This is a genomic window from Yersinia sp. 2540 StPb PI (assembly GCF_052217165.1).
GTDB classification, from domain to species: Bacteria; Pseudomonadota; Gammaproteobacteria; order Enterobacterales; family Enterobacteriaceae; genus Yersinia; species Yersinia enterocolitica_E.
The window spans coordinates 2,191,239-2,248,909 of sequence record NZ_JAZGQC010000001.1; the positions used below are offsets into that span (position 1 = coordinate 2,191,239).

A 57,671-nucleotide genomic window follows, 5' to 3' on the forward strand; every position below is an offset into this window, starting at 1 on the left:
CCGACACGCTGCTGACGATTTCGGTCATGGTATTACTGGCTTGACGTACCTGGCCGGAGCCAGATGCCACACTGCTGACGGTCGATTCGATCAGCGTTTTGATCTCTTTCGCTGCCTGTGCACTGCGCTGTGCCAATGTACGAACTTCCCCTGCGACCACAGCAAAACCGCGTCCTTGTTCACCCGCGCGTGCCGCTTCTACCGCCGCGTTAAGTGCCAGAATATTGGTTTGGAAAGCGATACCGTCGATCACACTGGTGATATCGCCGATCTTGCCAGATGCCGCTTCAATCGATTCCATTGTGGTGATGACTTTAGCTATCACCTCGCCACCACGTGAAGCATCGTTAGCCGCCGAAAGTACCGCAGTATTGGCCTGCCGCGCTGCGCTGGCGGAGTGGGCCACGGTTGCCGAGATTTGTTCCAACGCCGCCGAGGTTTGCTGCAAACTGGCGGCGGCAGACTCTGTGCGGCCCGACAGATCCTGATTGCCTGCCGCTATCTCATTGGCTGCAATCCGTACTGATTCGCTGGTATCACGGATTTGCGCCATGACTACACTCAGTTTGTCGGCAAAATTGTTGAACGAAAGGGCTATTTTTGCCACTTCATCACGGCCTTCTACCGGCAGCCGCTGAGTTAAGTCTTCTGAGCCGGAGCTGATAGCATCCATGGCTTTATGCACATGAGTCAGCGGTGCCAGAGCACGTTTGGTAATGAGGCTAATAATGACAACAGCGATTAAAATAATAATCACCAGTGTCACCAGTGATGTGGTCAGTAACGACCGCATGCCGGTGGTAGCTTGAGCTTTGTCCAGGGCGACAACAGTAAACCATTGAGTCCCTGGTACTGCTTGGGCCAGCAGCAATTTACTGTTATCGCCAATATTGGCAGCGACAGGCTCAGTTGCTGTTAACAGTGTTTTAAGGTCCAGCGTCGGCGCAATATCGCTCAGTGGCTTAAGGGCTAGTTTCGCATCTTGATGAGCGATAATGGTGCCATCGGCATCGATTAACATACCAAAACTGTCTTCAGTCGGGTGTATGGATTTCACGTTTGCAATCACGCTGTCCATGGTGACATCAGCGGCCAATACCCCTTTAACGCTGCCGTCCTGAATAATCGGCAATGCGAACGTTACCACTAACTGATTGGTTCCAGCATCAACATAGGGTGGGGTGACCACGGGTTTGCCCGCTTTTACCGCTTGTAGATACCATGGCCGCCCAGTGGGGTCGTAGCCGGCTGGAATACCATCGGGATTAGAAAAAATCGCGGTTTTGTTCGCGTAACCGATATACACGTTGATGAAGTTACCTGCGGCTGCAACTTGTCGCAGTGCCGCTGTCGGGTCTGCCGTCAGTGCGCTGTCTTTTAGTGACACAATCATTTGTGTTTTGGAGGCAACCCAATCGGCGATCCCGACACCATGACTGGCGGTAACGGCGGTCAGGGTATTATCTATGGCGCTATTGTTATATTTACTGGCAACCGAGTAGTTAAAATAGGTGTTAATGGCCAGAGAGCCTGCCACGATGATGATACAGGCAGCCAAGATACGTGAACGAATGGAATCAAGCATAGAGCGTCCTAAATAAGAGGGAAGGCATGATTCAAGTAACGGCTTGGCAGAGATAAACTTGAGCTGTGTCACAGTAACAAACTGTAATTAATACGCCATTGTTAATACTTCTTTATGTAACGGTGACAAAGTAGGTGGATTTTATTGACATCTATATTCAATAAAAACATAAGCTTGATTATTCCTTTCTGCTTCATTTGAAGGTAAAAATTCAAATAAAGTTGAAAAAAATAGTGACATCAAAAGGGTAAAATTAGCATCAATGCAGCTAAAACAGTGGTTTTCAGGTTGCATTGATGCTGAGGGATGGCAGTAATAAGAGGGGGGTTAGATTAAAATTTATACTGCAAACCTATAGTGATAGTTTGATTTTGTTGAGCAATGCCGGCGCTATTAGCTACATTTGCAGAAACACCTGCACCAGTGTCGATGATTTGTGTATCTCCTTTTCCTTCGGCATGCCTGTTCCAGGACGCTTCAACAAATAATTTAGTGTTATCGGTGACGTAGTAGCCCGCATCAATCACGACTGCGTAATAGCGAGAGCCTTTGCTGCTGTCTTTAAATGAAAGTTGACGTAAATAGTGTTCATCATCACCATAGGCATTTACCCAACTGCTGTATTTCAGCAAGGTATTAAACTCAAATTTTTGATAATGATAGCTCCCGGCTAAGCCAAGATAGGGCATTTCAAACTTTTGCTTATAACCAATGTTGGTAACACTATCGGAACCTGTAAATAGGTTATTACCACTATTGTAATTATAGTTTCCACCATAAGATGTCCAGCTATTATTATTGCGCTGATAACCGGCCATCATACCAATACGGTAATTTTCTTGCTTTAAAAGCCAAAATTTTGCATTAAGATCGATTTCATTCGCATAATTTAAATTGGTTTTTTCGTGATGAGACCAATCAGTCCACTTAGATTGCCCTAATGTTTTCCAATCATAATCATCCATGACCCCCTTAGCGGGTGATAATGTGGACCATCCGCGCGCGGTTAATGTTAACCGTGATAACAGATCCCATGATATATCCATTTTTACAATAGGCGTGTTTTCCGCTTTCCAATCTATCTGGCTTAGCTTGCGACCATTATATTGGGGCTGATAAACAAACTCTTGTGATTCTGCATTCAATAATCCCAATGAGGAGCTAATCGTTAGACCATCGTTTATATCTGAGTGATAGCTGGCTACTGCTGTATGGCAGGTGATAATCAGCGGTAATACAGCAACACCTCTCTTTACCCATCTATTCTTTTCCATCATTAACCTTTAATCCCTTTAAAAATCGAAGGCAAAAGTTAACATTGACGGGAGATTAATTTTTTAAAATAAAGATTAAAAGAAAATTAAAAGTATTAAACTATTAATTAATAATAGAGCAACATAATGCATTAATATGAGCCGGGCCTGATTACCCGGCTAAATGGTTTTCAAAACTCATTAACCAGCCATTCGTCGGCTTCATCAAACATTTCTTCAACCAACCGGTTCAGTACTGATTTTTCTTGTTTATTAGCATCAGTATTGATGCCATTGGCTTGCATTGGTTTAACCTTAACTTCAGCATCAGGAAACACCCGATGCACCCGCTTGGTTAACTCTGCCTTAATCATTTCAGCGGCGTTGGGTAGGCCGGCGACATTCCGTTTGTCATAAATCAATTCAACACGCATGGCTTTTTCCTGAATGAGTAAATACTGTATTAATATACAGCACTGGCGAGTGGCAGACAACGCTGTTTTACACGGATTGAAGCGAGAAAACGACTATTACTGATTTTTTAACGTCAATAAAATAACCGCAGGTGATTAAGGTTGGGAATCACTGGCGGTTATTTTATGTGTGGGTGCTTATCTGATTGTTTATACAAGTGATTTATTTTTTCCAACTACAACTGAGCATCGGTGTTTATCGAGATGGGGGCTAGTTTATTTCCAGCCAGCGGGCATCAACCACCACACCCAGTATCTTACAGTTGCCATTGAGTTCGATTAATCGATAGGAGGGGTTCAATGGTTTCAAATACTTAACACCAGCATCAACAATGAGTTTCTTAAATGTTGCTTCGTTATCATCAGTCAGTTTGGCAATAACAAAATTACCGGGTAGCGGCTCTTTTTCCGGGTCAACCAGAATAATCATTCCTTCAGGAAAACTGATCCCCGAAGGCGATGTCATGGAGTCTCCTTTAACGCTGAGCCAAAAAGCGTTGTCATGGGCATTTTTGGTCGATTCAGGCCAGATTTCAATATCACGCAGCGTATAAGGCTCTATTGCCTCATACCAGTTACCTGCACTTATCCAACTGATTAACGGATAGCTGTTAGCAACTGATCCGGCCGGTTTATCATTTAGCCCATTACGCGCCGAGATCGATAAACTTTCGGCCATTTTGGCCAATTCTTTCGCCAGAGAAGGGCTAAAGCTACTGATTGGTTCATTGAGTATTTTGGCAAAAGCGGCGGCGTTGGTCACATTGAGCGGATTTATGCCGTTAAGGAATTGGTTTACGGCACTTTGCCCAACCCCTAATTCGTGCGCGACAGACTCTTGGGATATACCCAGCTCTTTTTTCTTGGCATTAAACAGCTCTTTCAGCCGCTTAGCGTCGTCTAACTGTTCTGGCGTCAATGGCTTCTTTTTCATCAGTCAATTTTATTACCGTTAGCAATAATATCCAATCATCTGCGGTGTTGACTATAAAATCACTTGCGGTAATAATCAATCAAAATATATAAGGGAAACGTATGAGATCGTACTGGCATGCATCACTGCTATCCAGATATGTAGCATGGGTTGTTCCTGTTTATCACAAGAAGACGGCGGCCAGACTTACGGTGGTTTCCGTTGTTGAGCAATCGATAGGCTGAGGTGTCACCACGGTGCCCTGCCTTTTGTGGAGTAATTATTTATGAGTTCAATAAACGGTACACAAACCGAAAGCCACAGTCAGCAGAACCAAAACATGAGAGATATTCAATTAGTCCTGGCGCGCTGGGGAGTATGGGCAAGATACAGTTCCGGGCTGGATTATTCATCTATCGCTGCGGGCTTTAAGGGGTTATTGCCTGATACGTCTAAGAGTAAAGCCTCCTGTTGTGATGATGACGGCCTGGTTGTCGATGGCTGCGTTGCTCGATTAAAACAATACCGGCCAGATGAATATGAATTGATCATCCGTCACTATGTGCTTAATCAATCCAAGCGAGCAATTGCTCGTCAGCAGAAAAGAGATGAAAGACTAGTGCGAATTAATATGCAAATGGCGGAAGGCTTTGTTGATGGCTGCCTGGCAATGTTGAATGTGAAATTAACTATGGATCCTTTAATAGAGAATTTACATATTTATGAAAAAACACTAACGCGGTCCGCAAAAAGTGTATTAGTCTGACATTACTGGTTAGTTTGTTACGCAATTATCATAATTTAAAATCTCGCTTTGGTGAGATTTTTTGTTTTTTAGTTGATATGTATTTAATTAAAAATAAATCTATTTTTTATAAAAAAACACTAACGCGGTCCGCAAAAAGTATATTAGTCTGATATCACTGGTTCGTTACATACTGATTAAGAAAGAGGAAAGCCCCGCATGGTTGGGGCTTTCCTCTTTCTGTTAGTCATACGCGCAAGTGTATCGGCTTGGGAGGTATTAAATGAGTGAACAAAATCCACTGCCGTATTGGTGGGCAGGATCGCTTGCTCTATTTTCAGCGCTGAGTTTACAGGATTACATCTTTATTCTGGGTACTATTATTAGCGTAATATTTACCATCAAAACTTATTACGTCAATTTACGGGAAAAGGACGCAATAATTAAAGAAGAGCAGAGACGAACAGAAATTCTACGAGATTTTTTGCGTAATAAAACAGTGGCCGATATTCCAGCCGCAATTGCGGTATGTAATGACGCGCTACACAAAATGGAGAGCTGACATGACGCCTTCACTGCGTAAGAAAGTTTTGGGTGCCGCAGCCGGTGGAGCAGTTGCCATTGCCGGAACATTGCTGGGTGGGCACGATGGTTTTGAAGGACGTAAATACATCGCCTACAACGACGTAGTGGGCGTCATGACGCTGTGTGATGGTCACACTGGTAACGACATTATCCAGGGAAAACTGTATAGCGATCAACAGTGTGATGCGTTATTACAGCAGGATTTACGGGTGGTGAAAAAGTCAGTCGATGATGCGATACAGGTACCTGTGGGAGATTACACCCGCGCAGCGCTCTATTCATTTACCTATAACGTCGGTAAAACCGCATTTATCCACTCAACCTTATTAAAGAAACTCAATAGCGGAAATATAACCGGTGCATGCGGGGAGTTGCGCCGCTGGATTATGGCGGGTGGCAAGCGCTGGCAAGGTTTGGTTAATCGGCGTGAGATTGAACATGAACTTTGTCTGACACCGAACCTGACGGCAATGAAAGCCAGGGAGGGCAAATGAACAGGCGTGCCATCACCACGGTGTTGCTCGCGATATTACTCATGGGGCTGATGGCCAATACCTATCGCTTGAGTGCCAAACAGGTGCAGGAGCATGCGGAGTTACAGGCTGAACGAGTTGTTAATCAAACATTGGATAACACCATCGCTGCCTATCAGTTAAACGATGCGGCTAATCGGGTTGCCGTCGCACGGCAGTTGGAAAATGAAAGGGTACTGCGACATGAAACTGAGGATCGTCTCAAGCGTTTTGTGGCGGCAACCGCAACTGACAACTGCGCTGTCAGCCGTATGCCTGAGCCTGGCATTAGTATCTTGCGTGAATAAGCCAGCCCTTCAGGTGGTGAAATCCCCCTTGTTATTGCCACCTGAATCGGCGATGACCCAGTGTGAAATCCCGGAATTTGTTGGTTCCACATGGGGTGACAGTAGTTTATATGCGTTGGCACTCAAGCGAGAGTTACGCCTCTGTAAAGGACGGCTTGATGAGGTCATTCGTTGGCGTAATAACCAAATCGATAATCCACTCTCGCCGTGAGACGACAGGCTTATCCCCCAACGGGGCAACCATTTACCAGGAGAATAACTATGACCGGTAGTAAGGTCGGATATCTCATTTTTTATCAGGTGAGCCTATGAATGCTGCACAAATCAGGCAACTGGCCGCTGCCGCATTATTGGGCAAAACAGATGCGGAAGGTCGTATCTATTCAACTGATGCATGGCCGGTAACCACTTATCCGGCCATTTTGTTACAGACACCACTTGAAGTAAAAGAGTCTATTGGCCGCAATGTACCGCAGTTTAATACCATGACCACCTTACGCATTAGCGGGCATATCCAACTAAGTGAGGCGGTAAATCGAGTCACGGAAGCGGCAGCGGCACTTGAGCGTTTGTGTGAACAGATTCAACGGGCAGTGATTAACAGTTATGAACTGACTCGCCAGATTCAGCAATTTGCCAAAGTGCGTACCACGATGGGTATCGATACTAGCAGCGAGCAACATTTTGCTGAAGTGAAAGTAGAACTCGATCTCGAGTATTACCAAGGGCCGGAAGACTTCTTCCCAGTAGAAACCACGCCACTGACAGGTATCGACATTGCGATTGATATGCCTGATGGCACCACAGACCCGCTGATCGCCATCACCCTTTCGGAGTAACCCTATGTTTGTAAAACCGATGACTGGCCGCGCAGTGCGTGACCCGGTCAAGGGCACCTTTTTGCCTGAATCTGGCGCAGAGGTTCCTGATAACCCATTTTGGCACCGTCGTATTCAAGACGGTGATGTGGTGCAGGTTACGGTAAAAACAGCGAAACCTGCATTTTAAGTGTTAACAACGGAGAGTAAAAAATTATGACAATTCCTTTCACTAATATCCCGAGTAATCTGCGTACGCCACTGTTCTTTGCTGAGTTTGATAATTCCCAAGCTAACACAGCGAGCACCCCTCAACGGACTTTGATTATCGGGCAAACCCTGACGGAAAGCACTTTGCCTGTCAATGTGCCGCTGCTGGTTTCATCTGTCGCCACCGTTGCCGGTTTGTGTGGTGCAGGTTCAATGCTACATGGGCAAATGGCAGCGTATCTGGCCAATGACAGCGCTGGTGAAATCTATCTTCTACCATTGCACGACTCTGAAGCTATGGTTGCTGCCATCGGTAAAATTACCGTGACGACCCCGGCATCAGCAACCGGTGTTATCTCACTGTATATCGCCGGTATTCGTGTACAAACCACGGTAGTGCCGACTGATGATGCCAATACCATCGCTCTGGCGCTGGCGGCGGCAATCGAGAGTAAACCTGAATTACCGGTAACTGTTGCCCATACTGGTGATGGTGTATCGGAAGGCGCTGTTGTAGTACTAACGGCCAAAAACAAAGGAGCACATGGTAACAATATCGATCTGCGTTTGAACTATCTGGGGAGTGCCGGTGGAGAGACCACACCGGAGAGTCTGGTGTGGTCGATCACTCCGATGGCTGGAGGTGCAGGCGCGCCTGAACTGGCAAGTGGCCTGGCAAACTTACAGGATCGTACCTTCGATTTCATTATCAACCCTTACACAGATACCGCGTCATTGGATGCCATCAAGTCATTCCTTTCTGATAGCACCGGGCGCTGGAGCTATAGTCAGCAACTGTATGGCCACAGCTTTGCGGCTCACTCCGGCACCTATGGTCAACTGACCGCGGCCGGTGAACTGCGTAATGACCAACATGCCTCATTGCTCGGGATCCATAACTCGCCGACACCGGCTTACCTGTGGTCAGCCGCGTATGTTGGTGCTATTGCGCAAAGCTTGCGTAATGATCCCGGCCGCCCACTGCAAACGTTGGCAGTAAGTGGTGTATTGGCAGCGCCCCTTTCTAGCCGTTTTACCCTGACTGAGCGGAATAACTTGCTGCATAGCGGTATTTCAACCGTGACGGTGGCGGACGACGGGACAGTTCAAATCGAAAATATCATTACGACTTATCAGACCAACAAATACGGTGCTGCGGATGATAGTTATTTGCAAATTGAGACCTTGTTCTTATTGATGTTTGTCACGCGCTACCTACGAACTCAGGTGACCTCGAAGTTTGCTCGCATGAAGTTGGCTGCCGATGGTACCCGTTTTGCACCAGGCTCGGCCATCATCACGCCAAATACCATCCGTGCCGAGCTGATTGCTCAGTATCAGACCCTGGAATTTAATGGCTATGTTCAGGATGCCAAAGGTTTCGCCCGTGGCCTGATAGTTGAGAAAAATGCCAGTAACCCAAATCGTGTTGATGTGTTGTGGACCGGCGTGCTGATTAATCAGTTGCGTATCTTTGCGGTTCTCAATCAATTCCGTCTGCAAGCGGCTGTTTAACCCTTAGCCATTTAATGCACTAACAAAAAAGGAAATAAATTATGAGCGATACTTCAAACCGCCTGGCAGGTACGGCTTATGTCACCGTTGATGGCATTACTATTATGGTGGCCGGTCAGTTCAAATACAGCCCTTCAAAGGTAAAACGTGAAACTGTCATGGGCATGGATGGGGTACATGGCTATAAAGAAACCGTGGTGGCACCGTCCATTTCCTGCACTATCCGTGACAGTGGCGGGGTCTCTATCAGTGATTTTAACGACCAGACCAATGTCAATATTGTCTGTGAATTGGCGAACGGCAAAACCATTATTGGTAGTGGCATGTGGTCGGTGAGCACGTTGGTGGTTGACAGCACTGAAGGCACGGTTGATGTGAGCTGGGAAGGCGGTTCGGTGACGGAGAATTGATATGACTGTACTGGAGCGCAGTAAAACTATTTCACTGGTGAAAGCCATTCAACACGACGCAACCAAGACCACCTACGAGGTGGTCGAGCTGAGTGAACCGACACTGTTGCAAGTACAGCAATTCTACGATGAGCAAACCAAGTCAGGTTCGCTCAGCGGTATGGGATTGCTGATTGCCTTGGTCTCAGGGGTGCCGCGTGAGGCTATCAAGAAAATGGCTTTTACCGACTATAAGGCCTGTGAGGTTTATATGATGGGTTTTTTAGCCTACTCCCCAACAGGGGGCGATGGCGCGAAATAATTGCTGACGTCACTTACTATTATAGCTGGGGGCCGGGCGATGCCTGGTCCCTGACTTACAGTAGCTTAATGTGGTGGTGCCAGCAGGCCGGGCGGATTAATAAAATTAAGGCTGGCAAAAATGGCTAATAAATACAATATGAATACGGTTTCTCCATTATCTAAAGTACCGCCTCAAATATTCAGTAACTATAAATTAGCTGGTGGTGGAAACACAATTATTGCTGTTGGAACTGCGGGAGTGGAATGGCTTAATAACGGTGCTGATGAGGCCCGTAAAATAAATACAGCAGCGAGGAACGTTAACGCACCTATTGATCAATTTAGTCAAATAAGTGGCGCTATGCGTATTCGAGGTGTTGAACAAATGGCTGCGATAAAATCAACTGAGCAGCTCTACAGCAATTTGAATAATATGCTATGGGGCCATAATGATCAGGGGCTGGCACAGCTACATGAGTATGGGTTTGACATTATCAGTAATGAAAATGGCACAGTGGATGCTACTGCAACAATAGCTAAAATTGCCGAGGATTTTCCACAAATGGCACCCCAAGTACAAAGTAAACTGACGGATGCTCTGAAAATAGACGGTAATACTATTGAGTTGCTGCGAGAGGGGGCGCAACTAAAAGATTTGCTGGCTAAATCTACTTTATTTGGCCTAACTATTGATCCTGAGCTTAATATACAATTGACAGAGTTAGACCAGAATACTGATGAGTTAAGTGCTGCTTGGGATGGTTTGAAAGATAAGCTATCTAACATCGGATACGAAATTCTTGTCTCTGATGGCTCTGTGGCTGATGGCATTGGTGGTGTAACTGACACGCTAACTTATGGTCCAGATAATTTTGCCATAATGCGTACTTTAGGGATAATCAGTGGTAATGACTCGGCGAAAATGCGATGGGCATATAATAATACAGATTTTAAAAAACAGCTTAATTGGTATGAAATAACCATGCTTAATAGCGGTCTTATGACTGATGGATTTCGTAAGAAATATCAGGATCATATTAAGCCCAATGATGCAGAGAAAATAAATTATCAGACTGAAAATGCGGGTGTTATTTCTGGGCTTCGGCCAATTAAAATTGAGTCTACTCCATTAACTGATCTTTTTAATCTGGGATCTGGGGCTGAAGTTGAAACTCAAACACAAACGCAGAACACCTGGAGCAACAACCGCATAACTGAATTCGGTGCTGAAGATCCCTATTCCCTTAGCCCCTCATCTTCTCTTGCGCCAGATAATAATATAGGCAGCATCCCTACAACTGAATCACCTATTTATACTGACTCAGCGGGGGACTTTAATGCTAATGCTATTGCTGATGTTATCGCTACCGCGATGCAGAACAATCGGGTGCAGATTGAATTGACGTTAATCGACAGTCGAAGCGGTGAAAGCTTAGTGATCCCAACTCAGGGAGGCAGCAGAATAGCTCACGCCATGCAGATGTAATTCCCTATTAGTATCCGTAAAAATTAACCAATCAACATATCGATATAACCCGCTCCGGCGGGTTTTTTATTTCCTAACGTCTACTACTGGACAGGAGAACGAAATGTCACTTATCAATAACGCACTATCAGCGCTCTTGGGAGGAAGCGACGACAGTTGGCAATGGTCGGAACACCTCCATCAAGCCTCCTTTCGGGGAGTGCCCTTCGTGGTCCTGAATAGCAAGGGCAGTTTTGGTCGTCGTCAGGCAGTGCACACTTACCCTTATCGCGATACCAGCTATATCGAGGATTTGGGGCGCAGTACACGGAACATTGTTTTAACTGGATTTTTGGTACAAAACAGCCAGATCTACGCCGCACCTGATGTAATGACTCAGCGCGATTCATTGATCGCAGCTTGTGAAATGGCCGGGCCAGGGACATTGGTTCACCCAACGTTGGGTGAGATGACTGTCAGCATCGCTGACACGGGGTTGAAAATTGATGAAGGTGTTGGCAGCGAGCGGGTATTCGCGTTCAGCTTAACCGTTATCGAATCCGGTTTACGTGCCTTTGCCATCACCGGTATGGCTGAAATGAGTGCGTCTGTCCACTCCTCTTGGCTGGGATTGAGCGCCAAAGCAGTCGCTGGTTTTATCTCAACGGTAAAAGGAGAGATGCGCTCCGCCACTCAGGTAATAAAAACCTTGCAAAGTACGGCGGAATTTTGGAGCCGCATGGTAACGAATACTGCCAATGAGGCCAGTAATCTGGGTAACGCACTGCGCTCAACCTTTGGCCGAAACCGTTATGGCCGCTTTAACCACGGTACTGTCGGTGGCAGCAGTTCGGGCGTGACGGAAGCGGTGAACCAGCAAAGCGATACCACCAACTTACCCATGTTAGTGGCGCAACGGCTGGCGTTTATCGTCGAAGGGCGAGCGGCAATCAGTGCTGCCGTGAATGAGTTACTTGCGACTAACAGTGTTGAGGGGCATGCCGACAAGTTACTCACTCTGGTTAACACGCTACTAAATGGCGGTTTTAGCACACTGGATGTTATCCGCATGATGGAAAGCCTGACAGCGGCTCATGACGACGCCTTCCGAGCCAATAGCAGTGATATCGCAATTGCTGACGCCAGCCATCATTTAATGATGACTTTATGCGCCGGAGGGATGGTCATCGCGGCGGCGCAGTATCAACCGGAAAGTTATGACGATGCTGTCGCTGTACTTGGCAGGGTCAGTGAGGTGACTGATAGCTCAGCACTGGCCGCCGCCGATCGCGGTAATGATGAAACCTACCGTGCGCTGATGCAAATGCGCGAATCTATCGTGGCGCTATTGCAACAGTCCGGGGCGAATTTATCTCGCATCAACGAGGTTAGTTTTAACCGCTCACTACCCGCGCTGATGCTGGCGAATCGGTTATATCAGGATGCGCTACGTGGTGATGCACTGGTGAAAATGGCGAATCCGATTCATCCGGCATTTATGCCAATTCGGTTTAGGGCATTGAATCTATGAATAATAAAATGCCAAGTGATGACTTAACACTGGAGATAGACGGCAGAGCGATCACCGGTTGGAGCAAAGTTCAGGTCACGCGGAGTATTGAAAAATTACCCAGTAGCTTTGAGTTATCGCTGATGGATCGTTATCCCGCCAGTGGAGGGCAACAGTGGATTATCCCCGGAGCTCCCTGCGTGGTTAAGTTGGGTAATGATGCTGTGTTAAATGGCTATATTGACAGTTGGGATTGCGCTATTGCGGCCACAACTCATCAAGTCAGTGCCTCGGGGCGCAGTAAGTGCCAGGATCTGGTGGATTGCTCCGCTGAGTGGACCAACAGCGTGATTAGCCAATCCACGGTGTTGCAGATTGCGCAAAAACTGGCCGAACCTTACGGCATCAAAGTGACCTCTGATATTACCGATATGACCATTGTGCCGAAATTCACTCTGAATTGGGGAGAAACGGCGCAAGCGGTGATTGATCACGTCACGCGCTCTGCTGCATTGCTCTATTACGACCAGCCGGATGGCAACTTATATCTGACCCGCGCTGGAACGCATAAAGCTGCCAGCGGTGTGGCACAGGGCATCAATATTCTTAGTGCCAATCTTCATACCGATATCAATCAACGCTTTGTTGATTACACCGGCGTGGTGCTCTCTTCCAATGCCGCAGCCAGGCATTCTGCCTCGGGTGGGGATAACACCTCGGTGCGAGCTACCACGCGAGACACACTATTGGCCGAACAATTTCCGGCCCGCCATCGTAACCGGGTCATTATCGTCGAAAGTACAGTGAACTCGCCACATTTGCTGAAAGATTGCATCGAATGGGAAATGAACCGCCGCTCTGGTCGCGCTAACGTCTTGACAGTGCAAGTTGACAGTTGGCGCGATCGCCATGGCCGGCTATGGGAAGTTAATACATTGATTCCCATTACTATTCCAGCATTTGGGCTTAATGATGAGCTGTGGCTACTCTCGGAAGTGGTTTATGCCAAAGATGAGAAAGGGACGACGAGCAAAATGACCCTGATGCCACCTGCTGCCTTCACATTCCAGCCTTACAACATTAAGTGACATAGGGGGGAACTATGAATGACCTAACCGGGCAAATTTCGACCCTGTACCGGCAGATAAAAATGCTGTTGGGACTTGGGCGAGTGAGTGCCGTTGACGACAGTGACGGGATACAAACCGTGCAGTATCAAACTCAACTGGAAGTCCACTCTGATACCCCAAGGCTGGCTGAGTTTGGTTTTTCATCGGGATTGCCAGCTGGCAGTGACGTGGTTATCGGTTTTCTGGGCGGGGACCGATCCAACGGCCTGATCATCGCCTCCAACCATCCGGCTTATCGCCATTCAGGACTAACAGCCGGAGAAACGGTGATTTATTCCCAGTGGGGGCAATTTATCAAACTGACGGAAAGTGGGGTAATCATTGAGGCTAACAATCAGCCGGTGACAATCAATAATGCTACCGCGGTGACGGTAAACGCATCGGTAAAAGTACGGCTGAATACGCCGTTACTCGAGGTTAGCGGCGATATTGTTGATAACGCAGACGGTAATAGCATCACGCTGAAAACCTTACGTGATGCCTATAACAGCCACAACCATCAACTCAAAAATGTACAGTCGGGCAGCTCGACCCTTACCAGTGAGACGCCCGCTAAGGTGGTGCGATGACAACAGATATTAAAACGGTTTGGGATGTCGATGCCTCATTGGGAGATTGGCAGACAGGTCGCGGGGGAGTGCTGGATGGCGATGATTTGCATACCGCTATTTTACTGAGTTTGTTTACTGACCGCCTGGCGCGAATTGATGATGCTATTGATGGCGATGATCGCCGCGGCTGGTGGGGGGACAGCGGGGCGCTATCAGCTATTGGTTCGCGGTTGTGGTTATTGCGACGGGAAAAACTTACCACTCAGGTTGCGATCAAAGCCGAGGACTACGCGGCAGAAGCATTGGCGTGGCTGACCGAGGATCGTGTTGTGGCGGCCATAAACACCCGGGCACAAATAATTTACCCCAATACATTGCTGTTGATTATTGCTTACCAACGACCGGGTAAAGCCCAATCTTCAGTGAAATTTTCATGGGTATGGGAGGAGTAATTCATGCCATTTAATCGACCCACGTTAAGTGAATTGCGACAACGCAATCAGTCTTATATTCAATCGGAACTGAAAACCGGCGGCAACTTACTGCGTTTCTCCAATATTGGCGTTATCAGTGATGCAGATGCGGGGATGGCACACCTGCACTATGGCTATCTGGATTATATCGCCCAGCAAGCCACGCCATACCATGCCACCGACGAGTACCTTGCGGCTTGGGCGGCACTGAAAGACGTGTTTCGTAAAGCAGCAAATCCGGCTACTGCGACTGACGTTCGCTTTAGTGGGATAGCTGGACGAACTATTCCTGCTGGCCGCTTGCTTAATCGGGCCGACGGCTATCAGTATCGGCTTGATAATGAAGTGAAGATTTCTCCCGATGGTCACGTTCTGGCAGCTATTACCGCCATTTTACCCCGTCCATTGGAGGATGCGACTGGCGGCGGTAGCCGGGGTAACAGTGCGGCTGGCACCCTGCTGACGCTAGATATTGCTATTGATGGTGTTCAGGCCACCGCCACAGCACTGAGTAAAATTTCCGGCGGTGCGGATATTGAATCTGAGGATGCATTTCGTTCCCGTATGCTATTGGCTTACCAGAATATCCCGCAAGGTGGTAATGATACCGACTATCAATCTTGGGCATTAAGGGTATCGGGAGTGACCCGTTGTTGGGTAAAACGGCGGCTGATGGGGGCAGGGACTGTCGGGGTTTATATTATGTGCGATGACAACGACCACGGCGGTTTTCCGCAAGGTAGCGACGGTATTTCATCGCTGGAATCATGGGGGGCGGTAAAAGCCACTGGTGATCAACAACGGGTAGCAGATAATATTTATCCACAGCAACCTATCATTGCGTTGGTTTATGTTTGTGCGCCAGTTGCACAACCCATTGATTTTGTTATTAGTGGGATTTCACATGCTGATAGTGCTACCACGACCGCCATCAATGCCGCTATCGACGAGGTGTTTTTCAGCGAAGGTGAACCTGGTGGCAAAATCTTGTGGTCATCACTATTACTGGCAATTGGTGAGGTCACGGGGACCGGGGGCTTTATTATGCAATCTCCGGCGGCCAATATTGAGTTACAAACTGGCAAACTCCCCATTAGGGGTACGGTGAGCTATCTATGAGTCGCTACTCTGTCAGTGAATATACTACCGCTTTGCAAGCATTAATGCCGATGGGTTTAGTCTGGCCACGGCGACCGGATGGCGTGCAGACTGAGGTACTGCGGGCGCTGGCAAATGCGTATCAGCGTAGCGATGAAGATGCGCAAGATTTGTTGTCTGCGGCATTCCCGGCAACGGCGACGGCTATGTTACCTGAGTGGGAAGCCACTGTGGGGCTACCGGATCTATGTGCCATTGGTGAAGTAGACAGCATGATCCAGCGCCAGCGGGCCGTGGTGTCGAAATTGTTTGGCATCGGCGGCCAGTCTGCATCCTATTTTATCCGTGTGGCCAAGGCATTGGGTTACTCCATTGCTATCACCCAATACCGGCAAGCCTGTGCAGGTATGTCGGTATGCCGTGATGCATTGAACGGTGACGAGTGGCCATTCACGTGGTTGATTACCGCACCCGAAACCACGCTTCATTATGCTCAATGTGGCCTAACTTATTGCAGTGATCCGTTGCGTTCATGGGGCAATAAACAACTTGAATGCCGGTTTGCGGTGTTAAATCCGTCTCATAGCATTCTGAAGTTTGGCTACGTTAGCTAACTAATCAATTTCTATTAATTTAAAACGCCTTAATTGGTGAGGTATTACTATGCAAAAAATTGGAGATATTCCTAATTCACGCGCCGACAGTAATGGCGAATTTACCGACGGCAATGTCGCCGGCGGCGTTCCCCCAACGATATTACCGGCGGAATGGTTTAACACCTTACAGCGGGAATTAATGAGTGTTCTTTCTGCCGCTAATATTGATGCTGACAGTGAGAAGTTTGATCAGGTGGCGACTGCTGTCTCTAAATTAATTACTGATGGTGGATTTTTAAAAACAGCCAATAACCTTGTGGAAATTAAAAATGCCGGCCCCGCCGCTGTCGCTGAGACTCTCGTAAACCTTGGTTTGGGCGATGCAGCCCATCTGCCCCAATTAACGGGCGTTGTTGGCACATCACGCAATGCAAAAATGAGTGTTACAGCCGCATCGTCAACGGCCACTTTCACGGCAGATGAATTGATCGTACAAACGGCGCTAGGTGGACGTCAGTACAAACTTACTAGCTTCAATAAAGCAATTAACCTTGCGACTACGGGCGCTGGCGGTATGGATACTGGCACCGCGCCAGCTGCGGGATTTGTAGCGCTGTATGCGATTTATAACCCAATAACTCAAGTATCTGCATTGCTGGCAGTTAATTCCACGTCAGTGCTTGCTCCTGAAGTGTATGGCGGGGCTAATATGCCATCAGGTTATACAGCATCAGCGTTGGTTAGTGTGTGGGGGACGGCATCATCATTGTTGAAGATAGGATTTCAATCCCATAGGCATATAGCAATCCAAACAGCTACTATATATTCCGTTTCTAGTGGTACAACAGCGCAAACGCCGTTAGGTGTTTCACCTGTGGCCCCACCCAATGCCACACAGATAGATATTGCTATAACAGTAAATGAAACAGTCGCTGGCAACGGTGTTGCGCTGAGTATTGGCTCATCTCTGTCAGGTATCGGACAGTTCGGTGCGATTTCAACCGTTACAGGGCAAACAGCAACGTCCATTACCACAGGAACGCTGTCATTAATAGAAATCCAGCGGCTCTATTTTTCAATGTCCAATACAAACCCAGGAACATACATTATCGCAGGCCGTGGTTATGATTTTTAAGGAGTGAATATGCTTGTTCAATTTAAAAATTCAACAAAAGAAGAAATTATTGCTTACTTTGGTGGCCCACAAGATCCAGAGTATTTTCCAAATCAAGGGGAGATTGAAGCCGATGATCCCATGTGGGCAGTCTTTTATGACAAAGTACATATGTGGCTTGATGGGTTACCTGAGCCTATTACAATTGCAGAGTAAAGTACAAATCCGGGCTTAATTGCCCGGTTTATTTAATTGCTAGGTGCTGTAGGTCTGGTTATATCAGACACTGTACTTACATTGACTAATGACGGCCGAGGTTATAGCGCAAGCCAGGCGGATGTTGATCAAGGAAACTATCTTGCAATTACAACAGCCGAATTGCTCCAACAACCAACAACAACTGCCTCGTTCGTCGCTTCATTTCGTGCTAAATTCGCCTATCTCGGATCATGACATATGTGTCATGGTTTCAGGCAGCTAATGGGACTTCAGGTATCAGTATGTTTACATATAAAGAAATATCAGCGCTGAACGAACTGGAATTGATCGTTTATAATTACATCATAAAAAACACTGATAAAGTGATGTATATGACCATCAGAGAACTGGCTGACGCAGCGGGTGTTTCTACCACTACAGTTTTACGATTTTGTAAAAAAATGAATTGTGATGGTTATTCTGAATTCCGGGTGCGGTTTAAATTATATGTAGAGCATGATGAAAAACCACCAGTTAGCTTTGGTATTAGTGAAATAATTAGCTATTTTAAAAGTATTAATAATAGTGAGTTTGACGAGTTACTGGATACGGCCGCAGCACAAATAGCCGCCACGCGCCGAATTATTTTTGTGGGTATAGGAACCTCTGGGGCGTTAGGGAAATACAGCGCTCGTTTCTTCTCGAATATTGGCAAGTTTAGTACTTATATTGACGATCCCTATTATCCTATCAACAGCGATATGTATCAGGATGCTATTGCTATCATATTTTCCGTCTCGGGTGAAACCGAAGAGATTATCCGTATTGCCAATCAGTTCAGTTTACATAATTGTAAAATAATCAGCCTGACAAATAGTGATAACTCAACGCTGGCCAAAATGGCCGACCTTAATATCTCCTATCATATGCCACCTATTGTATTGGAAGGGCATTATAATATTACCACTCAAATCCCAGTATTATATATAATAGAAACTATTGGTAAAAAACTCCCGCAATTAATTAATAAAAAAGCACCATAAAACACCGTGTTTTTTGAGTGTGACATATTCCAATTCACGATTTTTGTTATATCGTGACTTCGCTTTTCTTTTTGCTAGAATCCAATCTCAATCGGCTACGAATATTAATAATAAGCCAATAACGCTCTGGTTATCTTACGCTCAGTACCCGCGACAGGAGATTAATAATGGCAATAGATTACGCACTGACCGCTCAGGAAATTATCCAATATATTGGCGGTGATAATAATGTGATTAATGTCACACATTGTGCGACCCGTTTACGGTTTATATTGAAAGATAATAAAATTGTCGACAAAGAACGTTTAAATCGTGTTAAAGGGGTTATCACCGTTATTGAAGCGGGTGGGCAAATGCAAGTGGTGATCGGTAATCATGTCGGCGATGCTTATAAACATGTCATCAGCTTGATTAATGTCGATGAAAGTGCCCCGGTTGCTGCACCCAAGGTCGGTATTGTTAGCCGTTTGATGGATATTATCTCCAGCATTTTCGCCCCATTCCTTTATCCGTTAGCCGCCTGCGGTATTTTACAGGGGATTATTTCATTTCTTGCCGCCATTGGCTGGATGGATGCGACGAGCGGCACCTACCGTATTCTGAATTTTGTTTCCTGGACCGGTTTTACCTTCCTGCCCGTGCTGGTTGCCTTTACCGCGGCCAAGAAATTTAATGTTAATCCTTTCACCGCAGTTATTACCGCTTGTGCCCTGATCAGCCCTGATTATATGAATATGCTGACGGCCAATAAAATTACTATGCTGAATTCGGCCGATCCAGCCGTTCAGCAACTGATGCAAGAAGCACTGAATAATCCGCAAGTTGCCCATATTTTAAACACTATTGCGGGTATTCCCTTATCATCGCCAACCTTGGATTTCTTCGGTATTCCCGTGCAATACCTGAGCTATACCGCCTCGGTTATTCCGATTATTTTGATGGTATGGGCCATGTCTTACGTGCAGCGCTTCTTTGAGCGGATCCTGCCAATGGTGGTGCGCAATCTATTCACCCCAATGTTCTGTATTGCCATCATGGTGCCACTAACGCTATTGGTGTTCGGCCCGGTGGGTAATCTGATCGGCGGTGCGATTGGTGGTGTTTATAACTCGCTTTATAACCTTAGCCCGGCAGCGGCTGGGTTTATGGTCGGCGCTTTCTGGCAGCCACTGGTCACACTGGGTGTGCATTGGGGGATCACGCCTGTTACCGTTGGTAACTACGCGACTCTGGGTTATGACACCTTTACTGGCCTGCAAGCTTCCGCTGTCTTTGCCATGGCGGGCACCATGTTTGGTGTTTACTTAAAAACCCGCAATAGTGAGATGAAGGGTATTTCACTGTCGGCCGGTATCACCGCGTTGTTCGGTATTACCGAACCGGCAATTTATGGTGTGGCACTACGCCTAAAAAAACCGTTCTTATGCAGTTGTGCTGCTGGCGGAATTGGTGGTGCTATCGCAGGGGCATTTAATGCGGTGTCATGGAGTTACTGCTTACCGGGTATTGCGGTATTACCGGTCTTTTTCAAAGAGGGCCATATGGCGCAGTTCCTTGGTTTCTTGCTGTCGATCACGGTAGCGTTCGTGTTGGGCGCACTTTTCACTTGGTTGGTTGGGTTTACTGATGAGCCTGAAAGTGTGCAACAGCAAAACAGCGCTAAAGCATCTGGCGCGCCGATTACTCAGGCGCAAATGAATCGGGGCTAACTGTTTAAATATTCAGGCGGGCCATCCCGCCATTGATTTTCATTTCAAGGGCGTACAGTTGCCCACAGTATTAAGGGAGAAAATAATGAGCCACAAACAATTACCGAAAGATTTCTTATGGGGCGGCGCAGTTGCAGCACACCAGGTTGAAGGCGGCTGGGATAAAGGCGGCAAGGGTGTGAGTATCGCCGATGTACTGTCTGGTGGTGCGCATGGAGTTGATCGGGTGATGACTGATGGCGTACAGGACGGCTACCGTTATCCTAACCATGAAGCGGTTGATTTTTATGGCCATTACAAACAAGACATTGCGCTGTTTGCTGAGATGGGCTTCAAATGCTTCCGTACTTCTATTGCCTGGACGCGTATCTTCCCGAATGGCGATGAGCAGCAGCCCAATGAGGCCGGGTTACAATTTTACGACGATATGTTTGATGAGTTACTGAAATACGGTATCGAGCCGGTCATTACTTTATCTCACTTCGAAATGCCTTGGCATCTGGTGAAAGAATACGGTGGCTGGAAAAACCGTCAGGTGGTCGATTTCTTCGTGAAATTCAGTGAAGTGGTGATGGCGCGTTATAAAAGTAAAGTTAAATACTGGATGACCTTTAACGAGATCAATAACCAGCGCAACTGGAAGTATCCATTATTTGGTTATTGCTGTTCGGGGGTGGTATTTACTGAGCAAGAAAATCCAGAAGAGACGCTGTACCAAGTGCTGCATCATCAGTTTGTCGCCAGCGCCAAAGTCGTCAAGCTTGGTCATGCCATTAATCCTGAGTTCAAAATTGGTTGTATGGTGGCGATGGTGCCGTTGTATCCATTCTCCTGCCATCCTGATGACATGATGTATTCAGTAGAGGCTATGCGTGAGCGTTATCTGTTTGGTGACGTTCATATGCGCGGTTACTACCCTTCCTATATTCTGAACGAGTGGGAGCGTCGCGGATTCACCATCAAAATGGAAGAGGGTGATCTTGATACTCTGCGTGATGGCTGTGCTGATTATATGGGGTTGAGTTATTACATGAGTAATGCAGTTTCTGCCACTAACCCTGGCAGCGGTAATTCACTTTCTGGCTTTGAAGGCAGCGTGCCAAATCCACATGTTAAAGCGTCAGACTGGGGATGGCAGATTGACCCTGTTGGCTTACGTTATTCACTGAGTGTATTGTACGAACGCTATCAAAAGCCGCTGTTTATTGTTGAAAATGGTTTTGGCGCTATCGACAAAGTGGCTGCCGACGGTATGGTTCACGATGATTACCGCATTGCTTACCTCAAAGCTCACATTGAGCAAATGAAAAAAGCGGTATTTGAAGATGGTGTTGATTTAATGGGCTATACCCCATGGGGCTGTATTGATTGTGTATCATTCACTACAGGTGAATATAGCAAACGTTACGGTTTTATTTATGTGGATAAAAACGACGACGGTACCGGTACCATGACACGTTCACGCAAATTAAGTTTTGACTGGTATAAGCAGGTTATTACCAGCAATGGTGAAGTGCTCTAAGCGCCCAATAAATAAGTGATTTTGGAAAGGCTGATTATGGTTTCGGCCTTTCCATTAATTTCCCCTCGCCCCATTTTACCCATCACTTCAGGTGAACAAACGCAGTTTGTTACATTTCTGGCTGATTAAAAAATATATTTAAATTCAATTAATTAGAACTTATTCCTCCTGTCTGTAGGATGTGGCTGACATATCCTTAAAAAAAGCTGGGTTATTCTCTTGCCCTAAGCGATAACATCATGCTTTGCATGGGATATTCGTCAGGGTTAATTCAGTTTTTTTGTGTAAAAAGGATTAGAAATGAAAGGGCAGTTATTAATTGCAGCGCTGTTGGCCGCCAGTTTTTCAGTCTGTGCGGCGGAACATGCTCATTGGGGATATGAAGGTCAGGAAGATCCTGCCCATTGGGGAAAACTCTCACCGGATTTTTCACTGTGCGAAACAGGTAAAAATCAGTCGCCGGTTAATATTCACGGCGCATTGAAAACCCATCACAGTCAACTCGAGTTGGCTTTCCAACCAGGTAAACAGCAAATCGTGAATAACGGCCATACGATTCAGGTGAATGTCAGCACTGGCAATACCCTGAAACTGGACGGCGATACTTTCACATTGCAGCAATTCCATTTCCATACCCCAAGTGAAAATGAGATTGATGGCAAACAGTTCCCGTTAGAAGCTCATTTTGTTTATAAAGATAAAGATGGGGCACTGGCAGTGCTCGCACTCATGTTCCAGCAGGGGGATGCAAATCCACAACTGGCACAGGCTTGGCAGCAAATGCCAACGGCGATTGACCAAATGGCGATATTAAATAAGCCTCTTGATATCAAAGCATTGCTACCCAAAAAGTTTGATTTTTATCGCTTTAGTGGCTCACTAACCACACCACCTTGCTCTGAAGGTGTCAGTTGGATGGTGCTTGAGCAGCCTGCGAGCGCTTCTGCTGAACAAATTAATCAATTCCGCTCTGTGGTTCATCATACGAATAATCGCCCTGTACAGCCACTGAATGGTCGAGTCATTATCGATTAAAACTACGTATGAGTCGCACTATCCTGGCTTCTGGCAGGTAGTGCGCGTGGCTTTTTGCCGCCTGGCCATTTTACACCATAGCCACATCAGTCAAATCCCACAAACAAAAAAACCAACCCTAACGGATTGGTTTTTTTGAGGTATTTTGGTCGGCATGAGAGGATTTGAACCTCCGACCCCCGACACCCCATGACGGTGCGCTACCAAGCTGCGCTACATGCCGATGCTATGACGGTTATACTACATTTTACCGTTATTAATGCAAGACTTGGCAAAACGTTCGCTTGTTTTTTGAGCGCACCAATGCCTGTTTTTAGAGCTAGTTCGCAATAAAACGTTTTATATCCGTCAACACTTGCAGCAGTAATGGAAGTTGAGGTTTTTCATTTTTGATTTCATTGCCTTGCTCATCATAGGTGCGGTATTCACCGTTATTATCTAATACAACGGTTTGTGTTGGCGTAGTAATAACTAACATGCCATTGTCACCGGTTGCCACCCAGTTATTATTGCGCTGTGCGGCGAACAAATCTTCCCCTTGCGAATAATCCTCAGGCGCTGTTTTGACGTGTAACAAGCGTTGCATCAGCGTTGTCATGATATCTTCATGATTGGTCAGTTTATTCACGGCCTGCGCTGGCGTGCCTGGCCAATGAACCACTAATGGCACTTGCAGTTGTTGGCGATTAAAGCTGCTGCCTGCACCCCAGGTATCATTGCCGCTGTCATTAAATTCAACACCATGGGCCGCAGTAATAATAACTACGGTTTTATCGAGCTGACCGCGCTGTTTCAGTGTATCCAGAATAGTCGCAATCTGTTGATCTACATCTTTTGCGCCTGCCTGGTAGTGACGGATAAAGTCAGTCGGTAACGCAACCTTCTGCCCGATTACCGGGTCTTGTGCTTCAACTGCCCCGTTGAGGTTAATGTATGAGAACCATGGTGCATTATTGTTGAGCGTGGACAGCCATTGCTGCCACTGTGCCGTGGTTTCGCTATCCGGTTGCACTGCAGGAGTTGGTAATGTGAAATCAGCTAACAGTGCCTGGCGGTAGAGTGGTGACTCAAAACCATCGGATGAGAACAGACCAAACTGATAACCCTGCGCGCTTAATGCTGTAACAAACGCTGAGGGTTCGCGCGCGGAGAGAATACCGTCTAAATAAGTAGGCGAAATGCCATAAAACAGGCCAAATAAGCCCGTATCCTGACGGTTACCTGAACTGTAGTGGCTGTCAAACTGAATGTTTGAACGGCCAAATTCGGCCAGGGCAGGCATGTCTTTTTGCAGGCTACTGGCACGAATACCATCAACCACAATGAGCAACAAATTATAACCACTGCCTTTATCGCTGAAGGTAATCGGGTTGAGTGGATATTCAACCGCCAGTGCATCTGGATTACCTTGTTCCACCAGGCGACGCTGATATTCCTGCTGATCGAGCAGGCCGTGTTTCTCAAGGAACTTACGGGCGGTCATCGGGTAAGAGAGTGGCAGGTTTGCGCGTTGCATACTGATTGGGCGATAAAAATTGGCATCGGCCCAAATATAAATCAGATGAGAGGCAAAGAACGCAGAAATAAACACCGCCACCAACGGCTTAACAAAGCGTTGCCGGTTAAGGCTGCGTAGTTTTTGCCAGGCCCAAGTGCCGAAAAGCATCTCGACCAGGAAAATGACTGGCACGGCAATAAACATTAATTGCCAATCACGCGCCAGCTCGGTCTGGTCTGGGTTAACCACCAATTCCCATACCACCGAGTTAAGGTGTAAATGGAAACGGGTGAAAACTTCGGTATCAACCAACAGCAGAGTCAGGCCCGCAGTGGCAAAGGCGGCGGAAAGGAAACGGAGTAGTCGCTGCGACATCACCACAAAGGTGAGTGGGAAGATCACCAACAAATAAGCAGCAAAAACGATAAAACTAAAGTGCCCGAGCCAACTGACGAGGGCATAGATACGGCCAACCAGCGATGAGGGCCAATCGGAGACAAACAGATAGCGGCTACCCAGCACTAGGCTAAACAGGATATTAAACAGGGCGAACCAGTGCCCCCAGCTGATCATCTGGGAGACTTTTTCACGATAGCGCTGACGATTTGTCACCATATTGAGATTGCAGTCTTGGCCGATAAATTAATGAGCTTTATCTTCACTTATCGAAGCTTGAAGAGCTTCAGCGAAAGAACGTGCCAATACTTTGCGCTGCGCTGGGGCCACGCTGGTATTGATCAAATTTGTTACCATATTCCCCAACACCATCAAAGAAAGATTGGTGGGAGTACGGTTTTTTTCCATTACGCTGACTAATTCTGACAGCAGTTTTTCGACTTGTTCGTCGCTATAACGGGATGATTGTGCCATAAAAAGTGTGCTCAATACCTGACAAAGTCCCACATCTTACCGTATAGAGACACGCTTTTCCGCTATTTTATAGCATTAAGAATCATTAGCCATTAATTGAGGGGCGCGAATGCTTTAGGGTTGCAGCTCTCAGGCATCAGTGATTGAATACGCCCCTAGCCAAAAGGAGTATTTATCATGAGTCTGGATATTGACCAGATAGCCTTACATCAGCTTATCAAGCGTGATGAACAAACGCTTGATGTGGTGTTGCGCGATTCTCTGTTACCTGCCAATGCTGTAGTTGAAGAAATGATGGCCGAACTGCATCGTGTTTACAGCGCCAAAAGCAAAGCTTACGGGCTGTTTAATGAGCAAAGCGAGCTGGCTGAAGCGCTGAAACGAAGCCGTAAGGGTGATGAAGACTTCCTCAGTTTTAGCCGTGCTGCCACCGGGCGTTTACGTGATGAGTTAGCCAAATATCCGTTTGCCGAAGGCGGTGTGGTGCTGTTTTGCCAATATCGTTATCTGGCGGTGGAGTATCTGCTTATCTCGGTGCTGAGCAGTTGTAATAGTATGCGAGTGAATGAGCAACTTGATCTCAGTACCACCCATTATCTCGATATTAACCGTGCTGATATTGTCGCCCGTATCGATTTAACTGAATGGGAAAATAATCCAGAATCCACGCGTTACCTTACGTTCTTGAAAGGGCGGGTAGGGCGCAAAGTATCCGACTTCTTTATGGATTTCCTCTCTGCAGCAGAGGGGCTGGATACCAAAGCACAAAATCGGGGCTTATTACAGGCGGTTGATGATTACTGCGCGGATGCTGAACTTGGCAAAAATGAGCGTCAGGCATACCGTCAGCAGGTTTATAGCTATTGTAATGAGCAGTTACAAGCCGGTGAAGAGATTGCGTTGCAGGCGCTTTCTCAAGAGCTGCCAACGCTGGGTGAGAAAGATTTTCAGCAATTCTCGACTGAACAGGGTTATGCGTTAGAAGAGAGTTTCCCGGCAGATCGCGGTACCTTGCGTCAGTTAACCAAATTTGCTGGCAGTGGGGGTGGGTTGAGTATCAATTTTGATGCATTGTTGCTGGGTGAGCGTATTTTCTGGGATGCCGCGACAGATACGTTGACTATTAAAGGCACGCCACCCAATCTGCGTGATCAGTTACAGCGTAATTCAGGCAAAAAGTAACGGTTACCATCGTGACGATAGCCAATAAAAAACGCCGCATAAGCGGCGTTTTTTATTTCGGCGTCCCGAATATCGAAAGCGACGCGATTAAACGCGAACGAAGTCGATATGAGTCAGTTTTGGCTTGAAAGCGTGACGCTGAACAGCCTGTACTTTAACTTTGGTTTCTTTACCGTCAACAACCAGAGTCAGTACGGAATCATAAAAGCCCGGTTTCAATTCAAGGTTCTTGGTGGTGTCATGGTCAAGAGCAATAGAGATAGCTGCTTCAGAACCACCGTAAATGATTGCCGGAAATTTATTTGCTGCACGCAGGCGGCGGCTCGCACCCTTACCCTGGTCGTTACGTACTTCTACATTGATAGTGGTCATTTTGTTTTCTCTTAAAGAAAATTTACCCTGCTACAGGCGACCCAGCAACAGGTTCGATACTCGGCTTTGATTGGGTAAACCCAGAGCAAAGCGGGCGGCATTCTAGCGAAATATCGGCCAGACAGCAAATAAAACTGCGAAAATCTCAGGCTAAATGCGGCTCAGGCAAGGGAGTCTGCCCGCCGGAAACGGCCCTGATAATCAAATATCTTTTCTCTAATTTGCCACCATTGCCCACGACGGCGGGCCACGACAAAATCGGGATAACGTAACAGGGCTTGTTGCGCGATGATATCGGCCGCCGTTTGCCATTTCAGTGCCACACCGGGTGCCCGTTGGTGTGGGCGCAGGAAAATTTGTTCAAATGCCATACGTTGCGCGGCGGTGGTTAAGCGAAAACGTTCGCTGGTATCAGTGCCGTCTTCGTCGTAGTAGGTGATTTTCAGCCACTCACCCTTTGTGTCATGGCCCGTCTCCAGACTCATACCGCCACAACGCAGCACCAGGGCATCTTTTAATTTTAACGCGGCTTTCAGCATATCATCGGGATCGACCAGAACTTCCTGGCACTGGTGACAACGGCGGGCGGCAATGTCATTTTCCGCCCCACAATGCGGGCAGCACTTAAAGCGAAAGCGATAATCACATTGCGCCCGCACGCCTTGTTGGTCCTCAAACCACCCCTGACAGCGGCGACCATAGTGTTCAATAATGTCACCCGACTCGGTACATTTTCCCCAGAAGATATTGGCAAAGCCGCAATCTGGGCAAAATACCTGAACCGGCTGACTGTCACTATGCGGTTTGCTGGTACCCACTTCAGGGGTAAAAAGGTCATGGGGATTGCCAGCGTAATCCAGAATCAGGCAATCTTCTTTACCCGGTGATAACCGCAAACCTCGGCCGACTATCTGTTGATACAAACTGACCGATTCCGTGGGGCGAAGAATGGCAATCAGATCAACATGGGGGGCATCAAAGCCAGTGGTTAACACCGCCACATTAACCAAATAGCGCAGTTGCTGCTGCTTAAAGGCAGTGATTAACGCATCGCGCTCATTAGGCGGGGTAGTGGCGCTCACCAGTGCAGCCTCGTCTTTTGGCAGCAAGCCATACACCTCTTTGGCGTGTTCAACGGTCGCGGCAAAAATCATTACTCCGCGACGTTGAGCGGCATATTCAATTATCTGGTTAACAATATGCGGAGTAATTCGTTGCTGCTGCTTAAGTTCACGGTCTAAATCCGCCTCTCGGAACAGGCCGCTACTGTTGCTGGTCAGGCGACTGAAATCATACTGCACCACGGGCATATCCAACCGCTCCGGGGGGACCAGAAAACCGTGCTTGATCATGTAGCGCAAGGGTAATTCATAAATACAATCGCGAAAAAGGGACTTTTCATCACCACGGGTAATACCGTGATAATGGAATTGATAAATCCAGCCTTTTCCCAATCGGTAAGGTGTGGCGGTCAATCCCAGCAAGCGCAGGCGGGGGTTGGTGGTACGTAAATGCTGAATAATTTGCTGATACTGGCTGTCATCGTCATCACTGATACGATGGCATTCATCAATAATCAGTAGTGAAAAGGCACTATCAAATAGGGGCAGGTTTCGTGCCACTGACTGCACACTGCCAAACACCACTTTTCCTGCGCTTTGGCGTTGCTGCAAGCCAGCGGCGAAAATATCAGCCTCTAAGTCGTAGGCGCAATATTTGGCGTGATTCTGTGCTACCAACTCTTTGACATGAGCCAGCACCAGAACGCGCCCGCGAGCCAGTTTCGCCAATTCGGCGATCACCAGACTTTTGCCTGCCCCGGTGGGTAGAACAATCAAAGCAGGCTCACTGTGGCGGCGAAAATGGGCAAGAGTGGCATCGACAGCCTCTTGCTGATAGGGGCGCAGTGTAAATGCCATTAGTGCACCTGCCCGATGGCTTTCAACCCATTCTCCCCGCAACCCTTTTCCGCGCGTATGCGTGACATTTCTCTCTCTTTATAATGAAAAACTTTTGACTATTATGCCTGTCGGAGGCGGTTGGCGCGAGGCCCCAAGTTAGCACTGATGGGGTGGCGTGATAGACGCGGCGCACTCTGGGGGTAAGTTGTTTCTCAATAACAACTTTTTACGTAACTGTTTCTAGGATGATATGGCAACCGCCGCTATACTGATGAGTCTGGTAGGCAGCAAATGATTTTCTCCCAACTGCTTCATTCATTTCACACCGTATCATGAGCATCCTGCTGTCGTTGGCGGGTGTGATTGCGGGTATCGTGCCCGTCAGCGGGTACGACAAGACAACAGGCAAAGTAGATTCAATGCGATTGGACAAGTTTTTATCTCAGCAATTAGGTGTCAGCCGGGCGTTAGTCGCGCGCGAGCTGCGGGCAAAACGAGTCACTATTGATGGCGAAGTGGTCAAAAGTGGTGCGATTAAGCTGACACCGGAACAAGACGTGAGATTTGATGGCAACCCATTACAACAAACCGTTGGCCCACGTTATTTCATGCTGAACAAACCGCAGGGTTATGTGTGTTCGACAGAAGACCCAGATCACCCGACCGTGCTGTATTTCCTTGATGAGCCAGTGGCATACAAACTCCATGCCGCCGGGCGTTTGGACATCGATACCACCGGATTGGTACTGATGACCGACGATGGTCAGTGGTCGCATCGGATCACCTCACCGCGTCATCATTGTGAAAAGACCTATCTGGTGACGCTGGAACACCCATTGGCCGATGATACCGCGCAACAGTTTACTGATGGCGTACAGTTGCATAATGAAAAGTCTCTCACCAAACCGGCTCAACTTGAGGTTATAGAGCCTCAGTTGGTGCGTTTAACCCTCAGTGAAGGGCGTTATCATCAGGTAAAACGGATGTTTGCGGCGGTGGGAAATCGGGTTATAGAGCTGCATCGTGAGCGAATTGGCGACATTAAACTTGATGACGATTTGGCACCAGGCGAGTACCGCCCGTTAACCGCAGAAGAGATTGCCAGTGTCGGCGCGCCTCATCTGTAATTGATTTTCTATTACAGCGCGGGCTGTCTTGCCGTTGATATTACACTAAATAATTCGAGTTGCAGGAAGGCGGCAAGCGATAGAGTCCCAATGAGTTGATGGGAGTCAATGATTCGGGTGAAAGAGCGTAGCCAACGCACATGCGGCTTGAAGTATGACGGGTATAACCCACGGTAGGTTATTGAAGGAGTTGTTGAACGTGCATGCCAGTACCCAAAATGAAGAGAAGAACCGGACATCCCACGTTGGCTTGATCTTTATCCTCGGTTTGCTATCGATGCTGATGCCTTTGGCAATTGATATGTATCTGCCGAGTATGCCGATTATTGCACAGGAGTTTGGCGTAGAGAGTGGTGCGGTGCAGATGACTCTAAGCGCCTATGTGCTGGGGTTTGCCATCGGACAAATGTTCTATGGGCCAATGGCTGATAGCCTCGGACGCAAGCCGGTTATCTTTTGGGGTACGCTAATATTTGCGCTCGCGGGTATGGCTTGTGCCATGGCGCAATCAATCGAACAATTGATTAACTTGCGTTTCCTGCATGGTTTGTCTGCCGCTGCCGCGAGTGTGGTGATTAATGCATTGATGCGCGATATGTTCACTAAAGATGACTTCTCTCGCATGATGTCTTTTGTGGTGTTGGTGATGACCATCGCACCCTTGCTGGCACCGATTATCGGTGGTGCATTGTTAGTATGGTTTAGCTGGCACGCCATCTTCTGGACCATGGCGGGTGCTGCATTGGTCGGCGCGATTTTGGTTGCACTGTTTATTAAAGAAAGCTTGCCACGAGAGAAACGGCAACGATTCCATTTGCGCACCACTATTGGCAATTTTGCCACGTTATTCCGCCATAAGCGGGTACTGAGCTATATGTTAGCGAGCGGCTTCTCTTTTGCTGGGATGTTCTCATTCCTCAGTGCCGGTCCCTTTGTTTATATCGATTTAAACGGCGTCTCTCCACAAAACTTTGGCTATTACTTTGCGCTGAATATCGTCTTCTTGTTCTTGATGACATTGATTAATAGCCGCAATGTACGCCGCTTCGGAGCGCTTAAAATGTTCCGATTTGGCATGCTAGTGCAATTTGTTATGGGGATCTGGTTGCTGGTGGTTTGCGCCACCGGGATGGGGTTCTGGGCGTTGGTATTGGGTGTCGCGGCTTATGTCGGTTGCATCGCCATGATCACCTCGAATGCGATGGCGGTTATTTTGGATGATTTCCCACATATGGCCGGTACTGCGTCTTCTCTGGCAGGGACCCTACGCTTTGGTATTGGTGCGGTGGTAGGAACGCTGTTGTCGATGGCGCCATCCCGCAGTGCCTGGCCAATGGTAAGCTCAATGGCATTTTGTATTATTGTGGCCATGTTGTTGTATCTTTATGCCAGTCGCCCACATAAGGATGCGGTGAAATAACTATCGTCGTAATAACTATCGCCGCAATCATTATCAAGGCTAAGTTGCTGGGGCTTATCAGTTAATGGTTATTGCAAGAAGGTGAGGGGCGTCTTAGGGCGTTCCCTTCATTCACATTATTTATCGTCAATGTACTCATTATTTATTCAATTATTTTCCTCGTCAACTCATTTACTCCCGTCAATATCGCCCGAATTGCCACTTAAAAATGCGTGGTTCTTGCGTTCAATCAATATAGTAAGCATGCATATCATTATTTATTGCATAGTTATGATTGGCACCATATTGTTAACTTTTTGAGCGAACATATAAAAAATCGCAAATTGTTATTGAAGCGTTTTTATCAGATATTTCTGTCAGTTGAATAGTTACGTATGTTAGTAAATTTATATATTTATCAATTAATTAATTTAATTTTGAGCTATAGAGATAACATGTGATTGTTCATTAAATGTAAAAATTTAGCGGGCAATAAGTAATGGGTTTGCAAGAAAAATGGTTGAGATGGTCGCCATAAAGGTATAAATATAACGAAAAATGGGATCTAAATCTCAAACCGGTAGTTTCAGTCTGGATATGCAGGGCTGACACACGATTAAAAAAACAACACAAAAATGGCTTTGTTGGTTTTAAGTTTCTAAATTGTTATCAATGTTGTGTTTTGATGAGGGGTGAATCAGGCACAATGCCAAGTTAGCGGCTATAACTTTAGTGAGTGTGAGTCATTGTGGTGCTTTTGTAATTTTTGAATTTTTATTTTTACTAGGAAAAACACGTGAATAATATCCAACTTTCGGTAGTACATCGTCTGCCGCAAAGTTACCGTTGGTTATCAGGCTTTATCGGGGTCAAAGTTGAACCGATACCACTGACGGCGATAGACGATAGCAATAATGATCTTATGGGGCTGAAGTTACTCAGCCACGATGGCAGCCATGCGCAGATTATCATGCAGCGGCTCCACCTCTCTCTACAAGAGATACAAGTGGATTCCGCGATAGTCGAATGGGAAGGCGAGCCTTGTCTATTTGTTCACACTCAGGATGAGAGTGCCACTATGTGTCGCCTGAAAGATGTCGGTGTCGCCATTGCCGAAACCCTGACCGCCTTGTACCCCTTCTAATTCGCTATTGCGCGTTGGTCGGTGTCATGGCGCTTGGGTATGCCCCGCACCAGACCTCAATCTGACGTATCCGCAAATTGTAACAACTGCTGTGTATACTGCTGTTGGGGCGCGGCAAATATGGCCTGACAGTCACCTTGTTCTACTACCTCGCCTTGTCTTAATACAATCACCTGATGGCAGAGTGATCGCACTACCTGCAAGTCATGACTGATAAACAGATAGCTGAGCTGATAACGCTGCTGAAGGGATTTCAGCAAAGCCAGAATTTGGGCCTGTACCGACTTATCCAATGAAGAGGTCGGTTCATCAAGAATCAGTAACTGCGGTTGCAAGATCAACGCACGGGCAATGGCAATGCGTTGGCGCTGGCCACCAGAAAACTCGGTTGGATAACGATAACGGGTGACCGGATCTAATCCCACTTCTTCCATCGCTTTAATCACCCGTTGTTCACGATGTACCGCACTGAGTCTTTGATGGACTTCCAGCCCTTCGGCGATTATCTGCTGCACATTCAGGCGTGGGTTTAGCGCTGAGTAGGGATCCTGGAATACCACCTGAATTCGGCTGCGATAGGGCAGCATCTGTTTAGGGGTAAACTTGTGTAATGGCTGCCCGCTAAACCAAATCTCACCTTTTGAGGGTAACAAGCGCAGCAACGCCAGCCCGGAGGTGCTTTTCCCTGAGCCTGATTCACCCACCAAACCAAGGCTCTCACCGGGATTCAGGGTGAAATTAAGATCGTGCAAAGCATAATGGTAATCAACGGTGCGTCGTAATAAACCACGTTTAATAGGAAACGCCACCTGTAGACCTTTTACTTCAAGCAGGGGTTTTAGACCCGGCGTGAGGGGCAGTGGGTCACCTTGTGGTTCGGCGTCTAATAATTGGCGGGTGTAGGGATGCTGTGGGGTACTAAACAGCGCCTGACGGCTATTTTGCTCCACCTTGCGGCCTTCGCGCATCACTGCCACGTTATCTGCCAACCGGCGCACGATATTCAGGTTATGGGTGATAAATAGCAAGCTCATGCCCATCTCTTGCTTTAACTCTTTCAGCAAACTCAAAATCTGGGCTTGCACCGAAACATCCAGCGCTGTGGTAGGTTCATCGGCAATCAGTAATTTAGGTTGGGTCAATACCGCCATCGCAATCATCACCCGCTGGCGTTCCCCGCCGGAAAGTTGATGAGGGAAATCGCCCAAACGCCCTTTGGCATTACGAATACCCACCCGGTCGAGACATTGAATAATCTCAACTCTGGCCGCTTCCCGGCGCATACCGCGGTGCAGTGACAACACTTCTGCCAACTGTTTTTCAATGGTATGCAGTGGGTTTAGTGACACCATAGGTTCTTGGAAAATCATTGAAATCTGATTGCCGCGCACTTTTCGCAGCGTCGGTTCATCGGCATGCAGCAGAGATTGCCCGGCAAACAGAATATCACCGCCCGGGTAGACCACCGGTGGTGAAGGCAGTAAACGCAATATTGATAAAGCGGTGACACTCTTGCCCGAACCCGATTCCCCGACCAGTGCCAGTGTTTCACCGGCATTGATTTGCAATGACAGCTCGCTGACCACCTCGCGATCAATATTCGCCTGGCGAAATGCAACACTGAGATTTTGAATATCCAGAAGTGGTGAAGTCGCCATATCAGTACACCTTACTTGGGTCAAAGGCGTCACGTACTGCTTCGCCGATAAAGATCAACAGAGATAACAGCACTGCCAATACCAGGAATGCGGTGATGCCAAGCCAGGGAGCCTGAAGGTTATTTTTACCTTCTAATAACAGACCGCCTAATGACGGTGACCCCATCGGCAGGCCAAAACCGAGAAAATCCAGTGAAGTTAGCGTGGTTATCGAACCGCACAGGATAAAGGGCAGGAAGGTGAGTGTTGCCACCATGGCATTGGGCAACATATGGCGCGACATAATGACCCGATCACCCACTCCCATAGCTCGCGCTGCGCGGATGTAGTCATAATTTCGGGTACGTAGAAATTCTGCCCGCACCACACCCACTAATCCCATCCAGCCAAACAGCACGGTGATGGCTAACAGCCACCAGAAGTTGGGTTGGACGATGCTGGACAGTAGAATCACTAAAAATAGTGTCGGCATCCCCGACCACACCTCGATAAATCGTTGCCCCCACAAGTCAATTTTGCCGCCGTAATAACCTTGTACCGCGCCAGCACAGATACCAATTACGCTGGAGAACAGGGTTAATGTCAGGCCGAATAACAGCGAGATACGGAAACCATAGATGACTTTGGCTAAGACATCGCCGCCAGTACTGTCGGTGCCCAGCAAGTTGGTCCGGCTAGGTGGCGAAGGGAAAGGGACATCAGTCGCAAAATTGATGGTGTTATTGCTAAAACGTATGGGTGCCCAGATGGCCCAGCCATTGTCATTAATCCGGCCAATCACATAAGGGTCTTGATAATCTGCCGCCGTGGTTAAAATCCCACCAAAAGTGGATTCGCTGTAATTAGTCATAAAAGGCATATAAATTCGGCCCTGATAGTTTACCAGCAGCGGTTTGTCATTGGCGATCAGTTCGGCAAACAGACTGATAATAAACAGTGTCAGGAAGATCCACAGTGACCAGTAGCCACGGCGATTATTGCGAAAACGCGCCCAGCGGGCCTGATTAATAGCACTTAGCCGTATCATTATTGGCGGCCCTCAAAATCAATCCGTGGATCAACCAGGGTGTAGGTGATATCACTGAGGATATTCAGCAGTAAGCCAATCAGGGTGAAAATATAAAGAGTGCCAAACATTACAGGGTAATCACGCTGCAAAGTGGCGTCATAACCCAATAGCCCTAAACCATTGAGTGAAAACATCACTTCAATCAACAGCGACCCGGTGAAAAACATGCTGATAAAGGTGGCAGGGAAGCCAGCGATAACCAACAACATGGCGTTGCGAAAGACATGGCGATACAGAATTTTTTCTTCGGGTAACCCTTTGGCGCGCGCAGTCACCACATATTGCTTGCGGATTTCGTCAAGGAACGAGTTCTTGGTCAGCATCGTCAGTGTGGCGAAGCCGCCAATGACGGTAGCCAATACCGGTAAAGTGATATGCCACAAATAGTCGGTTATTTTGCCGTACCACGGCAGGGTATCAAAGTTACTGGAAACCAGCCCCCGCAGTGGGAATAGATCGAAATAACTGCCGCCGGAAAACAACACCACCAGTAAAATCGCAAACAGAAACGAAGGAATGGCATACCCGATTATAATGAGAGTACTGCTCCAGGTATCAAAAGCTGAGCCATTGCGCACCGCCTTTTTAATGCCTAATGGAATAGAAACCAAATAAATAATCAGCGTGCTCCATAGCCCAAGTGAAATAGAGACCGGCAGGCTATGTTTCACTAACGACATTACCGATTCCCCCCGGAACAGGCTGTCGCCAAAATCAAAGCGGACATAGCTCCATAGCATATCGAAATAGCGCTGGTGCAGCGGCTTGTCAAAACCAAAGCGTTGTTTGATTTCGGCAATAACTTCTGGGTCTAACCCGCGTGAACCGCGATAGTTGCTATCACCCACTTGTGCCGCATTGAGGCCGACTTTAGCCCCCCCCAGCCCGCCATCACCGCCACCGGCGGTAAATCCACTGGAGTGACCCAATTCAATATTGGCAATCGCCTGATCAACTGGCCCACCCGGTGCAATTTGCACAATAAAAAAGTTGATGGTAATGATTGCCCACAGCGTGGGAATAACCAGCAATAGTCGCCGTAATAGATATCCACCCACAGCAGCCCCCTAGTGACGTTCTGTTGGCAGACGAGCTGCCTTGTTGACATCAAACCACCAGCTATCAAACCCAAGCGAATAGGTGGGGCGGTCTGCCGGCATCGAGAATTTATCCCAATAGGCAAAGCGGGCATGGTTGGAGTACCACATCGGAATCATCAGATAGTTCCAGGTCAATACCCTATCAAGTGCCCGGCCAAGGGACTGTAATGCCTCTGGCTGGTCCTGATGTTTGATAATCTCTGCGATCAATTGGTCAATAGCCGGATCTTTAATCCCGGAGGAGTTATAACTGGAATCGACATAAGCCGAGCTCCACCAAATTTGCAGATTTGGGCTAGGGTAGGGGAAGGCACTGTAAACCGTCGGGATCATATCGTAATCCCGACTGCGCAGGCGGTTAACAAACTGAGAGCTGTCAACCTCGCGGATATTCATGGTAATGCCCAAACGTTGCAAATTATGTTTAAACGGTTGAACATATTGGAAGTTACTGCCACTGAGTAACAGTAATTCAAACACAAAAGGCTTACCGGTTTTACTGTTAACCAATTGCTGATTTTTCACTTCCCAGCCTGCTTCGCTGAGTAATTCCCGTGCTTTTAACAGATTATCCCGTGAATCGCCGCTGCCATCAGTTTGTGGTGGCTGATAAATCTGCGTGAACACCTCTGGTGGTACTTTGCCCTTCAACGGACCCAGCCAAGCCAGTTCGGCACTATCGGGATAACCTTTTGCGGCATATTCAGTATTTTGGAAGAAACTATTGGTGCGTTGATAACTATTGAAATAGAAGGCTTTATTCATCCAGTCAAAGTCAAAAGCTAACGTCAGTGCCTGGCGAACTCGCCGATCGCTAAAAATCGGGCGCTGAACGTTAAATGCCAACCATCGGGTATTTTGTGCCGAGTTGTCGACAATATCCTGCTTGGCGATATAGTTTTTCGCAAAATTGCCCCCGACATATTGTGTCGCCCAGCTCTTCGGTGAGGTTTCCTCACGGAAATCGAATGCACCGGCTTTAAAGGCTTCCAATGCGACTTTATCATCCAGATAGTAGTCGTAGCGGATGGTATCAAAATTATATTGGCCGCGGTTAACCGGCAGATTGGCTGCCCAGTAATCTCTCACCCGTTCATAGGTAATAAACTGGCCCATCTTATATTTGCCGATGCGATAAGGGCCGCTGCCAACCGGGGGCTTGCTCAGCGGATCACTCAGTTTATGGTTTTGCCAGAAATGAGCAGGCATCACCGGTAAGCCAAACAAACCTAACATTTTATCTTTATTCGGTTCCGGGAATTCAAAACGCACTGTCAGCCGGGAAATGGCTTTTACCTGTACGCCTTTATAAATAATGCGAAATTGTGGCACACCTTCGGTCATAAATTTATTGAAGGTGAAGGCGACATCCTGTGCGGTAATAGGGGTATCATCATGAAAACGGGCACGTGGATTTATATCGACTTCAATCCAGTGTAAGTCAGGCGCAAAACGTGCGGACTCGGCAATTAATGGATAGTAGCTGCCAATCTCATCGTCAGAGGTACCAAATAGTGAGTCATACAGCCGTTCAGTGCGTATCGCCGGATTACCGCGCAATGCATAACGGTTAAAGTTATCAAAGGTACCAATGGCCGATAGCGTGATATCCCCACCCTTTGGGGCGGCTGGATTGACGTAATCAAAATGGCTGAAATCGGATGAATACTTAGGTTCACCCAGTATGGCAAAAGAGACGCCTTCTTTGATGGTTTCAGCCTGTAGGCCAAAACTCAGGGCTGAAAGTACCAAGGCAGCAAATAGGCGTGGCAACATATTGGCGGTAAGCTCCTGCGTTTCATTCTGATAATAATAATCTTAAACGAAATTACCAGTTTGCAGGGGATTAAAGCAAACATTAAGCCAAATAACTTACTCGAATCAGCTCATTCGAGCTGTGTATGCGCAGTCAGACCGCAACGTCAATTACTTTGAATATGGTTTTTTGTTACTATTTTTTATTATAAAATACGACGAGATCTTTAACAGATAATGGTTTGCTGAGTAAGTAACCTTGTAAGTAGTTTACGCCATGATGTGCCAAATACTGGAGCTGTTGCTCTGTTTCAACACCTTCAGCGACGGTTTCAATATTGAGTTTATTTGCCAGCATCAGTACTGCGTCTAATACCGGTGCTGCTACGGTATTAATGCCGATGGTGCTGACAAAACCACGATCAATTTTAATATAATCTAAAGTAAAACGTTCTAAATAGATCAGGGCGCTATGACCGGTACCAAAATCATCGACAGCAATTTGTATCCCCTGAGAACGCAGCCAGGCAAATTGTTTAATAGCGAGCTCTTCTTCAACCATACCACGCTCGGTAATCTCGAATACTGGTGCCAAGATATCCGTATTTAATTGCTTTAACATCTGAGAAACATCTTTGCGGAAGTTATCATCAGCAAGATGGACAGGGGAAATATTAAAGGCCAGTTTAGTCCCAGCCGGAAGGTGGTCTGCCATTAATTCACTGTCTTTGATGATTAACTCAAATAGATGCCGGGTTAATGGCTGAATCAGATGTTGAGCTTCCGCATAGGGAATAAAAAGATCCGGGGATATGCGCCCTTCAATAGGATGGTGCCAACGAATAAGCGCTTCAAGGCCAGATAATGAACGATCATGTGAACGAAATACTGGTTGATATTCAACGAAGAATTCGCCGCGTCGAATACCGCGCAAAATTTCAGCTTCAGCACTCTGGCTGGCAATTAAAATATAATAAGCAAGGATTCCGACCAGACCGGCAAGTAATAGCCCTCCTAATAGGGTCATGCGAATGTCATCAGCTGTCAGGCTAGTATGATAAATCAATATTTTAATCGGGTAGCCCGGTAGCTGGATCTCACGCGAGGCGCGTGCCGGTAGCTGGCTGATAGGTAAGACTTTAGAGTCAAAAGTTGTTACCGCTAATTCATCAATAATAATGGCTAAGCCGTTGACTTGATTATCTGAATAATTCAGCAATAAATAAGGGTGTAAGGTTAATTCTAATGTCGCTAATACACCGGTATTGCCGCGCCCAGCTTCACGCAACCACACCCCGACCGCCGGTTTACTGGGCATCATGGGGGTGCCTTGCTGAATTTTAAAGTCCAACGGCTGATGTAAGTTTATTTTAGGATATAGCGCACTGACAGCGACTTGCATATCACCTGTTGCTGAAGAGCAATAAGCGATACTGTCTCTAACCAATAAAAATGCTCTGACACCATTAGTAAATGCAGCCCGATAGTGGAGTGCCGGGCTGGCTTGCTCACAACTTTTGTCACTTAGCGGGATAAGTTGAGACATAGTGGTAGTCAGTTCATTTAGAAACTGGGAGGCGTAGGAGATAATATGATCACTTTGTGTTGTTAATTTACGTTCACTACTGCGATAAAGTAATGACAAAGTAATAACGACAAAGCAAATAAAAAAACAGAGTGCGAGGATGACACTTTTTTTTACAAGATGGCGTCTGGATAAAATATTGCGGGAGAACGCACTGTTTGAACCCATGTTACGCCGCTCCTCAGCATGATCGATAAAGTGTTATGAGTATAAGTTAAGTTAGCAACGCAACGCTACCAGTTTGCCAATGCGCAGGGTTAACAGTAATTAGCCGATCCAATTGAATCTCTATTCAATATAAATAAAAGATGCGGTTTAAATGCATCAAATAACTGAAACAAGCAGCGTTCATTTATACCGATATATTTTTGGCAATATGCTTCGATAAAACAAATCCCCAGCTTATTAACACGACCTATATAATTTTATAAGGATAAATCGTTGGTAAAGATCTCTGATCGCCAGAAAAGTCTCAACTAAGCGGGAATTATCTTACACAGAAAATTCTTGGATTTCGCGCCCCCCAGCCAAAAAAGGAGGTTTCCTACAAATTGACCGGAAATTGGGCTGGTAGCGGAGGGATAAGGAGGTATGTTCAGACAATAAAAAACGCTGCCAATGGCAGCGTTTTACAGTTTCGTTTGGTATCTCGGACAACAGGAATAAAAATCAGCTAACTGCGCGAACCGCTACTTAGGACACGACGGCCATCGCGATAACGCTTATTCCAATAATCTTCATTTAGGCTCGATATCGTCACACCGACACTGGTCGATGCATGCACAAATTTATCGTTACCTAAGTAGATACCTACATGGCGGCCAGTCGAACCTGCACGGAACAGCACCAAATCACCGGGGCGCAATTTAGTTCGTTGGATTGTTTTGCCAAGATCCTGCTGCTCAGAGGTTGAGCGTGGCAAATCCATACCAAATTGTTCACGGAAAGTGGTTTGTACAAATGCGGAGCAATCAATACCGCGTTTGCTGCTACCGCCTAAACGATAACGAACCCCCTTCCACCCTGCATACTGTTCTAAAATCTTCGACTTGACGTCAACGTTGCGTACCATCGCTTCGAATTCATCCTGAGAGGCTTGCAGTAAAAGCCCATCTTTGTCATTAACTGCACGCATCTCAGTTTGCGCATTATGTAAGTTCGAAGTCTGTGATGAACTACACGCGGATAACATTACCGCTGCTGCAACCGCAGGAATTACCCGCAGAATATATCTCATAATAGGTTGAGACTTGACCATTGTTGTTGTTTTCCCTTGCTGTCCTTACGACGGATGTCGCTACCAAAAAAACCAAACGAATCGAGATTATTGATTGAGATCCGATTAGACAATCACTTAACTGAATAACTGTGCTAGAACGCACAATATTAATCATGCAAGAGGCGAATGACCCAAATCCGAACACAAACGTTTTCGAGATTACCGTAATGATTAATAAAAGGCGAGACCTTTTACATCCATTATTATAGCTAAAGGTTATGTAACATAATGTAAAATTTCAGATTAAAAGTGGATAGCTAGATTTGTAGCCGTTTGGTAACAATAAATGAAGGAAAAGGTTAAGGTAAGAGAAAGGCAAAAAATGGACTTTTTTGCCTTAATATAAAGCCAATAACGCTATTGGCTTTTTGCCCCTGGCAGATTCCGGTTAATCACATCAATTATCTTGTCACTTAATGGCGTCAGCAATACCCAGCTTATCCCAACCAGCACTATCGACAGTGAGCCGACCGCAATGTCAGTAAACCAATGCGCGCCAATCATCACCCGTGGCATTGAAAAAATAACGACGATCAGTAGGGCAATGGCAAAAGCACTGCGGGAAAAATAGCGCAGCATAAAGCAGGCAAAGATCATCAGCATCATGCCATGGTCGCCAGGGAAACTATCACTGGAGGCATCTTTGGTTGGAATACCGGTTAATTCACTGACGCGATTTATATTTTCAAACGTTAGTGTCGGGCTGGGATGCGAAACAGGCAGCAGATGGCCTAGTTGATTGAGGACCACCGCAGTTAATAGCATAACAAATCCGGTGACTATCAGGCGGCGACGACCCGCGGGGGTTTCCTTCATATAGAAGTACAAATAAAGCAGCCCCATAGATATAAGGGAAATAACATCGAAAATCCGGTTGTTGGTGATAGCCACCCAATGCAGAAATGACGTGCTGGACAGCAAGTGCTGGTTAAAATAGAAGAATATTGCCGAGTCTATTTTAAACCAAACGCCATGGTGCGCCGGGATATACCAAGATAAGAACAAAGCAATCCCAAGAAAATTGAGCAGTAGTATTGTCGGTAAATTACGCCGAGTCATGCGGGGCCTATAAATTATCAATGTATGAATTGTGTAACAAATAAAAATCGAGGTATATCATACCCCTTTATGTAGTCTGATAGTCAGTAATTGATGCTGTAGCATGTTCCAATCCGCTTCAGAGGCACTAATCAGTTCAATTCGGCTGTCCAGTGGTGCTATTTGACGTGTTTCTATTTGCAAGTCAGCACCTTGCCGGTTAACCACCAAAGTGCCTTCGGCAATACGCATAACACCTTTGACCCGCTCCACTGGATTTAACCGTATCCATTCCAACAATGGAACCGTATCAAACACTGTCTCAGCATTAAATACCCAACCACAGCTCTGATAACCTTGCCCCTGATTCAGCGCCCGCCGCCAAGGTTCGATCCCTTTTAAACGGAGCGCCGCCAAGCCTTTTGGTCGCCCTGAACCGTGGTGATGGGTACCGTCAGGCAATTCATTATTATTACTGTGTGGGATATCAAGCAGGGCCGCATCTACCTTTCCTTGTTCTGCATAATAGAGTGGACGTGGCATGGATTGGCGGTCATGCCATTGCTGCAATGCACTGTAGTCTTGTGAGGTGTAGGTATCCTGCTTATTTGCCACGATGATATCTGCGGCCGCCAGTTGGTCGCGGAAGTTCTCATTTTCGGTATAACGCGGTTCACTTAACTGGCGGGCATCGACCAGACAGAGGGTGGCACGCAGGTCAATCCAGGGTTGGTAAATATCGGAGGTTAATAAAGACAAGATCTGTTTTGGATGGCCCAACCCAGTCGGTTCGATTAATAACCGATCCGGTTTTGCCTGCTGTAGCAGCATATTCAAACCCACTTGCATCGGTAACCCATTAACACAACACATGCACCCGCCCGGTATTTCTTTTAATACCGCACCGCTGTCTGCTAATAGCGCACCATCAATACCAATCTCACCAAATTCATTAACCAGTACCGCCCATTTTTCATTTTGCGGTTTTTGTGACAATAAATGGCGAATGGTGGTGGTCTTACCGCACCCCAAAAAGCCAGTAATCAAGTTCGTTTTTGTCATCAGAGGTCTCCTACCGTAAATTTATTTTCAATAACCTCTCAAGAAAAGGCTCAAAGGTGTCGATGTTATCAGAAGAGGATATAACACCAGCCAAGCTTATTATTAAACGAAAAAGGCTAAAAGGCAGACAATTTCCTAGGTATGTTAGGAACCTCGCCTAATAGCGTTGCAAGACTAAGCAATATAATTCACTTCTACGAGGAATCTTAGTGAGTTATAAACGGAGTCGGGCAATAAAAAATGCTCGCTCATTCCCATCGCTCTGGCTGGAATCCTCTATCATTTAAAATGACAGATATGAGAGTCGAGGTGGTTATGATGAATTTTCGAGTGCTAATTATCGTAGCAATAATGTTTTCATGGATAGTCTCCTTTGCTGCAAGTAGTGCGCAATCTACCCGGTCTGCTACAGGAACAATTACATTTTTTGGTGCTATTGTAGATAGTCCATGTGATACCGCTTTCATCGAGAGTATCATTACAACACGTTGTTATCGTAATGGTGAGACATTGACTCAACGGCAAGTTGTTTCTGCTAATATGCCTCTCACTGCCCGTTTACCTGGTAATTTAGCTTCTTCTCATCTGGAATGGTTGAACCCGCAGCGTAGTCTGGGAATTTTCACTGTCACTTATCTCTAATATATTCAAACAATATGACGTATTCCTACAAGCACGGCTTATCACAGTGATAAGCCGTGTTAGATGGATGATGCGATTCAAATGAAATCATCTTGTTTGGCTACAATGATATTGTTCGACCACATGATATACTAACCCTCATTCAGACACCCTTTGGTCAGGCCAATTTGGTATTAGTCACGCCAATACCTGATGCAGGAAATAAGGTTATGCGGTTATATCAGGAAGTGGGCAGTCAATTGCGTGAGGCGATTGTCAGCGGGCAATACAACTTAGGCGATCGTTTACCGCCTGAACGTGACATCGCCGAAAATTTCAGTGTCAGTCGCAGTGTGGTTCGTGAAGCACTGATTATGCTGGAGCTGGAAAAATTGGTGGAGGTACGCAAAGGTTCTGGCGTCTATGTGGTTAACGTGCCCGATATGCCAGCAAACGGTGAATCCGCAGTGACCTCTGATAGTGGTTACGGCCCATTTGAATTACTGCAAGCCCGCCAATTACTGGAAAGCGAAGTCGCCGCTTTTGCTGCCATGCAGGCGACCAAAACCGATATCATCAAAATGCGTCACGCCATCGAGCAGGAAAAGACTGCACTGGCTGCGGGGGCAGTGGATGAAAGCGCTGATGAGTTGTTTCATTGCCTACTGGCACAATCGACGCAAAATAGCGTGCTAGCCAATATGGTTACAGAGGCCTGGCAAGCGCGCAAAACCAGCGCCATGTGGCAGGTTGCTCACCGTCACACCCTGGATTTCAGCTACCGTTGGCAGTGGTTAGAAGACCATCAGAAAATCTTGCAAGCTGTGTTACGCCGTGACAGCAAAGCGGCTAAGCAAGCCATGTGGCAGCACTTGGAAAATGTAAAACTAAAACTGCTCGAGCTTTCAGATGCCAACCATCCTGATTTTGATGGTTATTTGTTTGAGTCTGCGCCGTACCAGCTTGAAGAATAATTTACCCTTCGGCCTTGAAGCTGCAGCGGTGTTGGCTGCGCTCACTTACCCGAATCACTTACTTGAGTAAGCTCATCGGGATGCATTTGCTTGCCGCCTACCTGCACCTCCAATGACTTTGGGTAAACCCTTCGGCCTTGAAGTTACAGCGGTGTTGGCTGCGCTCACTTACCCGAATCACTTACTTGAGTAAGCTCATCGGGATGCATTTGCTTGCCGCCTACCTGCACCTCCAATGACTTTGGGTAAACCCTTCGGCCTTGAAGTTGCAGTGGTGTTGGCTGCGCTCACTTACCCGAATCACTTACTTGAGTAAGCTCATCGGGATGCATTTGCTTGCCGCCTACCTGCACCTCCAATGACTTTGGGTAAACCCTTCGGCCTTGAAGTTGCAGCGGTGTTGGCTGCGCTCACTAACTCGATTGGAATTAATGAGCCTCACTCTTGAGGCTCATTCGGTGAGTGCGCTAAATTAATCCTGCTGCGCCAAACGTTTTACACTCTCTTTCGCGCCAAATTGTTGCAAGCTGAGGTAAGCCTCGGTGACTGCATCAACAAATACCGGCTGCTGTGGTAAGGACTCACCAAACAGCGACTTCAGTGATAGCAAACTCTGTACCCGGGCAACGCCATCTTCACTGCTGGCGACACATTTTTTAAAGCTGTCAGCCATCGGATCACGGATATCTATGGCCTGGCCGTTATCGTCGATCCCACCTACATAGCGCATCCAACCGGCGATACCTAATGCCAGACAGCGATAAGCGCCGCCATGTTGTAAATGCCAACGCACGGAATCGAGCATCCGTTGTGGTAATTTTTGGCTACCGTCCATGGCAATTTGCCAGGTGCGATGTTTTAACGCCGGGTTGCTGTAGCGCTCAATCAATTGATCAGCATAGGCATTAAGATCCACCCCGGTGACGCGCAAGGTTGGGGCTTGTTCATCCATCATCAGGCGACGGGCGGTGAGGCGATAGTTACTGTCGGCCATACAATCATTAATATGTTGATAACCGGCGAGATAACCCAGATAGGAGAGGTATGAGTGGCTGCCATTTAACATGCGCAGCTTCATTTCTTCGAATGGCAAGACATCATCGACCAATTGCACTCCAGCCACTTCCCAGTCCGGGCGGCCCGCGACAAATTTATCTTCAACTACCCACTGAATGAACGGCTCACAAGCAATACCACAAGGGTCTGCTACGCTCAGGGTATCGGCAATTTGTTGCAAGGTTTCAGCGGTGGCGGCTGGAACAATACGGTCGACCATAGTATTAGGGAAGGTGACATGTTGACTGATCCAACTAGCCAGTTCTGGGTCTCGGGCCATAGCCAGGCCGAGGACGGCATTTTTCACGACATGGCCATTTTCTGGAATATTATCGCAAGAAAGCACAGTAAAAGGGGGTAGGCCGCGTGAGCGACGTAAGCGCAGGGCTTCTACCAGAATACCGGGGGCGGAGGTTGGCGCATCGGGTATCGCCAGATCTGCGCGGATAAACTCATTTTGCAGATCCAATTGGCCGCTACCCGGTTCGATGCAGTAACCTTTCTCAGTAATCGTCAGTGAGACAATCGCCACTTGTGGTTCGGCCAATTTTTCCAATACTTGGATGATGCCATCTAATCGGGCATGGACTGACTCGCAAACCGAACCGACAATAATGGCCTGATTACCTTGCGCCCCTTTTTCCAGCACTGAGAAGAGATGATTCTGTTGGCGTAAATTTTGAATCAAAACGTCGCCACCAAACAAGCTGACTTCGCAAATACCCCAGTCGCCCCCTTGTTTATTTAACACCCGGTCAGTGAGCAGCGCTTGATGGGCGCGATGAAATGCACCAAAGCCAATGTGAACAATGCGGCTTTTCAGTGCTGTTCTATCATAAGTAGGCTGCTGTACGGTTGAGGGAAGGGGGCTGTTGGCAATGGTGTTCATACGTGGCTCCAAAATCATTCACCCCACGATTATTACAAAGGGGCTGACATAAAAGGTGGCAAATAAAAAGTTGTTAGACCAGTTTTAGTCGGCTGTTTGTAGGAAAGAAGCCACACCATACTGACCATTTTCTTTTGCTCGTTGCCATGAATATCGGCTTGCAGTGTAAAGCCATATGACAGAAAATAAAATTGGTAAGTCCAATATTGGTTATATTCGTGAGGTGGATCAACCAATGAGGTTTTGCTTTTTGACACCCGGCGGTTAAAAAGTAAGGATAAAGCTGAGTGATACCTCTTGGAAATCGGTATAACAACATTTTTAGCACCTGAACAGTTTACGCAGAGAAGGTAAAAATAAATGGAACAAACATGGCGTTGGTATGGCCCGCATGATCCGGTGTCGCTGGATGATATCCGTCAGGCGGGTGCAACTGGAGTAGTGACAGCATTACATCACATCCCGAATGGTGAAGTATGGCCGGTGAGTGAGATCAAGCAACGTCAGGCAGAGCTTGCCGCTAAAGGTTTGGTGTGGTCGGTAGTTGAAAGTGTCCCGATTCATGAAGAGATCAAAACGCACAGCGGCAACTATCAGCAACATATTGAAAATTATCAGCAAACGCTACGTAATCTGGCGGCCTGCGGTATTGATACCGTGTGCTATAACTTTATGCCAGTGCTCGACTGGACACGCACAGATCTGGAATATCAACTGCCAGATGGTTCCAAAGCATTACGTTTCGATCAGATAGCCTTTGCTACCTTCGAACTGCATATCCTTAAACGCCCTGGTGCGGTGAATGATTACACTGCGGAAGAACAGGCGCAGGCAGCAGATTACTTCGATGCGATGACTGAAGCGGATATCGCCAAGCTGACGGGCAATATTATTGCCGGTCTGCCGGGGGCTGAAGAAGGTTATACACTGGATCAATTCCGTGCACGTTTGGCGGAGTATAACGGCATCGATAAAGCGCAACTGCGTGAAAATATGGCTTACTTCCTGCAAGCCATTATACCGGTTGCCGAACAGGTTGGTCTGCGTATGGCGGTACATCCCGATGATCCACCGCGCCCAATCCTTGGCCTACCGCGGATTGTTTCCACCATTGAAGATATGCAGTGGCTGAAAGAGACAGTTGATAGTATTCATAACGGTTTTACTATGTGCACCGGCTCTTATGGGGTGCGGGCTGACAACGATCTGGTGAAGATGATCGAAACCTTTGGTGATCGTATTCATTTTACGCATTTACGCTCGACCTGCCGCGAAGGGAACCCAAAGACCTTCCATGAAGGCGGCCATCTGCAAGGCGATGTGGACATGTATTCCGTCGTCAAAGCCATCTTGACCGAAGAGCAACGCCGTCAGGCTGCCGGTGATATGCGTCCGATCCCGATGCGCCCAGACCACGGTCATCAGATGCTGGATGATTTGCATAAGAAAACCAATCCGGGCTATTCGGCGATTGGCCGTTTGAAAGGGTTAGCTGAGGTGCGTGGTGTGGAGTTGGCGCTGAAACGGGCGTTCTTCCCTGAACTAAAATAACACGCTATTTTTCAATATATTAAGGGCCAGAAATGGCCCTTAACTGTTTTATACCCAACCATACCCAATAGATTTCAAGATGCAGGAAGGCGGCAAGCGAGATACAAGTCGGTCGGGAACCGATTTGTACAGCATTTATGCTAGCCCGCAGGGTGAGCCTCAAGGATGAGGCTCATTAATCCCGATGAGCTTACGCAGTCAAGTGATTCGGGTTATTGAGAGCAGCCAACACACCTGCAACTTGAAAGATGAAGGGGATTGGGTATTATTCAGCGCGGCCCATATAACGGCGTTCCGCAATATGAATACGGATTTTCTCACCCGGGCTGATATATTCCGGCACCTGAATAGATAAGCCGGTGCTCATCACAGCAGGTTTGTTGCGAGCACTGGCCGATGCGCCTTTGATGCTTGGGGCGGTATCAACAATTTCCATATCAACAGTCTGCGGCAATTCCAGCGCCAATAATTGACCATCCATCGTCAGAACCTGCATGCCTGGCATGCCCCCTTCAGGAATAAATAACAGTTCTTCTTCGATCTGTTCTTTTTTGAAGTTATAAGGGGTGAAATCTTCATCATCCATAAAGACGTATTCGTCGCCATCGATGTAAGAGAAATTCACTGATCGGCGGGTCAGGGTGATGGTATCGAGGATCTCATCGCCTTTAAAACGCTCTTCAACTTTTAAACCGGTCCGCACATCAGAAAACCGCATTTTATACAGGGTACTTGCGCCACGGGCGCTTGGGCTTTGCACATCAATATCTTTCACCAGCAGTAATTTGCCGTTGAGGTTGACCGCCATACCACGTTTTATTTCGTTAGCTCTAGCCATTTATTAACCGCCAATCAGGATTGAAGATAAGTTGCGACAAGTTACTCGCGCCGCCAGTTTCAGGCAAGCAAATATCGCCTCCATATTTGAAGTCGTTGGGGCTATTCGCTTGCGGCCTGGCGGCAACAGTAAACGCTTTGGAGATAGCGCTAAAAAGAGAGTTATTCCCGTGTAAAAATAACCCTATTGATAGACCGGTAACCAGCCCAATAGTGCAGCAATATGGGTAATGGCATTGATCAAACCAAACAGGATGATAAAACCAATCATCAAACGCCCGCCGGGAGCACGATAAACAGCCTGTGGGAAGCGTTTACGGCTGGCCCGCGCCATCAGCGCTGGCACTATTACCGCCCAAATGGTAGCCGCTAAACCGGCAAATCCAATGGCATATAAGAAGCCATTCGGGAACAGCAGTGCACCGAGGGTCGGTGGCACAAAAGTGATCAGTGCTGATTTAGTCCGCCCGTTACGGGTATCACTAAATTTAAAGAAGTCGGCAATATAATCAAACAACCCCAGAGATACCCCAAGGAATGAGCTAGCCAGCGCCATATAAGAGAAAGCATTGAGTAACTGGCTGGTGGCCTGACTGGTCGAAATGGTGTCCATCTGTTTTAGCAGGCTACCGATGTTGCCACCGTCAGCAATCACCTGTTTGAAGGCGTCACGGGCGATATTACCTTGAATAGCATACTGCCATAGGACATAAATGATTAACGCGATCAGGGTGCCGTACAGCAGGCTGCGCACCACTGCTTTGCTGTCTTTGTGGTAGTACTTCACCAGCCCCGGTACATTACCGTGATAACCAAATGAGGTCAGCAAGTAGGGCAGTGCGGCCAGTGCATAAGGTAAATAGCGGGCGCTGCTATCAGTTTGATTGAATAGAACGGCACTTTGTACATGGCTAAACATGTCACCAACCGACATGACAAATGTAATTACCATTCCGCCGATTAATATCGTACTTAAGCGATCCACTGCGCGGGTCGATAACCAAACGATAAATGCGACCAATAACACAAAGATAAAGCCAGCACCGGTCTGACCAATCCCCACGACATTTTGCAGGGTGTGAGAAATGATTGAGCCACCGGCGGAGATATAAGCGTAGGTCAGGATGTAGAGCACAAAGGTTATCGACAATCCATTGATGGAACTCCAGATCTTACCCAGCAGGTCTTGTACCATGGTGTGAAAGCTGGCCCCGGTGGGGTAGTTCAGGTTAGCTTCCAAAATCATCAAGCCAGAAATCAGCATACAAGCCCAGGTATAAATCAGCAGTATTACTGAGCCGCTGAACCATACCCCGGCTGTGACGATTGGGATTGAGAACATCCCCGCCCCTACAGCGGTTCCGGCGACTATCATCGCCCCGCCAAGGACGGAAGGGCGTGATAACGGTTGGGATACATCCATCGACATCGGTAACTCCAAATATCCTTCATCCTTGCCGCTACAGCAGAATTTGTTGTCTTGCTGTAACGTTAATGACGCGGGCTATAAATAATAGGTTAGTGGTTCTTTTGTACTAGCTTAATGGTACATGCTGGTGAGGATTCTGTAAACAGACGAATATACTCATGCCGATCATATGATCAGTGATTAGTCTGGTGATGGGATTAACTTGTGATTGAATATCGTACAAATTGGGATTTTAACGGTTAAAAAGTGAACTGATGGTGCGGAGGTGAAAAGCACCGCCTATGGCATGGATCGGTTATTAAACCGCCGGGCAAGGATAGTGCTGGTAGTTAATGGGGGTGATTGCTATTGTCTGCTGTTATTCCACCAGCCTACAGGAGCCTGCTGATGGACTGTCGCTCAGATTGCGGTGCTTGCTGTATTGCTCCTTCTATTTCCAGCCCGATCCCCGGTATGCCATTCGGTAAGCCTGCCAATACCCGTTGTCTGCATTTGGATGAGACTATGCGTTGCGCCATTTTTCATTCCCCTTCGCGCCCGGCAGTATGTGCCAGCTTACAAGCATTGCGGGAGATGTGTGCTGATACCCGAGAACAAGCGTTGGTTTATTTGATTAAGCTGGAAGCGGATACCGCCCCTTCGTGATAGAACGAGCGGCATTATTACGACAGGTCTGATAGGCGCGTTACTTCATATTAGTCATCGGTGTTGCTTCGATGACGAGTGTTTCCAGTAGTTTTAGCGTAACAATCAGCGGCTTACTGTAATCGAGCGGCAGAGTTGCATTGGTGCCATATACCCTCTTAAGTGTGAAGCTCGTTGCTTCGCCGCTCGGAATTTCGAAGTTTTTAGTGAGATCTAAATAGTAACTTTGTTCTTTGTCGGATGGATTACGCAATCCAAATACCGCTTTATCTTTATTCCATGAGGCCCAGCCATAAACTTCCAGTGCAGTAGGGTCACCGCCAATCCAATGGGTATCAACCAGCACATCGCTATTTTTCCGTGACCATTTAGCGGCGGTCGCCAGCGTATCCCATTTGTTGTTATTTAACATGGACGACGTGATGTAAAGCTCTTGTAGCTGGGTTCCCGTTGCAAAGTAGCTCCAGACCTGATCAGCAAAGTCATGGTCGGTCTGCACTTTTTCCAACCCAAAATAGGCATTTTCCGCGCTAACAATGCCGTGGTACATCAGCGAGTTTATCGGAAATATCCTTGTTATTTGAGGTCCAGAAAGGTTATTTGCATTTTGAGTCTGATAATGATTAGAATTCATGATGTTACCCGACGGTAGCCGGGCAACATTTTGATGACACAAGATTTATAGCGAGGTTTCAGTTTCGGGGATTAACTTATTAGCTGATCCACAGACGATGATTTTACTGCGCACGACGTCTTTCATGGCATCCATACCGACGCGCATGTAATAGCGCGGGTCGTTACCTTCCGGGTTATCGCCAAACCATTTTTTCACCGCCGCGGCGAAGGCGATTTTCAACTCAGTTGCTACGTTTACTTTGCAAACACCCAGTTGAATGGCTCGTCTGACATAGTCATCAGGGACATCGCTTGCACCATGTAGAACCAATGGAATATCGACGGTTTCATGGATTTCTGCCAGGCGCTGGAAATCAATTTTTGGCCGTTTGGCGTACAGGCCGTGGGCTGTTCCTATCGCAACCGCGAGGCTATCGACACCGGTAAGTTCCACAAAGCGACGCGCTTCTTGTGGGTCAGTGAGAAAAGCACTCTCCTCATCGACATCCATATCGTCTTCCACACCCCCCAGACGGCCTAACTCAGCTTCAACGCTACAATCGTGGCGATGACAAAAATCGACGACACTCTTCACCAGACCCACATTCTCAGCGAATGGGAAGTGGCTACCGTCAATCATCGCACTGCGTACACCGGCGTTGACCTTGCGGCTGATATCGTCCAGTGACTCGTGATGGTCGAGATGCAGCGCGAGCGGCATGCCATAACTTTCAGAGTAGGCTTCGCACAGTGCGTAGATTTCTTCAAAAGCGATGTGCTTAAAGGTGCCGGGCGTACCTGCAAGGATCACCGGTGATTGCATCTCTTTGCAAACTTCTAGAATGGCCTGAATGGTTTCCGCGTTATGGATATTAAAAGCAGGTACGGCGTAGCGCCGAGCCTGCGCATCCTGCAAAAGATATTTGGTAGAAATAATGCTCATGTAGTGATCCTCTCAGCCTTTCCAGGGATGAATAACGACGCCTTTCACTACACGGTTTACCGTGCCGCTGGCGGAAGGGGTGTCGGGGGTGATACCTGCTTTGATAGATTCGCTGAGAGCGAAAATCTGTGTGTACATCAGGAAGCAGAACGCCTGTTCGACATCAATAAACTCTCGGGCTGCGGGTAACAAAATATGCGGGCCTGCGTCTATTTCTGGGCTGGATTCGGCACAAATCGCTACGACGCGCATCGCTTGTTGGTCGCGGCGCAACTCAGCCAGTAAGTCGAGGTCGTATTGACGGGTATAAGGGTGGCTTGAAACCAACACCACAACCAGCGTTTCAGCGTTAACCAGTGATTTTGGTCCGTGGCGAAAGCCGGTGGGGGACTCATAAAACGCCGCTAATTTACCTGCCGTTAGCTCCAGCACTTTCAGTGCTGATTCGCGCGCCACGCCTTGTAATCCGCCACTGCCGAGGTAAACAATCCGTTTAAAGGGCAGATCACCAAATACGGCAGTGCTAAAGTCGCCCTGCGAAGCAACTATCTGCTTACAGCGCGTTGCGACATCCTGAAAACTGGTGCTGTTGATGACCTCGGGGGCGAAGACCGCCAAACAACTGGCCATCATGGTACTGATGCTACTGGTCATGGCGAAACCACGGTCATGGGTTTCGGTTGGCATTAACAGTGCCAGTGCGTTATCACTTTTCAACGCATTGTGATACAAGCTGCCGGCTTCATTACAGGTGATGACCAGATGGTGGCACTGGCTGACAAGTTGGTTGGTTAAGTCCACTGCGGCGACGCTTTCAGGGCTGTTACCGGAGCGTGCAAAGGAGATGAGCAGTGTCGGGCGCTGGGGAGATAAATAGTCAGCAGGATTAGTAACGAGGTCCGTTGTGGGCACTGCGACAAAATTTCTCTCGCTATGGCGCGACAGCCACGGCGCAATAATATCGCCGATAAATGCTGAGGTACCGGCACCTGTCAGGACAATCTGTAGGTCAGATGTTTGCAGGAGCGGCGCAAGGAAAGTGTCGATATCGTTACGTTGACGTTCAATGTTTTTTAACGATCGGATCCAGCTTGCTGGTTGCTGGCGGATCTCTTTTTCAGTCCAGGTCGATGTGCCGCAAGTACCGGCAGATTGGGTTTCGCTCATAACTCAGTCCTTAGTAGTACATATTCAATGGGTCAGTACAAAGTAGAACATGACAATCTTTCGTTTCATTTCATCAATTTTATGTCTAAGTGAAAATCTATAGAAAAGAAAACGAAAGGTCAATATAAGAAAAGTAATAAAACGAAAAACGTGATCTGGAAGTGGGGTTTATGTTTTTATTTTATTGATTTATATTGATATATTATATTTATTTAATACATAGCTTAGAGCATAAAGAAAGGAAAAGAAAGGTTTGTGGCGGAATTGGCCACAAACCAAAGTGATATATAATGAAAGTTCTACAGGGCGATTCGTTGTCCATCAATCCAAATGGTTTGTAGCATGAGCCGCGAATCAAGCGCGATAATGTTGGCTCGTTTGCCTGCCGACAGAGAACCATATGTGTGGTCAAGTCCCAACATTTTGGCAGGGTGCAGCGAGGCCATATGAATCGCATCCGCAGCAGGGACACCCACGTTATTGACCAGATTTCGCACCGCTGCATCCAACGAAAGTGTACTTCCGGCCAGCCCTCCAGAGGCAGTACGGACAATACCCTGTTGCATTGTTACTGGATGACCGCAAATCGTATAGTCGCCATCAGGCATTCCAGCCGCGCTCATCGCATCGGTTATCAGCAATACTCGAGGCTTGGCGCAGGTACAGCAAAGGCTCATTACTGCGGGGTGAACATGGTGACCATCTGCTATCAACTCAAGCCATGCTCGCTTATCGGTGAGCCCTGCGCCAACCATGCCGGGATTACGGTGATGAAGACCGGTCATACCGTTAAAGCAATGCACCAGTCCATCGGCTCCCACATCAAACGCACGAATAGTTTCTTCATAGTTCGCCGCGCTGTGGCCGAGCATGACCTTTATCCCCTGGCTTTTTAGATACTTAATCGCCGCCAGCGCACCCGATTTCTCAGGTGCCAATGCCACAACACGTAATGTGTGTTGTGACACGTCAATCAACCTGTTTAGCTCAGTAATATCCAGCTCACGGAACAGCTCCGGTGGATGTGCCCCTTTGTTCTGCGGGGTGAAGTAAGGGCCTTCAAGATAGCTACCCAACACCGTCGCACCTTGTCCACCTTGATGGTAGCGCTGCGCAATACGCCGCAGTGCACACTCTATTTCCCCAAGGGGAGCGGTGACGGTGGTCGGCAACCAGCCACCCACCCCTTCGCGTGCTTTATACAATGCCAACTGATCCAGTATCTCTGGCGAGTCATCCATGACATCGACACCATCACCGCCGTGGACATGAATATCGATATAGGCTGGGCACAGTAGTTCAAAGTCGCGCAGCGTAACCCCTGCGGGGATTGGCTCGATGGCAACGATGGTGTTGCCATCTATGCGTAACTGATGGTCGTCGAGCCAGCCATGCTCGGTCAGCACCCGTCTGGCTCGCAACAGTGCTGTCATATACCTTCCTCGACAGGGGCGGCTTCGCGATAACGGCCCATTTCGTCCACCAGACTGGTCAACCCTCGGTGACCACACTCTAGCGCCTGAAGGCGGAACTCTTTACTACTGAGGCCATCGCGCTCCAGCACCATCTCCAGCAAAAGTTGTAGATTTACTCCGGTGATCACTTCACGTTCTGCTTTCTGCATTGCCAGCGTCGAGGCCACGCGGAAGGGGGTACCTCCGAGCAAATCCGTCAAAAAAATCAGCCCTTCTTTTTCATCCAGATTAGCTAACGCCTCTTCAAACTGAGCGGTAAGCAGCGCGGTGGAGGAGCTTTCAGGAAAATCGATGGCTATCACTTGCTGTTGTTCGCCAAGTATTTGTTTCATCGCTTTTTCCAGTCCGGTGGCAAACCCACCGTGACCGCTAAGAATAATGCTTAACATGGAGTTTCCTCTTGCTTACAAAAAGTGGCCAAATTTTCCAACAACGCCTAATACCACGGTCAGCCCGATGAGTCGCAGAGGGCTCCAGCCACGGCGCACTAACCAGTACATCGTGAGGGTGTATACCAGTGGGAGGAAGGCTGGCATCAGTTTGTCGATAACATCGGTTTGCAGCTTAACCACAGCATCGCCTGCGGTGATTTCAAGCGTGGTGGACAAGCGAACGTAGGTGGCGACAAGTGCACCGATCACCGTCATCCCAACGATAGAAGCCGCTCGCCCCACTTTAAGTGTATTGGCTTTGATAAGCGGGATAGCCGCGACACCCATGCGATAGGCATAGTGAGCAAGCCCGAAACGAAGCCCAAGATGGACGACATTAAACATCACGAGAAATACGATTGCGCCGAGGATCGAACCTTGCAGGGCCAAACTGGCTCCAATACCGCCACAGATGGGGAGCAAGGTCAGCCAGAACATCGCATCACCAATTCCTCCCAGTGGCGCACCAACGGCGATTTTCGTACTTTGAATACTGTTCACATCCTGTTTTGAACGTTCCATCGCCAGTATGATGCCGATGACAAACGTCACCAGGAAAGGATGGGTGTTGAAGAACCCCATATGGCCTTTCATCGCCCGCGCCAGATCATTTTTATTGGTGTGGATCTTTTTCAGCGCGGGCAATATGCCATACAGCCAGCCGGAAGCCTGCATACGCTCATAGTTAAATGAGGCTTGCAGCAGCATGGAACGCCACGCCACGCGGTTGATATCTTTCTTTGTCAGCTCCGCACCGATACTTTGGTCTTCATAGATATTGTCGTTGCTATCAATGACCGGCTTTTCAGTGACGTTAGCGCTTGGCAGAACCTGAGTATTAGATGCCATCTTCGAATTCCTCTTTCTGAGTGCTGGAAGTCTGCTGCGGAGTTGAGTCTTTACGCATGAAATCGATTAACGCCATTGCCAAGGCTGCGGCGGCAATCGCCAGTACCGGCAGTTTCAGCCAGGCCGCAGCAACAAAGCCAAGAATGAAGTAGGGGATATAAACGTTTTTCATCATTATTTTCAGCAATACGGCAAAGCCGATTGCAGGCATGATGCCACCAGCTACACCAAGGCCGTCTATCAGGCGGGCTGGCAAGACATCAATGACCGTCTTCGCATGCTCAGCACCAAAATAGATGGGCAAGAATGCGCACAGAAAATAGAACGTACCCAGAGCCAGCAAGGCCAGATAATTAACGCGTTCAATGCCGTCGGTATCCGCATTTGCCGCCATCCGGTCGCAGCGCGCCATCACACCAGACATGATAGAGAACAAGAAGGTGATGCCCATTTGCACCGCCACGGCGAACGGCACGGCAACCCCAACCGCGACCTCCGGTTTTACACCGGCAGTGATAGCAAAGGCCGTGCCGACAATAGTCCCGATAATCACATTCGGCGGTTGGGCACCGGCCAGTGGAGCAAGCCCCATCCAGACCAGTTCCAGAGTACCACCGGTGAGTATCCCCATATGAAGGTCGCCAAGGATCAGGCCAACCAACGGCCCAAGGACCACCGGGCGGTGCATATGTGTCAGGCCGTTGAACATATCCAAGCCAGCAATAAAGGCCAGAATCCCCAACGCGGATGCCTGTAATAAGCTAATTTCCATAGAAAATACCTCAGAGGAGTTTGTAGAGATCCTGAGCGGGCTCGGTCGGCACGCCCTGAATAAAACATTCCACCCCTGCTTTTCTCAGGCCATAGAAAGCGGCAATATCCTGATCATCGACAGAGACGGTTTTCGCTATTTGTTGTTTACCTTCGGCATAATGCATGTTGCCGACATTGATTCGGGCCACGGGTACGTCACCGTTGACCAGCGTTAGAAAGTCTTCGGGACTTTTGCAGACCAGTAAAATTTTCTGCCGATCGGTTGCACGATGAATATTGTCGATCACTTTTTGCAGTGGCCAGAAGCGCACGGCAATCCCTTC

General features: G+C 47.5%; 57 protein-coding genes, 1 tRNA gene and 1 pseudogene (2 of these 59 cut by a window edge). 31 read left to right on the forward strand and 28 right to left on the reverse strand.

Annotation, left to right across the window (positions count from 1 at the left end; translation table 11 throughout):
• The 4 genes from V1956_RS09880 to V1956_RS09895 form a co-directional block, all read right to left on the reverse strand.
• Positions 1–1,585: the 5' portion of a methyl-accepting chemotaxis protein gene (locus tag V1956_RS09880; protein ID WP_372559423.1), read on the reverse strand. It extends 203 nt beyond the left edge of the window; only the first 1,585 of its 1,788 coding nucleotides appear in the window; it begins with the start codon at positions 1,583–1,585; the stop codon falls past the left edge of the window.
• Between the two features lie 332 nt (positions 1,586–1,917).
• A complete protein-coding gene (locus V1956_RS09885) occupies positions 1,918–2,862 on the reverse strand; it encodes an omptin family outer membrane protease (protein WP_372559422.1) in 945 nt (314 codons plus the stop codon).
• Positions 2,863–3,029: 167 nt separating this feature from the next.
• The gene (locus tag V1956_RS09890) at positions 3,030–3,272 is read right to left on the reverse strand and encodes a DinI family protein (protein WP_005190119.1); all 243 of its coding nucleotides are present in this window, start codon (positions 3,270–3,272) and stop codon (positions 3,030–3,032) included.
• A 250-nt stretch (positions 3,273–3,522) separates the two neighbouring features.
• Positions 3,523–4,245 (reverse strand): LexA family protein, encoded by a 723-nt coding sequence (locus V1956_RS09895; protein ID WP_372559421.1) that lies wholly within the window; start codon positions 4,243–4,245, stop codon positions 3,523–3,525.
• 319 nt (positions 4,246–4,564) lie between these two features.
• On the opposite strand from V1956_RS09895, the gene V1956_RS09900 reads away from it, so the two are divergent.
• The 23 genes from V1956_RS09900 (at position 4,565) to V1956_RS10010 (ending at position 23,053) form a co-directional block, all read left to right on the forward strand.
• Positions 4,565–4,990 (forward strand): antiterminator Q family protein, encoded by a 426-nt coding sequence (locus tag V1956_RS09900; RefSeq protein ID WP_372559924.1) that lies wholly within the window; start codon positions 4,565–4,567, stop codon positions 4,988–4,990.
• Positions 4,991–5,252: 262 nt separating this feature from the next.
• Positions 5,253–5,531, forward strand: a complete 279-nt coding sequence (locus tag V1956_RS09905; RefSeq protein ID WP_083158327.1) for a hypothetical protein — start codon at positions 5,253–5,255, stop codon at positions 5,529–5,531.
• Position 5,532: 1 nt separating this feature from the next.
• Positions 5,533–6,048, forward strand: a complete 516-nt coding sequence (locus V1956_RS09910; protein ID WP_372559420.1) for a lysozyme — start codon at positions 5,533–5,535, stop codon at positions 6,046–6,048.
• Entirely contained in the window at positions 6,045–6,374 is a 330-nt protein-coding gene (locus V1956_RS09915) for a DUF2570 domain-containing protein (RefSeq protein ID WP_420074934.1), read from the forward strand. Before V1956_RS09910 ends, V1956_RS09915 begins: the two co-directional genes overlap by 4 nt.
• On the forward strand, positions 6,367–6,585 hold the full coding sequence (gene lysC / locus V1956_RS09920) for an Rz1-like lysis system protein LysC (protein WP_372559419.1): 219 nt from the start codon (positions 6,367–6,369) through the stop codon (positions 6,583–6,585). The genes V1956_RS09915 and lysC overlap by 8 nt, the downstream gene beginning before the upstream one ends.
• Positions 6,586–6,682: 97 nt before the next feature.
• Positions 6,683–7,213, forward strand: coding sequence for an ATP-binding protein (locus tag V1956_RS09925; RefSeq protein ID WP_420071830.1), 531 nt, complete (start codon positions 6,683–6,685; stop codon positions 7,211–7,213).
• 4 nt (positions 7,214–7,217) lie between these two features.
• Positions 7,218–7,382, forward strand: a complete 165-nt coding sequence (locus tag V1956_RS09930) for a DUF2635 domain-containing protein (protein WP_071843434.1) — start codon at positions 7,218–7,220, stop codon at positions 7,380–7,382.
• Between the two features lie 26 nt (positions 7,383–7,408).
• A complete protein-coding gene (locus V1956_RS09935) occupies positions 7,409–8,917 on the forward strand; it encodes a phage tail sheath subtilisin-like domain-containing protein (protein WP_442825062.1) in 1,509 nt (502 codons plus the stop codon).
• A gap of 41 nt (positions 8,918–8,958) precedes the next feature.
• Positions 8,959–9,327 carry a phage tail tube protein gene (locus V1956_RS09940; protein ID WP_042568284.1) on the forward strand — a complete coding sequence of 123 codons (369 nt, stop codon included), beginning with the start codon at positions 8,959–8,961 and terminating at the stop codon, positions 9,325–9,327.
• Position 9,328: 1 nt separating this feature from the next.
• Entirely contained in the window at positions 9,329–9,628 is a 300-nt protein-coding gene (locus V1956_RS09945; RefSeq protein WP_042568283.1) for a phage tail assembly protein, read from the forward strand.
• Between the two features lie 120 nt (positions 9,629–9,748).
• Entirely contained in the window at positions 9,749–11,095 is a 1,347-nt protein-coding gene (locus tag V1956_RS09950) for a chemotaxis protein (RefSeq protein ID WP_420074936.1), read from the forward strand.
• A 103-nt stretch (positions 11,096–11,198) separates the two neighbouring features.
• On the forward strand, positions 11,199–12,605 hold the full coding sequence (locus V1956_RS09955; protein WP_442825063.1) for a DNA circularization protein: 1,407 nt from the start codon (positions 11,199–11,201) through the stop codon (positions 12,603–12,605).
• Entirely contained in the window at positions 12,602–13,672 is a 1,071-nt protein-coding gene (locus tag V1956_RS09960) for a phage baseplate assembly protein (RefSeq protein WP_372559414.1), read from the forward strand. The genes V1956_RS09955 and V1956_RS09960 overlap by 4 nt, the downstream gene beginning before the upstream one ends.
• A gap of 14 nt (positions 13,673–13,686) precedes the next feature.
• Positions 13,687–14,283: a phage baseplate assembly protein domain-containing protein gene (locus V1956_RS09965; protein ID WP_420074938.1), complete on the forward strand. Its 597-nt coding sequence runs from the start codon at positions 13,687–13,689 to the stop codon at positions 14,281–14,283.
• Positions 14,280–14,717 (forward strand): phage GP46 family protein, encoded by a 438-nt coding sequence (locus V1956_RS09970; protein WP_420071836.1) that lies wholly within the window; start codon positions 14,280–14,282, stop codon positions 14,715–14,717. Before V1956_RS09965 ends, V1956_RS09970 begins: the two co-directional genes overlap by 4 nt.
• A 3-nt stretch (positions 14,718–14,720) precedes the next feature.
• Entirely contained in the window at positions 14,721–15,857 is a 1,137-nt protein-coding gene (locus V1956_RS09975; protein ID WP_420074939.1) for a baseplate J/gp47 family protein, read from the forward strand.
• Entirely contained in the window at positions 15,854–16,450 is a 597-nt protein-coding gene (locus V1956_RS09980; protein WP_372559410.1) for a YmfQ family protein, read from the forward strand. Before V1956_RS09975 ends, V1956_RS09980 begins: the two co-directional genes overlap by 4 nt.
• Before the next feature lie 49 nt (positions 16,451–16,499).
• Positions 16,500–17,567, forward strand: a complete 1,068-nt coding sequence (locus tag V1956_RS09985; protein ID WP_420071838.1) for a hypothetical protein — start codon at positions 16,500–16,502, stop codon at positions 17,565–17,567.
• Positions 17,568–17,576: 9 nt separating this feature from the next.
• On the forward strand, positions 17,577–17,762 hold the full coding sequence (locus V1956_RS09990) for a hypothetical protein (protein WP_050297013.1): 186 nt from the start codon (positions 17,577–17,579) through the stop codon (positions 17,760–17,762).
• A 284-nt stretch (positions 17,763–18,046) separates the two neighbouring features.
• Positions 18,047–18,787, forward strand: a complete 741-nt coding sequence (locus tag V1956_RS09995) for a MurR/RpiR family transcriptional regulator (RefSeq protein ID WP_372559407.1) — start codon at positions 18,047–18,049, stop codon at positions 18,785–18,787.
• Between the two features lie 167 nt (positions 18,788–18,954).
• A complete protein-coding gene (locus V1956_RS10000) occupies positions 18,955–20,496 on the forward strand; it encodes a PTS transporter subunit EIIC (RefSeq protein WP_372559406.1) in 1,542 nt (513 codons plus the stop codon).
• An 85-nt stretch (positions 20,497–20,581) separates the two neighbouring features.
• On the forward strand, positions 20,582–22,018 hold the full coding sequence (locus V1956_RS10005; RefSeq protein WP_442825064.1) for a 6-phospho-beta-glucosidase: 1,437 nt from the start codon (positions 20,582–20,584) through the stop codon (positions 22,016–22,018).
• A gap of 300 nt (positions 22,019–22,318) precedes the next feature.
• A complete protein-coding gene (locus V1956_RS10010; RefSeq protein ID WP_372559404.1) occupies positions 22,319–23,053 on the forward strand; it encodes a carbonic anhydrase in 735 nt (244 codons plus the stop codon).
• 146 nt (positions 23,054–23,199) lie between these two features.
• Here V1956_RS10010 and V1956_RS10015 read toward each other — a convergent pair.
• The 3 genes from V1956_RS10015 to V1956_RS10025 form a co-directional block, all read right to left on the reverse strand.
• Positions 23,200–23,276: transfer RNA gene (locus V1956_RS10015), tRNA-Pro, on the reverse strand.
• Between the two features lie 96 nt (positions 23,277–23,372).
• A complete protein-coding gene (yejM, locus tag V1956_RS10020; RefSeq protein ID WP_372559403.1) occupies positions 23,373–25,166 on the reverse strand; it encodes an LPS biosynthesis-modulating metalloenzyme YejM in 1,794 nt (597 codons plus the stop codon).
• Between the two features lie 27 nt (positions 25,167–25,193).
• Positions 25,194–25,421: a YejL family protein gene (locus tag V1956_RS10025; RefSeq protein WP_372559402.1), complete on the reverse strand. Its 228-nt coding sequence runs from the start codon at positions 25,419–25,421 to the stop codon at positions 25,194–25,196.
• A 177-nt stretch (positions 25,422–25,598) separates the two neighbouring features.
• On the opposite strand from V1956_RS10025, the gene yejK reads away from it, so the two are divergent.
• A complete protein-coding gene (gene yejK / locus V1956_RS10030) occupies positions 25,599–26,603 on the forward strand; it encodes a nucleoid-associated protein YejK (RefSeq protein WP_372559401.1) in 1,005 nt (334 codons plus the stop codon).
• Between the two features lie 87 nt (positions 26,604–26,690).
• Here the strand turns inward: yejK and rplY are convergent, their stop codons facing one another.
• Positions 26,691–26,975 (reverse strand): 50S ribosomal protein L25, encoded by a 285-nt coding sequence (rplY, locus tag V1956_RS10035; RefSeq protein WP_004700538.1) that lies wholly within the window; start codon positions 26,973–26,975, stop codon positions 26,691–26,693.
• A gap of 161 nt (positions 26,976–27,136) precedes the next feature.
• Complete coding sequence (locus V1956_RS10040; RefSeq protein ID WP_442825065.1) at positions 27,137–28,894, reverse strand: DEAD/DEAH box helicase; 1,758 nt, start codon at positions 28,892–28,894, stop codon at positions 27,137–27,139.
• 401 nt (positions 28,895–29,295) lie between these two features.
• Here V1956_RS10040 and rsuA point away from each other — a divergent pair, with 401 nt between their 5' ends.
• The 3 genes from rsuA (at position 29,296) to V1956_RS10055 (ending at position 32,546) form a co-directional block, all read left to right on the forward strand.
• Positions 29,296–30,003: a 16S rRNA pseudouridine(516) synthase RsuA gene (rsuA, locus tag V1956_RS10045; RefSeq protein ID WP_372559399.1), complete on the forward strand. Its 708-nt coding sequence runs from the start codon at positions 29,296–29,298 to the stop codon at positions 30,001–30,003.
• 199 nt (positions 30,004–30,202) lie between these two features.
• A complete protein-coding gene (locus V1956_RS10050) occupies positions 30,203–31,423 on the forward strand; it encodes a Bcr/CflA family multidrug efflux MFS transporter (protein ID WP_083158350.1) in 1,221 nt (406 codons plus the stop codon).
• Between the two features lie 775 nt (positions 31,424–32,198).
• Positions 32,199–32,546 (forward strand): YejG family protein, encoded by a 348-nt coding sequence (locus tag V1956_RS10055; protein WP_083158351.1) that lies wholly within the window; start codon positions 32,199–32,201, stop codon positions 32,544–32,546.
• A 56-nt stretch (positions 32,547–32,602) separates the two neighbouring features.
• Here V1956_RS10055 and yejF read toward each other — a convergent pair whose 3' ends face one another.
• From yejF to V1956_RS10095, 8 genes are all read right to left on the reverse strand, one after another.
• Complete coding sequence (yejF, locus tag V1956_RS10060; RefSeq protein WP_372559398.1) at positions 32,603–34,204, reverse strand: microcin C ABC transporter ATP-binding protein YejF; 1,602 nt, start codon at positions 34,202–34,204, stop codon at positions 32,603–32,605.
• Between the two features lies 1 nt (position 34,205).
• Positions 34,206–35,231: an ABC transporter permease gene (locus tag V1956_RS10065; RefSeq protein WP_420072292.1), complete on the reverse strand. Its 1,026-nt coding sequence runs from the start codon at positions 35,229–35,231 to the stop codon at positions 34,206–34,208.
• Complete coding sequence (locus tag V1956_RS10070; protein WP_083158354.1) at positions 35,231–36,331, reverse strand: microcin C ABC transporter permease YejB; 1,101 nt, start codon at positions 36,329–36,331, stop codon at positions 35,231–35,233. The genes V1956_RS10065 and V1956_RS10070 overlap by 1 nt, the downstream gene beginning before the upstream one ends.
• A 9-nt stretch (positions 36,332–36,340) precedes the next feature.
• Complete coding sequence (locus V1956_RS10075) at positions 36,341–38,149, reverse strand: extracellular solute-binding protein (protein ID WP_372559395.1); 1,809 nt, start codon at positions 38,147–38,149, stop codon at positions 36,341–36,343.
• A gap of 175 nt (positions 38,150–38,324) precedes the next feature.
• On the reverse strand, positions 38,325–39,881 hold the full coding sequence (locus V1956_RS10080; RefSeq protein WP_372559394.1) for a cyclic di-GMP phosphodiesterase: 1,557 nt from the start codon (positions 39,879–39,881) through the stop codon (positions 38,325–38,327).
• A gap of 505 nt (positions 39,882–40,386) precedes the next feature.
• Positions 40,387–40,971, reverse strand: coding sequence for a bifunctional murein DD-endopeptidase/murein LD-carboxypeptidase (mepS, locus tag V1956_RS10085; protein ID WP_083158357.1), 585 nt, complete (start codon positions 40,969–40,971; stop codon positions 40,387–40,389).
• A gap of 378 nt (positions 40,972–41,349) precedes the next feature.
• Positions 41,350–42,051, reverse strand: coding sequence for a phosphatase PAP2 family protein (locus tag V1956_RS10090; protein WP_372559393.1), 702 nt, complete (start codon positions 42,049–42,051; stop codon positions 41,350–41,352).
• Positions 42,052–42,108: 57 nt separating this feature from the next.
• Positions 42,109–43,092 carry a CobW family GTP-binding protein gene (locus tag V1956_RS10095; RefSeq protein ID WP_372559392.1) on the reverse strand — a complete coding sequence of 328 codons (984 nt, stop codon included), beginning with the start codon at positions 43,090–43,092 and terminating at the stop codon, positions 42,109–42,111.
• A 315-nt stretch (positions 43,093–43,407) separates the two neighbouring features.
• On the opposite strand from V1956_RS10095, the gene V1956_RS10100 reads away from it, so the two are divergent.
• Positions 43,408–43,734, forward strand: coding sequence for a hypothetical protein (locus V1956_RS10100; RefSeq protein ID WP_083163547.1), 327 nt, complete (start codon positions 43,408–43,410; stop codon positions 43,732–43,734).
• Positions 43,735–43,943: 209 nt separating this feature from the next.
• Positions 43,944–44,687, forward strand: coding sequence for a GntR family transcriptional regulator (locus tag V1956_RS10105; protein ID WP_420071819.1), 744 nt, complete (start codon positions 43,944–43,946; stop codon positions 44,685–44,687).
• Positions 44,688–45,159: 472 nt separating this feature from the next.
• On the opposite strand, the gene V1956_RS10110 is transcribed toward V1956_RS10105, so the two are convergent.
• Positions 45,160–46,632, reverse strand: a complete 1,473-nt coding sequence (locus V1956_RS10110; RefSeq protein WP_372559390.1) for a mannitol dehydrogenase family protein — start codon at positions 46,630–46,632, stop codon at positions 45,160–45,162.
• A gap of 360 nt (positions 46,633–46,992) precedes the next feature.
• On the opposite strand from V1956_RS10110, the gene uxuA reads away from it, so the two are divergent.
• Positions 46,993–48,183 (forward strand): mannonate dehydratase, encoded by a 1,191-nt coding sequence (gene uxuA, locus V1956_RS10115; protein WP_372559389.1) that lies wholly within the window; start codon positions 46,993–46,995, stop codon positions 48,181–48,183.
• A 265-nt stretch (positions 48,184–48,448) separates the two neighbouring features.
• Here the strand turns inward: uxuA and yeiP are convergent, their stop codons facing one another.
• Positions 48,449–49,021 carry an elongation factor P-like protein YeiP gene (gene yeiP / locus V1956_RS10120; protein ID WP_005193072.1) on the reverse strand — a complete coding sequence of 191 codons (573 nt, stop codon included), beginning with the start codon at positions 49,019–49,021 and terminating at the stop codon, positions 48,449–48,451.
• Between the two features lie 183 nt (positions 49,022–49,204).
• Positions 49,205–50,449 (reverse strand): tryptophan permease, encoded by a 1,245-nt coding sequence (gene mtr / locus V1956_RS10125; RefSeq protein WP_372559388.1) that lies wholly within the window; start codon positions 50,447–50,449, stop codon positions 49,205–49,207.
• A 387-nt stretch (positions 50,450–50,836) separates the two neighbouring features.
• Here mtr and V1956_RS10130 point away from each other — a divergent pair, with 387 nt between their 5' ends.
• Complete coding sequence (locus V1956_RS10130; protein ID WP_083158365.1) at positions 50,837–51,094, forward strand: YkgJ family cysteine cluster protein; 258 nt, start codon at positions 50,837–50,839, stop codon at positions 51,092–51,094.
• Between the two features lie 40 nt (positions 51,095–51,134).
• Here the strand turns inward: V1956_RS10130 and V1956_RS10135 are convergent.
• From V1956_RS10135 to agaV, 8 genes and pseudogenes are all read right to left on the reverse strand, one after another.
• Positions 51,135–51,665: pseudogene (locus V1956_RS10135) on the reverse strand (enterotoxin); the annotation flags it as partial.
• Between the two features lie 108 nt (positions 51,666–51,773).
• Entirely contained in the window at positions 51,774–52,652 is an 879-nt protein-coding gene (gene kbaY, locus V1956_RS10140; protein ID WP_442825066.1) for a tagatose-bisphosphate aldolase subunit KbaY, read from the reverse strand.
• A gap of 12 nt (positions 52,653–52,664) precedes the next feature.
• Positions 52,665–53,819, reverse strand: coding sequence for an SIS domain-containing protein (locus V1956_RS10145; protein WP_442825067.1), 1,155 nt, complete (start codon positions 53,817–53,819; stop codon positions 52,665–52,667).
• A gap of 299 nt (positions 53,820–54,118) precedes the next feature.
• Positions 54,119–55,252: an N-acetylglucosamine-6-phosphate deacetylase gene (nagA, locus tag V1956_RS10150; protein ID WP_372559385.1), complete on the reverse strand. Its 1,134-nt coding sequence runs from the start codon at positions 55,250–55,252 to the stop codon at positions 54,119–54,121.
• Positions 55,249–55,683 (reverse strand): PTS galactosamine/N-acetylgalactosamine transporter subunit IIA, encoded by a 435-nt coding sequence (agaF, locus tag V1956_RS10155; RefSeq protein WP_005193054.1) that lies wholly within the window; start codon positions 55,681–55,683, stop codon positions 55,249–55,251. Before agaF ends, nagA begins: the two co-directional genes overlap by 4 nt.
• Before the next feature lie 15 nt (positions 55,684–55,698).
• A complete protein-coding gene (gene agaE, locus V1956_RS10160; RefSeq protein WP_083158369.1) occupies positions 55,699–56,574 on the reverse strand; it encodes a PTS N-acetylgalactosamine transporter subunit IID in 876 nt (291 codons plus the stop codon).
• Positions 56,564–57,346, reverse strand: a complete 783-nt coding sequence (gene agaW, locus V1956_RS10165; RefSeq protein WP_005193049.1) for a PTS N-acetylgalactosamine transporter subunit IIC — start codon at positions 57,344–57,346, stop codon at positions 56,564–56,566. Before agaW ends, agaE begins: the two co-directional genes overlap by 11 nt.
• A gap of 10 nt (positions 57,347–57,356) precedes the next feature.
• Positions 57,357–57,671: the 3' portion of a PTS N-acetylgalactosamine transporter subunit IIB gene (agaV, locus tag V1956_RS10170; protein ID WP_083158371.1), read on the reverse strand. It continues 159 nt past the right edge of the window; 315 of the gene's 474 nt are visible here — the last part of the coding sequence; its start codon lies beyond the right edge, outside the window; the stop codon is at positions 57,357–57,359.

Bases quoted from the DNA above. Each gene is read 5' to 3' on its own strand.
- V1956_RS09885 (WP_372559422.1), bottom strand. From the start codon at position 2,862: ATGATGGAAAAGAATAGATGGGTAAAGAGAGGTGTTGCTGTATTACCG.
- V1956_RS09890 (WP_005190119.1), bottom strand. From the start codon at position 3,272: ATGCGTGTTGAATTGATTTATGACAAACGGAATGTCGCCGGCCTACCC.
- V1956_RS09895 (WP_372559421.1), bottom strand. From the start codon at position 4,245: ATGAAAAAGAAGCCATTGACGCCAGAACAGTTAGACGACGCTAAGCGG.
- V1956_RS09900 (WP_372559924.1), top strand. From the start codon at position 4,565: ATGAGAGATATTCAATTAGTCCTGGCGCGCTGGGGAGTATGGGCAAGA.
- V1956_RS09905 (WP_083158327.1), top strand. From the start codon at position 5,253: ATGAGTGAACAAAATCCACTGCCGTATTGGTGGGCAGGATCGCTTGCT.
- V1956_RS09910 (WP_372559420.1), top strand. From the start codon at position 5,533: ATGACGCCTTCACTGCGTAAGAAAGTTTTGGGTGCCGCAGCCGGTGGA.
- V1956_RS09915 (WP_420074934.1), top strand. From the start codon at position 6,045: ATGAACAGGCGTGCCATCACCACGGTGTTGCTCGCGATATTACTCATG.
- V1956_RS09925 (WP_420071830.1), top strand. From the start codon at position 6,683: ATGAATGCTGCACAAATCAGGCAACTGGCCGCTGCCGCATTATTGGGC.
- V1956_RS09930 (WP_071843434.1), top strand. From the start codon at position 7,218: ATGTTTGTAAAACCGATGACTGGCCGCGCAGTGCGTGACCCGGTCAAG.
- V1956_RS09935 (WP_442825062.1), top strand. From the start codon at position 7,409: ATGACAATTCCTTTCACTAATATCCCGAGTAATCTGCGTACGCCACTG.
- V1956_RS09940 (WP_042568284.1), top strand. From the start codon at position 8,959: ATGAGCGATACTTCAAACCGCCTGGCAGGTACGGCTTATGTCACCGTT.
- V1956_RS09945 (WP_042568283.1), top strand. From the start codon at position 9,329: ATGACTGTACTGGAGCGCAGTAAAACTATTTCACTGGTGAAAGCCATT.
- V1956_RS09950 (WP_420074936.1), top strand. From the start codon at position 9,749: ATGGCTAATAAATACAATATGAATACGGTTTCTCCATTATCTAAAGTA.
- V1956_RS09955 (WP_442825063.1), top strand. From the start codon at position 11,199: ATGTCACTTATCAATAACGCACTATCAGCGCTCTTGGGAGGAAGCGAC.
- V1956_RS09960 (WP_372559414.1), top strand. From the start codon at position 12,602: ATGAATAATAAAATGCCAAGTGATGACTTAACACTGGAGATAGACGGC.
- V1956_RS09965 (WP_420074938.1), top strand. From the start codon at position 13,687: ATGAATGACCTAACCGGGCAAATTTCGACCCTGTACCGGCAGATAAAA.
- V1956_RS09970 (WP_420071836.1), top strand. From the start codon at position 14,280: ATGACAACAGATATTAAAACGGTTTGGGATGTCGATGCCTCATTGGGA.
- V1956_RS09975 (WP_420074939.1), top strand. From the start codon at position 14,721: ATGCCATTTAATCGACCCACGTTAAGTGAATTGCGACAACGCAATCAG.
- V1956_RS09980 (WP_372559410.1), top strand. From the start codon at position 15,854: ATGAGTCGCTACTCTGTCAGTGAATATACTACCGCTTTGCAAGCATTA.
- V1956_RS09985 (WP_420071838.1), top strand. From the start codon at position 16,500: ATGCAAAAAATTGGAGATATTCCTAATTCACGCGCCGACAGTAATGGC.
- V1956_RS09990 (WP_050297013.1), top strand. From the start codon at position 17,577: ATGCTTGTTCAATTTAAAAATTCAACAAAAGAAGAAATTATTGCTTAC.
- V1956_RS09995 (WP_372559407.1), top strand. From the start codon at position 18,047: ATGTTTACATATAAAGAAATATCAGCGCTGAACGAACTGGAATTGATC.
- V1956_RS10000 (WP_372559406.1), top strand. From the start codon at position 18,955: ATGGCAATAGATTACGCACTGACCGCTCAGGAAATTATCCAATATATT.
- V1956_RS10005 (WP_442825064.1), top strand. From the start codon at position 20,582: ATGAGCCACAAACAATTACCGAAAGATTTCTTATGGGGCGGCGCAGTT.
- V1956_RS10010 (WP_372559404.1), top strand. From the start codon at position 22,319: ATGAAAGGGCAGTTATTAATTGCAGCGCTGTTGGCCGCCAGTTTTTCA.
- yejM (WP_372559403.1), bottom strand. From the start codon at position 25,166: ATGGTGACAAATCGTCAGCGCTATCGTGAAAAAGTCTCCCAGATGATC.
- V1956_RS10025 (WP_372559402.1), bottom strand. From the start codon at position 25,421: ATGGCACAATCATCCCGTTATAGCGACGAACAAGTCGAAAAACTGCTG.
- yejK (WP_372559401.1), top strand. From the start codon at position 25,599: ATGAGTCTGGATATTGACCAGATAGCCTTACATCAGCTTATCAAGCGT.
- rplY (WP_004700538.1), bottom strand. From the start codon at position 26,975: ATGACCACTATCAATGTAGAAGTACGTAACGACCAGGGTAAGGGTGCG.
- V1956_RS10040 (WP_442825065.1), bottom strand. From the start codon at position 28,894: ATGGCATTTACACTGCGCCCCTATCAGCAAGAGGCTGTCGATGCCACT.
- rsuA (WP_372559399.1), top strand. From the start codon at position 29,296: ATGCGATTGGACAAGTTTTTATCTCAGCAATTAGGTGTCAGCCGGGCG.
- yejF (WP_372559398.1), bottom strand. From the start codon at position 34,204: ATGGCGACTTCACCACTTCTGGATATTCAAAATCTCAGTGTTGCATTT.
- V1956_RS10065 (WP_420072292.1), bottom strand. From the start codon at position 35,231: ATGATACGGCTAAGTGCTATTAATCAGGCCCGCTGGGCGCGTTTTCGC.
- V1956_RS10075 (WP_372559395.1), bottom strand. From the start codon at position 38,149: ATGTTGCCACGCCTATTTGCTGCCTTGGTACTTTCAGCCCTGAGTTTT.
- V1956_RS10080 (WP_372559394.1), bottom strand. From the start codon at position 39,881: ATGGGTTCAAACAGTGCGTTCTCCCGCAATATTTTATCCAGACGCCAT.
- mepS (WP_083158357.1), bottom strand. From the start codon at position 40,971: ATGGTCAAGTCTCAACCTATTATGAGATATATTCTGCGGGTAATTCCT.
- V1956_RS10090 (WP_372559393.1), bottom strand. From the start codon at position 42,051: ATGACTCGGCGTAATTTACCGACAATACTACTGCTCAATTTTCTTGGG.
- V1956_RS10095 (WP_372559392.1), bottom strand. From the start codon at position 43,092: ATGACAAAAACGAACTTGATTACTGGCTTTTTGGGGTGCGGTAAGACC.
- V1956_RS10100 (WP_083163547.1), top strand. From the start codon at position 43,408: ATGATGAATTTTCGAGTGCTAATTATCGTAGCAATAATGTTTTCATGG.
- V1956_RS10105 (WP_420071819.1), top strand. From the start codon at position 43,944: ATGCGGTTATATCAGGAAGTGGGCAGTCAATTGCGTGAGGCGATTGTC.
- V1956_RS10110 (WP_372559390.1), bottom strand. From the start codon at position 46,632: ATGAACACCATTGCCAACAGCCCCCTTCCCTCAACCGTACAGCAGCCT.
- uxuA (WP_372559389.1), top strand. From the start codon at position 46,993: ATGGAACAAACATGGCGTTGGTATGGCCCGCATGATCCGGTGTCGCTG.
- yeiP (WP_005193072.1), bottom strand. From the start codon at position 49,021: ATGGCTAGAGCTAACGAAATAAAACGTGGTATGGCGGTCAACCTCAAC.
- mtr (WP_372559388.1), bottom strand. From the start codon at position 50,449: ATGTCGATGGATGTATCCCAACCGTTATCACGCCCTTCCGTCCTTGGC.
- V1956_RS10130 (WP_083158365.1), top strand. From the start codon at position 50,837: ATGGACTGTCGCTCAGATTGCGGTGCTTGCTGTATTGCTCCTTCTATT.
- kbaY (WP_442825066.1), bottom strand. From the start codon at position 52,652: ATGAGCATTATTTCTACCAAATATCTTTTGCAGGATGCGCAGGCTCGG.
- V1956_RS10145 (WP_442825067.1), bottom strand. From the start codon at position 53,819: ATGAGCGAAACCCAATCTGCCGGTACTTGCGGCACATCGACCTGGACT.
- nagA (WP_372559385.1), bottom strand. From the start codon at position 55,252: ATGACAGCACTGTTGCGAGCCAGACGGGTGCTGACCGAGCATGGCTGG.
- agaF (WP_005193054.1), bottom strand. From the start codon at position 55,683: ATGTTAAGCATTATTCTTAGCGGTCACGGTGGGTTTGCCACCGGACTG.
- agaE (WP_083158369.1), bottom strand. From the start codon at position 56,574: ATGGCATCTAATACTCAGGTTCTGCCAAGCGCTAACGTCACTGAAAAG.
- agaW (WP_005193049.1), bottom strand. From the start codon at position 57,346: ATGGAAATTAGCTTATTACAGGCATCCGCGTTGGGGATTCTGGCCTTT.